At 69.2% G+C, this 54738-nt stretch carries 55 protein-coding genes (2 of these 55 cut by a window edge); 21 read left to right on the top strand and 34 right to left on the bottom strand.

Going from position 1 to position 54738, the window contains the following annotated elements; genetic code table 11:
* Together AC1D2H_RS04220 and AC1D2H_RS04225 are read left to right on the top strand one after the other, a co-directional pair.
* On the top strand, positions 1-277 hold the end of the coding sequence (locus AC1D2H_RS04220) for an ABC transporter ATP-binding protein (RefSeq protein ID WP_478009997.1). It extends 752 nt beyond the left edge of the window; 277 of the gene's 1029 nt are visible here — the last part of the coding sequence; its start codon lies off the left edge, out of view; the stop codon is at positions 275-277.
* Positions 274-1452, top strand: coding sequence for an alginate lyase family protein (locus AC1D2H_RS04225; protein ID WP_478009998.1), 1179 nt, complete (start codon positions 274-276; stop codon positions 1450-1452). The genes AC1D2H_RS04220 and AC1D2H_RS04225 overlap by 4 nt, the downstream gene beginning before the upstream one ends.
* A 4-nt stretch (positions 1453-1456) precedes the next feature.
* Here AC1D2H_RS04225 and AC1D2H_RS04230 read toward each other — a convergent pair whose 3' ends face one another.
* The 3 genes from AC1D2H_RS04230 to AC1D2H_RS04240 all read right to left on the bottom strand — a co-directional run bounded on the left by AC1D2H_RS04230 (position 1457) and on the right by AC1D2H_RS04240 (position 3384).
* Positions 1457-1657, bottom strand: a complete 201-nt coding sequence (locus AC1D2H_RS04230; protein WP_477931389.1) for a hypothetical protein — start codon at positions 1655-1657, stop codon at positions 1457-1459.
* A gap of 223 nt (positions 1658-1880) precedes the next feature.
* Complete coding sequence (locus tag AC1D2H_RS04235) at positions 1881-2087, bottom strand: hypothetical protein (RefSeq protein ID WP_477931388.1); 207 nt, start codon at positions 2085-2087, stop codon at positions 1881-1883.
* Between the two features lie 109 nt (positions 2088-2196).
* Positions 2197-3384 carry a serine hydrolase domain-containing protein gene (locus AC1D2H_RS04240; protein ID WP_478009999.1) on the bottom strand — a complete coding sequence of 396 codons (1188 nt, stop codon included), beginning with the start codon at positions 3382-3384 and terminating at the stop codon, positions 2197-2199.
* Between the two features lie 136 nt (positions 3385-3520).
* On the opposite strand from AC1D2H_RS04240, the gene AC1D2H_RS04245 reads away from it, so the two are divergent.
* The 3 genes from AC1D2H_RS04245 to AC1D2H_RS04255 all read left to right on the top strand — a co-directional run bounded on the left by AC1D2H_RS04245 (position 3521) and on the right by AC1D2H_RS04255 (position 6975).
* Positions 3521-4177: a response regulator gene (locus tag AC1D2H_RS04245; RefSeq protein ID WP_478010000.1), complete on the top strand. Its 657-nt coding sequence runs from the start codon at positions 3521-3523 to the stop codon at positions 4175-4177.
* Positions 4174-5568: a sensor histidine kinase gene (locus tag AC1D2H_RS04250; protein ID WP_478010001.1), complete on the top strand. Its 1395-nt coding sequence runs from the start codon at positions 4174-4176 to the stop codon at positions 5566-5568. Before AC1D2H_RS04245 ends, AC1D2H_RS04250 begins: the two co-directional genes overlap by 4 nt.
* Before the next feature lie 117 nt (positions 5569-5685).
* Entirely contained in the window at positions 5686-6975 is a 1290-nt protein-coding gene (locus AC1D2H_RS04255) for an MFS transporter (RefSeq protein WP_478010002.1), read from the top strand.
* 82 nt (positions 6976-7057) lie between these two features.
* Here the strand turns inward: AC1D2H_RS04255 and AC1D2H_RS04260 are convergent, their stop codons facing one another.
* Both AC1D2H_RS04260 and AC1D2H_RS04265 read right to left on the bottom strand, forming a co-directional pair.
* Positions 7058-8416, bottom strand: a complete 1359-nt coding sequence (locus AC1D2H_RS04260) for a sensor histidine kinase (protein ID WP_477931383.1) — start codon at positions 8414-8416, stop codon at positions 7058-7060.
* Positions 8417-8896: 480 nt separating this feature from the next.
* Positions 8897-9511, bottom strand: coding sequence for an OmpA family protein (locus tag AC1D2H_RS04265; protein ID WP_477931382.1), 615 nt, complete (start codon positions 9509-9511; stop codon positions 8897-8899).
* Positions 9512-9828: 317 nt separating this feature from the next.
* Here AC1D2H_RS04265 and AC1D2H_RS04270 point away from each other — a divergent pair, with 317 nt between their 5' ends.
* Together AC1D2H_RS04270 and AC1D2H_RS04275 are read left to right on the top strand one after the other, a co-directional pair.
* A complete protein-coding gene (locus AC1D2H_RS04270; RefSeq protein WP_477931381.1) occupies positions 9829-10719 on the top strand; it encodes a hypothetical protein in 891 nt (296 codons plus the stop codon).
* Between the two features lie 371 nt (positions 10720-11090).
* A complete protein-coding gene (locus tag AC1D2H_RS04275; protein WP_478010003.1) occupies positions 11091-11609 on the top strand; it encodes a hypothetical protein in 519 nt (172 codons plus the stop codon).
* Between the two features lie 216 nt (positions 11610-11825).
* Here the strand turns inward: AC1D2H_RS04275 and glmS are convergent, their stop codons facing one another.
* Entirely contained in the window at positions 11826-13685 is a 1860-nt protein-coding gene (gene glmS / locus AC1D2H_RS04280; RefSeq protein WP_477931379.1) for a glutamine--fructose-6-phosphate transaminase (isomerizing), read from the bottom strand.
* A 136-nt stretch (positions 13686-13821) separates the two neighbouring features.
* Between glmS and AC1D2H_RS04285 the strand changes: the two genes are divergently transcribed.
* A complete protein-coding gene (locus AC1D2H_RS04285) occupies positions 13822-14292 on the top strand; it encodes an Lrp/AsnC family transcriptional regulator (RefSeq protein ID WP_478010004.1) in 471 nt (156 codons plus the stop codon).
* An 86-nt stretch (positions 14293-14378) separates the two neighbouring features.
* Positions 14379-15431 (top strand): NF038122 family metalloprotease, encoded by a 1053-nt coding sequence (locus tag AC1D2H_RS04290; RefSeq protein ID WP_478010005.1) that lies wholly within the window; start codon positions 14379-14381, stop codon positions 15429-15431.
* Positions 15432-15487: 56 nt separating this feature from the next.
* Here the strand turns inward: AC1D2H_RS04290 and AC1D2H_RS04295 are convergent, their stop codons facing one another.
* Genes AC1D2H_RS04295 through AC1D2H_RS04320 form a run of 6 tightly spaced genes read right to left on the bottom strand, consistent with a single transcriptional unit; the run spans position 15488 to position 21521 of the window.
* Entirely contained in the window at positions 15488-16669 is a 1182-nt protein-coding gene (locus AC1D2H_RS04295) for a class I SAM-dependent rRNA methyltransferase (protein ID WP_478010006.1), read from the bottom strand.
* A complete protein-coding gene (locus tag AC1D2H_RS04300) occupies positions 16666-18183 on the bottom strand; it encodes a hypothetical protein (RefSeq protein WP_478010007.1) in 1518 nt (505 codons plus the stop codon). Before AC1D2H_RS04300 ends, AC1D2H_RS04295 begins: the two co-directional genes overlap by 4 nt.
* Positions 18180-19103, bottom strand: coding sequence for a tyrosine recombinase XerC (locus AC1D2H_RS04305; protein ID WP_478010008.1), 924 nt, complete (start codon positions 19101-19103; stop codon positions 18180-18182). The genes AC1D2H_RS04300 and AC1D2H_RS04305 overlap by 4 nt, the downstream gene beginning before the upstream one ends.
* A complete protein-coding gene (locus tag AC1D2H_RS04310) occupies positions 19100-19810 on the bottom strand; it encodes a DUF484 family protein (protein WP_477931373.1) in 711 nt (236 codons plus the stop codon). Before AC1D2H_RS04310 ends, AC1D2H_RS04305 begins: the two co-directional genes overlap by 4 nt.
* Positions 19807-20646 (bottom strand): diaminopimelate epimerase, encoded by an 840-nt coding sequence (gene dapF, locus AC1D2H_RS04315; protein WP_478010009.1) that lies wholly within the window; start codon positions 20644-20646, stop codon positions 19807-19809. Before dapF ends, AC1D2H_RS04310 begins: the two co-directional genes overlap by 4 nt.
* Complete coding sequence (locus AC1D2H_RS04320; RefSeq protein ID WP_478010010.1) at positions 20643-21521, bottom strand: lysophospholipid acyltransferase family protein; 879 nt, start codon at positions 21519-21521, stop codon at positions 20643-20645. Before AC1D2H_RS04320 ends, dapF begins: the two co-directional genes overlap by 4 nt.
* Before the next feature lie 130 nt (positions 21522-21651).
* Here AC1D2H_RS04320 and metK point away from each other — a divergent pair, with 130 nt between their 5' ends.
* Both metK and AC1D2H_RS04330 read left to right on the top strand, forming a co-directional pair.
* Complete coding sequence (gene metK / locus AC1D2H_RS04325) at positions 21652-22833, top strand: methionine adenosyltransferase (protein WP_477931370.1); 1182 nt, start codon at positions 21652-21654, stop codon at positions 22831-22833.
* A gap of 155 nt (positions 22834-22988) precedes the next feature.
* Positions 22989-24515: a methyl-accepting chemotaxis protein gene (locus tag AC1D2H_RS04330; protein WP_478010011.1), complete on the top strand. Its 1527-nt coding sequence runs from the start codon at positions 22989-22991 to the stop codon at positions 24513-24515.
* An 88-nt stretch (positions 24516-24603) separates the two neighbouring features.
* Here the strand turns inward: AC1D2H_RS04330 and AC1D2H_RS04335 are convergent, their stop codons facing one another.
* Positions 24604-25269 (bottom strand): response regulator, encoded by a 666-nt coding sequence (locus AC1D2H_RS04335; RefSeq protein ID WP_478010012.1) that lies wholly within the window; start codon positions 25267-25269, stop codon positions 24604-24606.
* Between the two features lie 137 nt (positions 25270-25406).
* Here AC1D2H_RS04335 and AC1D2H_RS04340 point away from each other — a divergent pair, with 137 nt between their 5' ends.
* Positions 25407-25691 (top strand): hypothetical protein, encoded by a 285-nt coding sequence (locus AC1D2H_RS04340; protein ID WP_478010013.1) that lies wholly within the window; start codon positions 25407-25409, stop codon positions 25689-25691.
* 21 nt (positions 25692-25712) lie between these two features.
* Here AC1D2H_RS04340 and glcF read toward each other — a convergent pair whose 3' ends face one another.
* From glcF to AC1D2H_RS04380, 8 genes are read right to left on the bottom strand one after another with little or no spacing between them, the layout of a single operon-like run.
* A complete protein-coding gene (gene glcF / locus AC1D2H_RS04345; RefSeq protein WP_478010014.1) occupies positions 25713-26960 on the bottom strand; it encodes a glycolate oxidase subunit GlcF in 1248 nt (415 codons plus the stop codon).
* Between the two features lie 4 nt (positions 26961-26964).
* Positions 26965-27744, bottom strand: coding sequence for a class I SAM-dependent methyltransferase (locus tag AC1D2H_RS04350; protein WP_478010015.1), 780 nt, complete (start codon positions 27742-27744; stop codon positions 26965-26967).
* Positions 27744-28814 (bottom strand): glycolate oxidase subunit GlcE, encoded by a 1071-nt coding sequence (gene glcE / locus AC1D2H_RS04355; protein WP_478010016.1) that lies wholly within the window; start codon positions 28812-28814, stop codon positions 27744-27746. The genes AC1D2H_RS04350 and glcE overlap by 1 nt, the downstream gene beginning before the upstream one ends.
* Positions 28811-30289 (bottom strand): FAD-linked oxidase C-terminal domain-containing protein, encoded by a 1479-nt coding sequence (locus AC1D2H_RS04360; protein WP_478010017.1) that lies wholly within the window; start codon positions 30287-30289, stop codon positions 28811-28813. The genes glcE and AC1D2H_RS04360 overlap by 4 nt, the downstream gene beginning before the upstream one ends.
* 12 nt (positions 30290-30301) lie before the next feature.
* The gene (locus AC1D2H_RS04365) at positions 30302-31159 is read right to left on the bottom strand and encodes a substrate-binding periplasmic protein (protein WP_478010018.1); all 858 of its coding nucleotides are present in this window, start codon (positions 31157-31159) and stop codon (positions 30302-30304) included.
* A 31-nt stretch (positions 31160-31190) separates the two neighbouring features.
* The gene (locus AC1D2H_RS04370) at positions 31191-31961 is read right to left on the bottom strand and encodes a PhaM family polyhydroxyalkanoate granule multifunctional regulatory protein (protein ID WP_478010019.1); all 771 of its coding nucleotides are present in this window, start codon (positions 31959-31961) and stop codon (positions 31191-31193) included.
* Between the two features lie 32 nt (positions 31962-31993).
* Positions 31994-32917: a TraB/GumN family protein gene (locus AC1D2H_RS04375; RefSeq protein WP_478010020.1), complete on the bottom strand. Its 924-nt coding sequence runs from the start codon at positions 32915-32917 to the stop codon at positions 31994-31996.
* Positions 32914-33399, bottom strand: coding sequence for a retropepsin-like aspartic protease family protein (locus AC1D2H_RS04380; protein WP_478010021.1), 486 nt, complete (start codon positions 33397-33399; stop codon positions 32914-32916). Before AC1D2H_RS04380 ends, AC1D2H_RS04375 begins: the two co-directional genes overlap by 4 nt.
* Before the next feature lie 329 nt (positions 33400-33728).
* On the opposite strand from AC1D2H_RS04380, the gene AC1D2H_RS04385 reads away from it, so the two are divergent.
* From AC1D2H_RS04385 to AC1D2H_RS04395, 3 genes are read left to right on the top strand one after another with little or no spacing between them, the layout of a single operon-like run.
* Positions 33729-34193 (top strand): DUF6265 family protein, encoded by a 465-nt coding sequence (locus AC1D2H_RS04385; protein ID WP_478010022.1) that lies wholly within the window; start codon positions 33729-33731, stop codon positions 34191-34193.
* Positions 34190-34666 (top strand): BON domain-containing protein, encoded by a 477-nt coding sequence (locus AC1D2H_RS04390; protein WP_478010023.1) that lies wholly within the window; start codon positions 34190-34192, stop codon positions 34664-34666. The genes AC1D2H_RS04385 and AC1D2H_RS04390 overlap by 4 nt, the downstream gene beginning before the upstream one ends.
* Positions 34667-34724: 58 nt before the next feature.
* Positions 34725-35552 (top strand): DUF6279 family lipoprotein, encoded by an 828-nt coding sequence (locus tag AC1D2H_RS04395; RefSeq protein ID WP_478010024.1) that lies wholly within the window; start codon positions 34725-34727, stop codon positions 35550-35552.
* 6 nt (positions 35553-35558) lie between these two features.
* Here AC1D2H_RS04395 and AC1D2H_RS04400 read toward each other — a convergent pair whose 3' ends face one another.
* The 6 genes from AC1D2H_RS04400 to AC1D2H_RS04425 all read right to left on the bottom strand — a co-directional run bounded on the left by AC1D2H_RS04400 (position 35559) and on the right by AC1D2H_RS04425 (position 42844).
* Entirely contained in the window at positions 35559-36266 is a 708-nt protein-coding gene (locus tag AC1D2H_RS04400; RefSeq protein ID WP_478010025.1) for an alpha/beta hydrolase, read from the bottom strand.
* Positions 36267-36328: 62 nt separating this feature from the next.
* Complete coding sequence (locus AC1D2H_RS04405; RefSeq protein ID WP_477931354.1) at positions 36329-37555, bottom strand: ABC transporter permease; 1227 nt, start codon at positions 37553-37555, stop codon at positions 36329-36331.
* A gap of 58 nt (positions 37556-37613) precedes the next feature.
* Complete coding sequence (locus AC1D2H_RS04410) at positions 37614-38921, bottom strand: ABC transporter permease (protein WP_478010026.1); 1308 nt, start codon at positions 38919-38921, stop codon at positions 37614-37616.
* On the bottom strand, positions 38921-40195 hold the full coding sequence (locus tag AC1D2H_RS04415; protein ID WP_478010027.1) for a TolC family outer membrane protein: 1275 nt from the start codon (positions 40193-40195) through the stop codon (positions 38921-38923). Before AC1D2H_RS04415 ends, AC1D2H_RS04410 begins: the two co-directional genes overlap by 1 nt.
* Positions 40196-40199: 4 nt before the next feature.
* Positions 40200-40898 (bottom strand): ABC transporter ATP-binding protein, encoded by a 699-nt coding sequence (locus AC1D2H_RS04420; RefSeq protein ID WP_477931349.1) that lies wholly within the window; start codon positions 40896-40898, stop codon positions 40200-40202.
* A 668-nt stretch (positions 40899-41566) separates the two neighbouring features.
* Positions 41567-42844, bottom strand: a complete 1278-nt coding sequence (locus AC1D2H_RS04425; protein WP_477931347.1) for an efflux RND transporter periplasmic adaptor subunit — start codon at positions 42842-42844, stop codon at positions 41567-41569.
* Positions 42845-43048: 204 nt separating this feature from the next.
* Between AC1D2H_RS04425 and AC1D2H_RS04430 the strand changes: the two genes are divergently transcribed.
* From AC1D2H_RS04430 to AC1D2H_RS04440, 3 genes are all read left to right on the top strand, one after another.
* The gene (locus AC1D2H_RS04430; protein ID WP_478010028.1) at positions 43049-44689 is read left to right on the top strand and encodes a DUF1800 domain-containing protein; all 1641 of its coding nucleotides are present in this window, start codon (positions 43049-43051) and stop codon (positions 44687-44689) included.
* 177 nt (positions 44690-44866) lie between these two features.
* Positions 44867-46204 (top strand): DUF1501 domain-containing protein, encoded by a 1338-nt coding sequence (locus tag AC1D2H_RS04435; RefSeq protein ID WP_478010029.1) that lies wholly within the window; start codon positions 44867-44869, stop codon positions 46202-46204.
* Between the two features lie 37 nt (positions 46205-46241).
* Entirely contained in the window at positions 46242-46841 is a 600-nt protein-coding gene (locus tag AC1D2H_RS04440) for a DUF6151 family protein (protein WP_478010030.1), read from the top strand.
* Positions 46842-46847: 6 nt separating this feature from the next.
* Here AC1D2H_RS04440 and AC1D2H_RS04445 read toward each other — a convergent pair whose 3' ends face one another.
* The 7 genes from AC1D2H_RS04445 to AC1D2H_RS04475 form a co-directional block, all read right to left on the bottom strand.
* The gene (locus AC1D2H_RS04445; RefSeq protein ID WP_478010031.1) at positions 46848-47351 is read right to left on the bottom strand and encodes a hypothetical protein; all 504 of its coding nucleotides are present in this window, start codon (positions 47349-47351) and stop codon (positions 46848-46850) included.
* Positions 47352-47434: 83 nt separating this feature from the next.
* Positions 47435-47791: a hypothetical protein gene (locus AC1D2H_RS04450; RefSeq protein ID WP_478010032.1), complete on the bottom strand. Its 357-nt coding sequence runs from the start codon at positions 47789-47791 to the stop codon at positions 47435-47437.
* A gap of 130 nt (positions 47792-47921) precedes the next feature.
* Positions 47922-49166 carry a DUF1501 domain-containing protein gene (locus AC1D2H_RS04455; protein WP_477931336.1) on the bottom strand — a complete coding sequence of 415 codons (1245 nt, stop codon included), beginning with the start codon at positions 49164-49166 and terminating at the stop codon, positions 47922-47924.
* 5 nt (positions 49167-49171) lie between these two features.
* The gene (locus tag AC1D2H_RS04460; protein WP_478010033.1) at positions 49172-50737 is read right to left on the bottom strand and encodes a DUF1800 domain-containing protein; all 1566 of its coding nucleotides are present in this window, start codon (positions 50735-50737) and stop codon (positions 49172-49174) included.
* A gap of 104 nt (positions 50738-50841) precedes the next feature.
* Positions 50842-51303, bottom strand: coding sequence for a response regulator (locus AC1D2H_RS04465; RefSeq protein WP_478010034.1), 462 nt, complete (start codon positions 51301-51303; stop codon positions 50842-50844).
* A gap of 151 nt (positions 51304-51454) precedes the next feature.
* A complete protein-coding gene (locus AC1D2H_RS04470; RefSeq protein WP_478010035.1) occupies positions 51455-52189 on the bottom strand; it encodes a response regulator in 735 nt (244 codons plus the stop codon).
* A 14-nt stretch (positions 52190-52203) separates the two neighbouring features.
* Positions 52204-52752, bottom strand: coding sequence for a response regulator (locus AC1D2H_RS04475; protein WP_478010054.1), 549 nt, complete (start codon positions 52750-52752; stop codon positions 52204-52206).
* A gap of 160 nt (positions 52753-52912) precedes the next feature.
* Here AC1D2H_RS04475 and AC1D2H_RS04480 point away from each other — a divergent pair, with 160 nt between their 5' ends.
* The 3 genes from AC1D2H_RS04480 to AC1D2H_RS04490 all read left to right on the top strand — a co-directional run.
* On the top strand, positions 52913-53539 hold the full coding sequence (locus tag AC1D2H_RS04480; protein WP_478010036.1) for an HD-GYP domain-containing protein: 627 nt from the start codon (positions 52913-52915) through the stop codon (positions 53537-53539).
* Entirely contained in the window at positions 53536-54327 is a 792-nt protein-coding gene (locus tag AC1D2H_RS04485) for an ABC transporter substrate-binding protein (protein WP_478010037.1), read from the top strand. Before AC1D2H_RS04480 ends, AC1D2H_RS04485 begins: the two co-directional genes overlap by 4 nt.
* Before the next feature lie 255 nt (positions 54328-54582).
* Positions 54583-54738, top strand: partial view of an ATP-binding protein gene (locus AC1D2H_RS04490; protein ID WP_478010038.1) — the 5' portion only. The gene runs 2358 nt beyond the window's last position; the window shows 156 of its 2514 coding nt (coding positions 1-156); the start codon lies at positions 54583-54585; the stop codon falls past the right edge of the window.

Raw genomic sequence — 54738 nt, forward strand, 5'->3', positions numbered from 1 at the left:
GCTGGATGCGACGCGGCTGCAGGTCGGCGTTCGCCCCGAGCATCTGCAGCTCGGCCGAGCGCCGGATGCGGCCGCGGTCTTCGATTGCACCGTCGAGTCCGTCGAGTTCATGGGCGCGCAGTCGCAGCTCAACCTGCAAAGCGCGACGGGCCCGCTGGTCATCAACATCGCGGATCGGCCCGGGCTGCATGCCGGCGACCGCATCAGCGTGTCGGCGACGCGCGACCGGCTGCATTTCTTCGATACGCAGAGCGGCTTGCGCCAGGAGGCCGCATGAAGCGAAGAGCCCTGCTGCTCGGCTTGCTGATGAGCCAGGCTCATGCGGCCAGCGAAGCCCCGCTGCTGACGCTGGATCGAAGTGCGCTCGACGAAACGAAGCGTCGCCTTGCCGCAGGCGATCCGCACCTCGCCGCGGCTCACGCGGCCCTGCTCGCCCGTGCCGCCAAGGCCCTGAAGACCCCTTTGCGCAGCGTTGCCGACAAGAAGCTGCTACCGCCCTCGGGTTCGCGCAACGACTACATGAGCATGGGCCCCTACTGGTGGCCCAACCCGGACACGGCCAACGGCCTGCCCTATATCCGCCGCGACGGCCAACGCAACCCGCAGGTGGCCGGTGACGCGCTGGACTCCGACCGCATGCAGGCCTTCTGCCGCGATGTCTTCGAGCTGGCGCTGGCCCATCGCTTCGGCGCGCCGGACAGCCATGCCGACAAGGCCGCCGCCGCGATCCACCACTGGTTCCTCGCGCCCGGGACGCGCATGACCCCGCATCTGCGCTACGGCCAGGGCATCCCCGGCATCGTCGAGGGCCGCGCCGAGGGGCTGATCGACACGCGCAACCTGTGGATGGTCATCGACGCGGCCCTGCTGCTGAACGCGCGCGGTGCCCTGCCCGATGCCGACCTTGCCGCACTGCGCCAGTGGTTCGGCGAGTTCACGCAATGGATGCAGACCAGCCCCATCGCCCGCGACGAAGACAACGCCGACAACAACCACGGCATGTTCTTCGACGCGCAACTGGTGAACTACCTGCTCTTCACCGGTCAGGCCGACAAGGCGCGGGCCAGGCTGGCGACCGTCGTGGCGCGCCGCATCACGCCACAGATCGAGGCCGACGGCCGCATGCCTCGCGAGCTGTCGCGCACGCGGCCCTTCCACTATTGCGCCTTCAATCTGGAGGCGGCGACGCACCTGGCGCAATACGACCGCGCGCTGTGGCGCGAGCCACGCCTGCTGCAGGCCATCGCCTATCTGCAGGCGGCGGCGCTGGCGCCCGCCAGCTGGAAGCACGCCACGCCCACCGAGCCCGCGCTGGAGCCCGACAAGCTGCTGTCTGTGTTGTTGATGGTGCGCCGCGCCACGGGTGCCGAGCAAGCCTTGCTGGAGCCCCTTGCGGCGGCGCGCGCCTCGGACCTCGACTGGCTGCTCTGGCCTGCGCCCGCCAAGGCCTAGCGAGTCACGCCTGCGAAAGCCAGGTGCAGGCGCCGTTGGAGGCCTGCTTGTTGCTTTGCACGCCGACCGGCTTGGTCTTGCGCAGCTCGGCCGCAACCTGCTCGATATAGGCCTTGCTCGGATGCCACGGGCCCGAGCAGAAACTGTCGCTCTGCAGCGTGACCCGCCGGGTATAGATGACCCGCCACAAAACTACGTTTTCCACTTGGGCGACTTTGCTAACGTTCTGTCGAAATGGTACGAAACACCCCTGCAGGCATCACCACCATCGCTCGACAAACACGCCCCGGTCGCCGCTTAGTTCACGAACTTGCGCTGCACTCGCGCAGCCACCCTCTTGACATTTCCGGTGACGTAAAGAATCACCTACACGCCCTGTCAAGAACTCCCGGCTTGCGTCTTCAGCGGCTCATCCGCCAGCTGCATGCTCAACGCTGCGAAGCCGCCTGCGTCACGCGGATCGACCACAGCGGTTGCCTCGCGAGCTCCGCCGCGGTGAGGTCGTCGGCCGTCACCGCATATTCATTGCTGCTGCGCTCCACGAAATAGGCCGTGCGGTAGCGCTGCAGGAGTCCTCCGAGTGCTTTGCGGGCCTGGCTCGAAGGGCCGTTGAAGGTGAGGGTCAGCATGGTCATGGTCGGTGCTTCCGTCAAAGTGCCGAGGGGTCATGGCCATCGGCCTCCTTTGAACGCCGGCACACCGACACGGTTGACGGGCAAGGTTGATACAGGATGTCAGCGGCTGCTACAGCCCGGGCTGAAAGATGGGCGACACCGCGCGGGTGATCAGGCGCACGTTGGCGTGGTTCTCATCGAGGTTGCTCAGCGCGATGACCGTCAGCTGGTCATCGGGGTAGCGCATGATTTCGGTCACATAGCCGGGCATGCCGCCAGAGTGGTAGACCCAGCGGTGGCCCTGCTGGGTGCGCAGCTGCCAGCCCAGGCCGTAGTAGATGTCCGGCGTCGTCGCAGTCGCCGCCTGCACCAGGGAGTTGGGGGTCCACATCAGGTCCAGCGTGGCCTTCTTCAGGATCTTCTCGGTGTAGAGGGCAGCATCCCATTTCGCCAGGTCCAGGGCATTGACCTGGATGCCGCTGGCCGCGAGGCCCAGATAGCTGCGATTGGCCGCGTTGTAGAGATAAGGCTTGGGCGCTGTGCCCACCTGCCCGCGCTCGTAGCCGACCGCGTTGCCGGCTTCCGACTCGCCCGGCGCCATCACGCGCGCGCTGTCCATGCCCAGCGGCAGGAAGACGCGCCGGCGCAGGAACTCGCCATAGGACTGCCCGCTGACCTGCTGGATGAGGAGGCCCAGCAGGTCATAACCAACGTTGCTGTACAGATAGGCCGAGCCGGGCACGAACTTCAGCGCATAGGTCTGAAAACGCGCCAGCAGCTCCGCCTCGGAAAAGCCCTGGTTTCGATCGAGGGCGCCGTAGAAGGCATCGTCCGGGTACTCCGGCAGGCCCGAGCTGTGATTGAGCACATGGCGGATCGTGATGCCGCTCCAGGCGGCAGGCATAGGACCGAGGTGGGGCGCCAGCTTGTCGTCAAGCGAGAGGCGGCCTTCTTCGACCAGCAGCATCACGGCGGTGGCGGCAAATGACTTGGTGATCGAGCCGATCTCGAAGCGGTCTTCAACCTGCACCGGCGTGGCAGTCTCAAGATTGGCGTAGCCGTAGCCCTTGGCGTAGATGATCTTGCCGGCACGGGCGACCACCAGGCTCAGGCCCGGGATGCCTTGCGCAACGAGCTGCTGCTGGATGACGTCGTCCACTGCGGTGTTGGCGGTCTGCGCCATGCCGGCGGGCTGGGTGCTGACAACCGGCAGTGCTCGGTCCGCCGGCGCGGGCGAATCTGCGCCCCCGCCCCCGCATCCCACCAGTGGCAGGGCCCACAGCGATTGCAGGACGAGGCGGCGTTGGAGCATGGTCATGACAGCGACTGAAGCGTGTTCGAGGCGGCGCAGTGTGCCCTGGCAGGAGGGTGCCGTGCCGCGGCGGCGGTGGCGCTCTTTGGCCGGCCTTTGGCTGCCGGCAGATCTCGGCCCAACCCGCCTCGATACTGAGGCCATGCACATCCTCCTGATCGAAGACGACCTCGATCTCGGCAACGCCTTGCAGGCCGCGTTGCGGGTCGAGGGCTTCAGCAGCCAATGGCTGCGCCGGGTCGTGGATGCTCCCCCGCAGCTCGATCCCACCCAGCAGGACGCGGTACTGCTGGACCTCGGCCTGCCCGATGGCTGCGGCCTGCAGCTGCTCAAACGCTGGCGCGAGCAGGGTGCCAACACGCCGCTGCTGGTGATGACGGCCCGCATCAGCCTGGCCGAGCGCCTGGAAGGCCTGGACGGGGGCGCCGACGACTACCTGGGCAAGCCCTTCGAGATGCCCGAGCTGATGGCGCGACTGCGCGCACTGCTGCGCCGCAGTGCACGCCAGGCCAGCGAGGACTGGCGCTTCGGTGACCTGCGCATCCGACCACGGGCGCGCGAAGTCTGCATCGATGAGCGCTGGATTGAACTGAGCCCGCGCGAGTTCGACCTGCTCAATCTGCTGGCCGCCGAAGCAGGCCAGGTTGTTCCCAAGGGCAGGCTGGCGCAGAAGCTCGCCCCGCTGGGCGAGGCCCTGGACTTCGCCAACCTGGAGATGCACCTGTCCAATCTGCGCCGCAAGATCGGGCCCGAGCGCATCGGCACGGTGCGCGGCATTGGCTACCGGCTGCTCGCATGAAGTGGCGCAGCCTCTGGCGCGCGCTGCGCCAGCCGTCTCTCAGCCGGCGCATCGCCTTCGTGCTGCTCGCGGCGCTGCCGCTGGTCGGGCTGGAGATCCTGGCCTGGGAGTACTACCGCTTCCGCGCCGGCTCGGACAACCACGTCGGTCTGCAGAGGACCACCGACGACTACGCCGCCTATCTGCTCGACAAACCCGAGGCGGATCGCGTGGTTGCCCTGCGGACCCTGATCGACGACATCAACTACTGGCGCAGCTTCGACCCCGAGCACCGGCCCGGACAGGTGGCCGTGCTCTGGCTGGCTGCTGGTGGAGGCATCCTGTACGAGTCCCACCCGCCGCTGCGCGAGGCCTTGCGCGCCCTGCCCTCTGGCCGCGCCGACGGCGAGCTGGCAGCGCAGGCGTACTGGACCTATCGCCTTGACGGCCCGCTGGGCTCACTGCGATTGGCCGAACCCAGGCGCACCGCGGCACCGGCGCTATGGCACGTTGCGCGCCAGTTGCGCTTCTACCTGCTGATCGCCCTCCCGGTCCTGCTGTTGCCGCTTTGGCTGGCCTTGTACCGGGGCCTGCATCCGCTGCGTGATCTCGTGCAGCGCCTGGCCCAGCGCGATGCCCAGGACCTGCGCCCGCTCGGCGTGAACCTGCCGCAGGCCGAGCTGCAACCGCTGGGCCAGGCGTTTGACGCGATGCTGGGCCGGCTGCGCCTGCAGCGCGAGCGTGAGCAGCAATTCATTCAGGAGGCCGCGCACGAGCTGCGCACGCCGCTGGCCGTCATCGGCGCCCAGGCCCATGTGCTGCGACGCGCCAGCGACGCAGGCGCACGCGAGCAGGCCTCCCAGGCGCTGGATGCCGCCGTCGCGCGCGCCGCTCATTTGAGCCGCCAGCTGCTCACGCTGGCAGGCATCGAATCCATCGGTGCGGTCACGCCCGAGCGCGCCACCGACCTGGCCGAGCAGACCCGCGCCCAACTGGTCGAGTTGTTGCCGCTCGCCGAGGCGCGCGGCATCGAGCTGGCGCTGGACGCACCCGACCGACTGTCCAGCCGCATCCCGCCGCCGCTGTGGCGTTCGCTGCTCGGCAACCTGGTGGACAACGCGCTGCGCTATTGCCCGCGCGGCAGCCGCATCGGGGTCCGTTTGGCCGAGGATGCCGACGGTGTGCAGCTGCAGGTGGCCGACGACGGGCCCGGCATTGCCGAGGCCGACCGCCCCCGCGTGTTCGAACGCTTCTGGCGCGCCGATCAGACCGGGGCCAGCGGCAGCGGCCTGGGACTGGCCATCGTGCGTCAGGTGGTGCACAGCCTCGACGGCACCATCACCGTCGGCCCGGGCCTGGAGGGCCGGGGCGTCGCGTTCAGCGCCAGGGGCTTGGCGCCAGGGGAGGCCTGACGCAGATCACCCGCAGCTCGGGAAGGTCGACGGTGACCGACTTCGCCTCGTGCGAGCCCAGGCAATTGCTACGCTGCGCGCCCACGAAACCCCACCGGGCGCGCCAGCGTCCGCCGCATGCGCTTCTTCATTCCTGCTGAAACCCGCGCCGTCCTCGCCGCGAATCGCGCCTTGCGCGTGCTGCTGCTGACCGACTTCCTCACCCTGCTGTGCGGATTGAGCATGGCGGTCGTCCTGCCATGGTGGATCACCAGCAGCGGCGGTGCCCCGGCGATGGCCACCTTCAGCGTGACGCTGGCCCTCGCGGCCTTCATCGTCGCGCCGGCCCTGTCCCCCTTTGGCGACCGCATCTGCAAGGGCCGCCAGATCAGCTGGGGGCTTGCGGCCCTGTGCCTGGTTGCCACCGCCTTCGCGGCGCTTTCCTGTGCCGGCGTTTTCAGCGTCGCGGCCCTCGCCGCGCTGTCCATCCTGCAGATCGTCGCCACCTCCTTCGTGGACCCCGCACGTGACGCCGTGCTGGCGGAACTCATCGCATCGGCGCAACTCGCCACGGCGATCCGCCTGCGCAAGGCCACGCATGCGCTGGGCGGCATCCTCGGGCCGGTGCTGGCCGGCGCCTTGCTCGGGTCGGTGGGCGTCACGGCGGCCTTGTGCTGCTGTTGCATCCTGCTGGCCGCCGCGACGCTTGTCGCTTCGCGCATCCCGCGCAGCACCGGTTCGCGGCCAGCGAGCCGGGGGTTTGCCGCGTGGTGGAGCGATCTGCGCGCCGGGCTCGCCGCCAGATGGCGGGTGCCCATGGAGCGCGGCTGGACCCTGGTGAACTTCGCCGTGTGGATCTTCCAGGGGCCTGCCGTGGGCCTGCTGGTGCCGATCAAGGTGCATGCCCTCGGCCTGCAGGGCAGCTGGCTCGGCCTCGGCCTGGGCGCACTCTCGCTCGGTGCCCTGGTCGGCAGCCTCTTCGGCTCACGGCTGCTGGTGGAGCGTTTCGGCCGCTATCGCGTGCGGGTCGGCCTGGGCGTTCTCGAGGGCATCGCGCTGGCCATGGTCGGCCTTTGCGCCTCGCCGCTGCCGATGCTGGCCGGGCTCATGGCGGCGGGCTTCTGCAACGCCTCGATGAGCCTGGTGGGCGCCACGCATCGTGCGCTGGCGATTCCCCGCGAATACCGCGTCCGCATGCTCGCCGCCGGCTCCATGAGCACCCAGATCGCCGGCGCCATCGGCCCCGCCCTGGTCGGCATGGCGCTGGCGAGCTACAGCGTGACGCTGGTGTACGCGGCCTGGGGCCTGCTGATGGCCATCTGCGTGCTGGGTTTCCTCGCTGTGCCGCGGCTCAAGGAATTCCTGACGCTGGAACACGAGGAGATCGTGGATTGGTATCGGCGGCAGTACCCGGGGGTGTTCAGGTGACGAAGAGGCACCGCAGTGGGCCGCGGCAGTCGCAGTTCGACGAACGCATACGCAGGAGACCGCGCTCAAGCCGCTGTTGAATTCAATCGTGACGATCCGGGACCGAAGCCTCCACGGACTGCGGGCCGTCCCGTGCCGGCTGCGGCTGCTCCCGCAGTTTGGCCGAGATCAAGGTGCCCAAGCCGGGTGCCGCCACGATGGTCATCGTGCCGCCTTCAGCTTCGACGCGAAAGCGCATGCCCACGAGACCATGGGCCGACCGGAGCGGCTGCCGCGTGTCGAAACCCACGCCGTCGTCGCGAATCGACACTTCCACCCGCCCGTCGTGGCCGCTCAGCGCAAGCCACACCTGGCTGGCTTGCGCGTACTTGCCGATGTTCGTGAATGCCTCCTGCACCAGCCGGTAGATCATCAGATTGGCGCGGGCGCTCAACTGCACCGGTTCCAGCTGGCACTGCACATGCAGACCCGAACTGGCGCCGAACTCGCGGGCCATGATGTCCAGCGTCGGCACGAGGCCGAGCAGGGTCAGTGAGGACGGTTGCAAGTCCTCCACGATGCGACGTTTCAGCGCGATACCCTGGTTCAGGGTTGAGATGAGGTGGGTCAGCCTCTCGAGGGCTTCGGGCGCCGGAGTGGGCAGCGCGCCCAGCCGCGCGCGGATGCGCGCCGCATCCAGCTTCGCGGAAGTCATCAGAGCGCCCATCTCGTCGTGCAGGTCACGCGCCAGGCGTGCACGCTCGTCCTCACGGGCGGTCTGCAGGTGGTAGGTCAGCTCGGTCAGCTCGGTGGTTCGCTCCAGCACCTCCAGTTCCAGCAAATCGTGCGCGGCCTGGATGAGGCGCTGCTGTTCGCTGCGCTGAAACTCCAGTGCCGTACGGTGCCGCAAGGCGATGAAAAGGGTGAGCAGTCCGATCATGCTGAGTGAGGCCACGCCGACGCGCCCCATCAGCAAGGTGTCGTAGAGGCTGCCCCGGCCGGCGACCACATGACGGGCCTCGTACTGCAGCAGCTGGGCACTGAGCGCGCGAATCGCTTCCATCTGCTCCGCATCGGAACCTCCCCCTGCGAGCTTGGCTGCCGTCGTCTGATGCAAGCCGGTCAGCAGGGCCTTCGGCTGAGCCTGGTCCGCGTAGTAGGCGTCCAGCGCGGTGAAGGCGCCGGCAATCGTCTGCAACGCCTGGCCATAGGCCGCCCATTGCGCCTGGCGCGACTCGGCCGTGATGGCAGGGGCATCGGTCTTCCGGGCCGCCTCGGCATCCAGCACGCCCCATTGCAGTTCCTGCAGGCTCGTGGGCACGATGGCCATGGCACCCAGCCGATCCAGCGTCCGGGTGGACTGCCAGTACGCGCCTTCGCTGATGGAGATCAGCGCGAACACCCCCACACAGGCCATCGGAAAGATCAGCGGGTTGCGCTTGATGACTTTCAGGACGTCCATGGCCCCTCCAGCATTGCTTCATCTGCTGACACGGCGGCGCAGAGGATCGCCGTCGGGCGCCTGTGAACCGTAGAGGCGGCGGCAGGCTTGACCTTGGGCGGCGCGGCAAGCAGCCTTTTGGCACGAGGGTCTGAACCAGCTGCCAAGGGCCGCTCCGGTGATCCGGGCAGATTGCCGCGGTTGCATGCGCAATGTAGCGAACCACGGCATCCCTGCGGTGCGCGCTGGTGAACAGCACGGCCGCGCGATGGCTTGGCCATCCTCAACCGCCGTGACTTGCTCCAGGCCTTGCGACCGAAGGCGTGCTGCGCTACATGTGGAGCAGTGCGTGGGGTGGCGTGCTCACGGAGGCGAGACCAACCCCACGGCAGCGTCGGCATGCAACGGCAGTCGCGGCCGGCCGGCGTATCCGAGCGCGGTGTTCGCGTCGCGCAGGCAGGGGGGTGATGCCGGGCAAGAGCTGAGCGGCTCCCCGCCCGCTCAGCGCATCACGATCAGCTGAACACGCCGGTTCGTGCTGCGGCCTTCGCGGGTGTTGTTGTCGGCCAGGGGCGCAGATTCGCCATAGCTGATCGTTGCCATGCGCGCCAGCGGCAGGCCGGCGCGGGACAGGTGCAGGCGCACGGCTTCGGCCCGCTTGAGGCCCAGTTGCTGGTTGATCGTGTCGCTGCCGGTGGCGTCGGTGTGGCCCTGGATTTCGATGAACACCGGCTGGTTGTCGGCCTTGAGCTTGGCGACGAGTTGATCGAGTTCCTGGCCGGCCTGCTCGGTGAGCTGGGCGCGGCCCGAGCTGAACTTGATCTTGTCATCGGTCAGCACGGTACTCATCAGCAGGCTGGGCGGCTTGGGCAGGTTGTTGAAGGCCTGGGTTCGCGCTGCTGCCTCCTGCTGCAGAAGGGCCAGCATGCGTGCCTCGCTGCCCTGCAGCCGGCCATCCAGGGCCTTGAGGCCGTCGTCGTGCGCCTGCACGCGGGTGCCGAGGCCGTCCACGCTGGTCTGCACCGGAGCGACGGTCTCCTTGACGAATTCCTTGGTGGCGCAAGCGCTCAGCAGCAGGACGCTGCTGGCGATGATCAGGGGAGAAAGTCTCGACATCGGTGGTCTCGTGGAGGAAGAAAGAGCGCGACTCTAGGCAGTCCTCCACGGAAAAACGTACCGAGCTGTGAGCAATCCTTGCGCCGTTAACCAGGCCGAACAAAGCCTTACCGTTCTGCGCTCCGGCGCGGCGGGCACAGATCGGCTGATGCCCGTCCAGGCTTTCGGCTGTCCTGGTCGGTGAAAGTCTTGATTTGTCCTTCGCTGAACATGCCGCCCCCGACCTGCGTCGGCCCCTCGCCGAAGCTGCGCCATGGGCGGGTGCCGTGGATGGCTGCGCATTCATCTCTGGACGGCTTGCGAGCAGAATCCCCTCCATGGGCCCGAAACGTCGAAGCGCTTTTGACCAGTTGCTGCTGCGTCGCGGTCTTGTGTTCGGCGCCGCCGCGGCCCTGTCCGGCATCTCGGCGGCCGAGCAGGTGCTTGAGTTTGTGTACCCGCGTACGCATGAACGGCCCACGGACAGCTATGCGTTCAAGATGCTGAACGCTGCGTTGGCGGCGTCGGGGCGGCAGTACACGCTGCGGCTGAGTGCAATGCAGCTGTCATCCATGCGTGCCCTCTTGGCGCTCGAGACCGGTGGCGTCAATGTCATGGACACCGGAGCCTCGCCCAAGGTGGCTGAGCGCGGACTGATCCTGCCCTTTCCGTTGGATCTCGGTCTCAGTGGCTACCGTGTGATGCTGGTGCATCGCGACCGACTTGATCGCCTGCGGAGCCTGCACAGTTATGAAGACCTGCGCAAGTTGAGCTTCGGCCAAGGCCCTGATTGGGTGGATACCAGCATCCTTCGCGCTGCGGGACTCAAGGTACAGGAGGCAGAGTTTCTGTCGCTGTTTCGGATGCTGGAAGCAGGGCGATTCGACGCGTTCCCATTGGGAGTCGATGAGGCCAGCCATTTGCTGAAACTGTTTGGACATCTGGCGCCGTCGGCCGTGCTGCTTGAGGACTGGTGCATCCATTACCAATTCGCTCGGGTCTTCGCGGTCCAGTTGCGCCAGCCTGCCCTGGCCGAGGCATTGACTGCTGGTCTGTCTGCGATTTTCTCCGATGGAAGTGCGCGATCGATCCTTTCGCGGGATGCTCACATCGGCCCATTGATCGATGGACAACGACGGCTGCCCCCGAAGATCTTCGAACTCGACAATCGTCTCTGGATCGCGCCGTTTCAGGCGATTCCCGACAAGCTGTTCTTCACACCTCGCTGAAGAACGCGACGCGAGGGAGCAGTGACGGGCTCGGCGGATAGGCGCTGTCGCCACTCACTGGCGCTCTGCGGCGCCAATCGGTATGCGTGCGCCGAACTCCTCTTGACCAACCAGCAGGCAGTCGTCATGGCCATCTGGCGATGCTACGGACCCGTCGGGCCTGTGGGAGGTCAATGCCACGGTGACCGACTTCAATCGGTCAACCCAACTAATTCTGCGGACTCAGTTCCAGCTTGACTGAGCGGATCGCTGGTCACCAACAGCGTGACGCCGCCCGGCCATCGCCGTCACTTCGCCTCAGGGATTGAAGGGATGCCGGGCCGGGATGGCCTGCGACAACATGGCGTCCAACGCCACGACCGCGTCAGGCCATGTTCGTCAATCCCGGCTTCGACATCCTTGCCTCGCTGCTGAGCGGGGTCGGGACCTGCTTGTGCCTGGTCTGCCTGGACGGCCGGCCATGGCTGTCGCAAGCGGAGCTGACGGCGCTACAGGAGCAGCAGGCGAGGATGTGGCAGGCCGAGGCGCAAGGAGCGGTGCTCGGCATCGTCCCCGACGGGTTGCGCGCCTGCGGCTTCGTTGCTCTGGGCGCCGCTCGCGTCGCGGCGCTCAAATGCGTCGAACACGCCGAACGGCATCAACTGCCCTACTGGGTGGCGTCGGAGGCGCAGGGCATCGACTCCCACGTGTGGGTCGTCGTGCTGAAGGCCACCGACGGCGCCTCGCAGTTGCTTCTAGATTCGTACGGCTGGGAGACCGGCACCCCCCGCCGGCCACGCTTCGGTGTGATGGAGTTACCTTGCGAGGCGATTGAGGTCCATGCGGCGGTACAGGTCAAGGACTCGGACGGCTTTGCCATGTACCACCCGGCTTTCGACTGCCACCGGTAGCTGCGGCCGGCCGCCTCAACGCCGTTAGGGCAGCGTCTCGCTCACATTCGAGTCGCTTCCGTCCACGAAGTTGTTGTCCCACATGAAGCTTGGAAGCCATGCGTCCTGCGGCCAAGGTAGGCGCCAATTGCGCCTTCATTGATGAGTCCGACGGACTTTATTAATGCCCGACGGACTCTATTTGTTGGCGTCAGGGAGTCAGCCATGCGGCCCCGGTCACTCCACAGTGACCGACTTCGCCAGATTGCGCGGCTTGTCCACATCCGTCCCGCGCGCACAAGCCGTGTGATACGCCAGCATCTGCAGCGGCACGACGTGCAGGATGGGGCTCAGTTGGCCGTAGTGCTCGGGCATGCGGATGACGTGCAGGCCGGCTTCGCTCTCGATGGCGGTGTCGCCGTCGGCGAAGACATAGAGCTGGCCGCCGCGGGCGCGGACTTCCTGCATGTTGCTCTTCAGCTTTTCCAGCAGCGCGTCGTTCGGTGCCACCGTCACCACGGGCATCTCGGCGGTGACGAGGGCCAGAGGGCCGTGCTTCAACTCGCCCGCGGCGTAGGCCTCGGCGTGGATGTAGGTGATCTCCTTGAGCTTGAGCGCGCCTTCCATGGCGATGGGGTAGTGCAGGCCGCGCGCCAGGAACAGCGCGTTTTCCTTGCGGGCGAATTCCTCGCTCCAGGCAATGACCTGCGGCTCCAGCGCCAGCACGGCCTGCACGGCCACGGGGAGGTGGCGCAAGTCCTTCAGGTGCTCGGCCTCATCGGCCTCGCTGAGGTGACCACGCGTCTGGGCCAGCGCCAGCGTCAGCAGGAAGAGACCGACCAGCTGGGTCGTGAAGGCCTTGGTGGAGGCCACACCGATCTCGACGCCGGCGCGGGTGATGTAGGCCAGCTCGCACTCGCGCACCATGGCGCTGGTGGCCACATTGCAGATGGTCAGCGTGTGCTTCATGCCCAGGCTGCGGGCATGCTTGAGCGCGGCGATGGTGTCGGCCGTCTCGCCGCTCTGGCTGATGGTGACGACCAGCGTGCGCGGGTTGGGCACGCTGTCGCGGTAGCGGTACTCGCTGGCGATCTCGACGCTGGTCGGGATCTTGGCGATGCTCTCCAGCCAGTACTTGGCGGTCGAGCCCGAGTAGTAGCTGGTGCCGCAGGCCAGGATGAGGACGTTGTCCACTTCCTTGAAGATGCGGAAGGCGCCGTCGCCGAACAGTTCGGGGCTGATGCTGGTCACCGCGTCCAGCGTGTTGGCGATGGCCACCGGCTGCTCGAAGATCTCCTTCTGCATGTAGTGGCGGTAGGGGCCGAGTTCGGCGGCGCCGCTGTGGGCATGCACCGTCCTCACTTCGCGCTGCACGGCCTGGTAGCGGCCGGTCGTCGTGTCCAGGCGGCTCAGCCAGTAGCGGCCGAGCTGCAGGTCGACGACATCGCCCTCTTCCAGGTAGACGATCTGGTCGGTCACGCCGGCCAGTGCCATGGCGTCGGAGGCGACGAAGTTCTCCTGCTCACCCACGCCCAGGATCAGCGGCGAACCCTCGCGGGCGGCAACGACGCGGTGCGGCTCGTCGCGGCAGAACACCGCCACGGCATAGGCGCCCTTGAGGCGCGGCAGGGCCTGCTGCACGGCGTCGAGCAGGTCGCCGCTGTAGAGGTGGTCGATGAGGTGGGCGATGACCTCGGTGTCGGTCTGGCTCGAGAACTGATAGCCGCGCGCCTTCAGCTCGGCGCGCAGTTCGTCGTGGTTCTCGATGATGCCGTTGTGCACCAGGGCGATGCGGCCGACGGCGTCGGCCGTCGCGTTGGCGCCGGGCGAGAAGTGCGGGTGGGCGTTGTGCACGGCCGGCGCGCCGTGGGTGGCCCAGCGGGTGTGGGCGATGCCGGTGCCGGCGGAGATGCCGTCCTGGTCGGCCTGGGCCTGCAGTTCGGCGACGCGGGAGGTGCTGCGGGCGCGCTTGAGGCCACCGTCCTGATGCACGGCCACGCCGCAGGAGTCATAGCCGCGGTATTCGAGGCGCTTCAGGCCTTCGACAAGGATGGGAACGATGTTGCGCTGACTGACCGCGCCGACGATGCCGCACATAGAGAAGTCTCCGTTCGAGGAATGGTGAGCATCCTAGGCAGGGTGTCGCGGCGAATGGATGCAATATTTCTCGTTTCATGAAGGAAAATTTCTCGATACTTGTCGCAAGAAATATTCAATCACTAGATAGCGAAAAATGATCGATTTGGACAGCATCGACCTTCGCCTGCTGGGCGCCCTGCAGGACGACGCCTCCCTGAGCAACCAGGACTTGGCCGCCCGCGTCGCCGTCTCGCCCGCCACCTGCCTGCGGCGCGTCAAGCGCCTCGTCGAGACCGGCATCGTGGAACGCCGCGTGGCCCTGCTGTCGCCCGACAAGCTGGGCGCCGGCCTGTCCGCCATCCTCGAGATCACACTGGACCGCCAGGGTGCCGAGCACCTGGATGCCTTCGAGGCGCGCGCGCTGCAGGAGGCGGTCGTGCAGCAGTGCTGGCGGGTGTCCCCGGGGCCGGACTTCGTGCTCATCGTGCAACTGGCCGACATGCCGGCCTACCAGGCCTTCACGCAGCGCCTGCTGACCCAGGACGCCAATGTGCGCAATATCAAGGCCTTCTTCAGCGTGAAGCGGGCCAAGTTCGACACGCGCATCGCGCTGCCACCCCCCTAACTTCACATGGTCCCCCGCGAGCCCGGGGGGCAAAAGCCGTTCCCGCAGCCGACAGAATCTTGCTCCCCCCGATCGGAGCTCTTCCCATGCTGTTCCGCAAGTCCTTGCGCCCCGCCGCCTTCGCGCTGGCCGTCGGCTTCGCCGGCCTGGCCCCCACCGCCCAGGCCCTGAACATCGTGCTGAACGATGTGGGGGCCACACCCATGACCGCCCAGCAACTGGGCGCCTTCCAGACCGCGGCCAATTACTGGTCGGGCAGGCTCACGGACAACGTCACCGTCTACGTCAGCATCGCCTTCGCCGACCTGGACGCCGGCGTGCTGGGCTCCACCCGATCGGCGCTGACAACCCTCAACTATGGCTCGCTGCGCAGCAGCCTGCTGACCGACCAGAAGTCGGTGACGGACGCTGCCGCCGTCGCCACGCTGCCGAACACCAGCAGCCTGAGCTTCTGGGCCACCCAGGGCGACCTGACCACCCGCTTCGACAACGACGGCTCGGCCAACAACCGGCTCTTCAGCCTCACCACGGCCAATGCCAAGGCCCTCGGTGGCAGCACGCCCACCGATGCGACCTCCCCGGATGCCCGCATCACCTTCGGCAATGCCTTCGCCAACAGCTTCGCCTACGCCCGCATCAATGGCCAGGTGCCGGCCAACAAGGTGGACTTCATCACGGTGGCCGAGCACGAGATCGGCCACGCCCTGGGCTTCGTCTCGGGCGTGGACAGCATCGACTTCTGCGTGGACCACGCCGCCCAATGCGGCCCGCTGGAAACCCAGGCCTGGTACTCGTCGCTGGACCTGTACCGCTACTCGGCCGCCGGCAAGCGCGACCTGACACTCGGCGGTTCGCCCTATTTCTCCCTGGACGGCGGCGCGACTTCCATCCAGCCGTTCTCGACCGGCGTCGCGCATGGCAACGGCCAGCAGGCCAGCCACTTCGGCACCAGCGTCATCACGCTGATGCGCCCCTTCGTCGTCAACGGCCAGTCCTACGACGCCAGTGCCAGCGACCTGATGGCCTTCGACGCCATCGGCTGGGACCTGGCCGCCGCCGTGCCGGAGCCGAGCCAGTACGCCCTGCTGCTCGGCGGCCTGGCCGCCATCGGCCTGGCACGCCGCCGCCAGCGCGATTGAAGCCTGAGCCTGCAATGCAAAGCGGCCCCGCGGGGCCGCTTTTTCTTTGCCGGGCCTCAGCGCTTCAGCAGGCCCAGGCCCTTCAGGTAGTCGCCTTCCGGGAAGCAGACCGTCTGCGGATGGTCGGCCGCGGCCGACAGGCGCTCGACGATATAGCCGTCCACGCCCGCGTCCAGGCCGGCGCCGGCGACGATCTTGTGGAAGAGGTCGGGCGAGATGCCACCCGAGCAGGAGAAGGTGTAGAGCAGGCCGCCATCATTGAGCAGCATGAAGGCCAGGCGGTTGATGTCCTTGTAGGCCCGCGCGGCGCGCTCGGCGTGGGCGACCGTGGGCGCGAACTTGGGCGGGTCGAGCACGATGGCATCGAAGCGCCGGCCCTCCTGCAAGCAGCGTCGCAAGGTCGCATTCACGTCGGCATCCCAGGCCTGGTGGCGGCTCGCGTCGAAGCCGTTCAGCTCGACGTGGGCCTGGGCACGCGCCAGCGCCGGGCCGGAGGAGTCGACGCTGATGACCTCGCTCGCGCCGCCCGCCAGCGCCGCCACCGAGAAGCCGCCGGTGTAGCTGAAGCAGTTCAGCACGCTCTTGCAGCCGTACTGCTTCACCGCGTCGGCAAAGCGGCGGCGGCTGTCGCGCTGGTCGAGGTAGTAACCGGTCTTGTGGCCTTCCGCCACATCCAGCGTCAGCCGCCAGTCGTGCTCGCGGATGGTCAGCGCCGTCTCGCCCTCACCACGCAGCCAGCCCGTCTGCACGGGCAGGCCTTCCCATTCGCGGGCCTGGGCGTCGGAGCGCTCGTAGAGGCGCGCGAGGCCGGTCACGGCCAGCAGCGCATCGACGATGGCGCCCTTCCAGCGCTCGGCACCGGCGCTGCCAAACTGCGCGACCAGCGTGTCGCCATAGCGGTCGACGACGAGGCCGGGCAGGCCGTCGGCCTCGCCGTGCACCAGGCGCCAGGCGTCCGACGCGATGGCCAGCCGGCTGCGCATCGCCACCGCCTGCTCGATGCGTCGCTTGAAGAAGGCCGCGTCGATGCGCTCGGCCTCGTCGAAGCTCCAGGCCCGCAGGCGGATCTGCGACTGAGGGCTGAAGGCAGCCCAGCACAGGAAGGCGCCGTCGGCCGACTCGACGCGCACCGTCTCGCCCGAGTCGCCACCGCCGCGCGCGACGGAGCTCTCGAACACCCAGGGGTGGCGCTTGAGCAGGGAGCGCTCCTTGCCGGGCCGAATGACAACTTTCTTCATCGCTGCAGCGTCCCGAAGGCGTAGTTGAGCCCGAGGTGGAGCACGGGCGTGGACTGGTTGCTGCCGCGCATGGTGCGGAACTCACCGAGGCCGGTGCGCAGGCGCAGCCGCTCGCCGACCCGCCATTGCGCCCACAGCTCGGCCTGCGTCACGGCACCGCCGCCCACCTGCACGCCGCCGCCGCCGGCCGCGCCGACCAGCCATTCCGCGCCCACGCGCATGCCGCTCCACAGCGGCGCGCTCTGCACGCCCAGGCCCAGCAGGCCGAAGGAATAGGCACCCGCATGACCAGCCGCCGCGCTGCCGGCCTGCGCCGTGCCGTAGAGGCTGGAGGTGAACTCGCGCGACATGGTCACGGCCAGGCTGCTGACCGCTTCGCGGCGCCCATCCTTGAAGCGCACTCGCGGCAGGTGCATGACGCTGGCGCCGAGCTGCTGCCCGCGCACCGTGCCGCCGCTGTCATCGGCGAGCGCCACGGGCGCACGGTCCAGCGGCATCGAGATCACGGCGCGCACGAAGCGCGCGCTGTAGTTGCCGCGCGGGGCATGGGTCAGCCCCGCGTCGAAGCGCAGGCTGGGCCCCCAGGGCGTGATCCAGCGCAGCGTCGGGCCGGCGCGCAGCAGCAGGCCGCTGCCGGTATCCAGGTTGCCACCACCGGCCAGGCCCGCCCCGAGCTGGCCACCGATGCGCAGTTGCGGCGATCCCAGCGCCCAGTCCTGGCCGATCTGGCCCAGCACTTCCATATAGCCGTCGGCACCGCCCTGGGCCGCACCCGCGGCCTCGATGCCCCACCAGCTGCCGTCGACGATGTACTGGCGCAGTTCCGCGCCGGCCTTGCCCACGCGGCGCGTGCGCCGCTCGCCGTTGCGGTCGACGCTGACGGAGCGCGGCGACTCATAGCCGCCGATCAGCGAGATCTCATCGAACTGCAGGCCGGTGCGCTGGCTGGCGCGGCCCGGGCGGCCGGCATCGTCGGGCGAGAAGCTCGCGAAGCCCATCGAACGGCCGATCGAGAAGCTCAGGCCGACGCCGCTCTTCACATTGCCACTGGGGAAACGGATCTGCGAGATGCCGATGCCGGTGTACCAGGCGCCGGCCTCGGTGCGCAGCGACAGTTCGGGCCTGAGCATCAGGCCGCCGCCGAAACGCAGCTGCTGGCTCGACAGCCCGCCGCCCGCGCCGACATACAGGCTGGCCGCCAGATGGGTGTTGCTGCTCAGCCGCCAGCGCCGCTGGCCGGTGAAGCCGACGGTGAAGATGCCGCCGTAGTTGCCCTTGGCCGCGCCGTAGACGCCGGGGCCGAAACCCCAGTCATCGTCCAGGGCCATCATGTAGCTGAGCGATGCGAAGGCGGTGCGGCCGCCGTCGGGCATCTTCATGCGGGTCCAGTTGCCTTCGACCGCCGCGGGGCGCAGCGTGTCGACGCGGGCAAACGGGGCGTCGTCGGGAATAGCCCAGGTCGTCGTCGGCAGCATGGCAGCCAGCGCGGCCAAAGCCGTGATTTGGAATCTCATTTCTTGGCTCGGGGGTGCGCGGCGTCGTAGATACGCGCCAGGTGCTGGTGGTCCAGCTGCGTGTACACCTGGGTCGTCGTGATGTGGGCGTGGCCGAGCAGCTCCTGCACGGCGCGCAGGTCGCCGCTGGACTGCAGCAGGTGGGAGGCGAAGCTGTGGCGCAGCATGTGCGGGTGGACATGGGCCGGGCTGCCGGCCGCGACGGCGCGCGCGCTGAGCATGGCGCGCAGCGTCGAGCCGGCAATGCGATGCCCGCGCGAACCGACGAAGAGCGCCGCCTCGCCGGCCGCCGCCACTTGCGGCCGCACGGCCAGCCAGGCCCGCAGCGCCTCGGCCGCGGCCTTGCCCAGCGGCGTGCTGCGGCGCTTGCCGCCCTTGCCCAGCACATGCACCTCGCCAGCTTGCAGGTCGACCCAGCCGTCGGCCTGGCGACTGGCCTGGGCGTCCAGGCCCGTCAGCTCGGAAGCACGCAGGCCGGCACCGTAGAGCAGCTCGACCATGGCGCGGTCGCGCGCCTCCAGCACCGGGTCGGCCGCGGCCTCGGGCGTGTAGGCGGCGAGTTGCACCGCATCGTCCACGCCCAGGGCCTTGGGCAAGGGCTTGGGCGCCTTGGGCGCGCGCAGGCCATCGAAGGGATTCAGCGCGACGCGACCCTGCAGGCCCAGCCAGCGGTAGGCGCTGCGCCAGACCGACAGCAGCAGCGCAATCGACTTGGGCGCCAGGCCTTCGCGATGCAGCAGCGCGGCGAGGCGGCGCGCCTGGGCGATGCTGAGGGCGCGCGCATCGATGGCGCTTGAGGCCAGCATGGCCTGCAGGCGCTCCAGGCCATCGGTGTAGATGCGCAGCGTGCGCGGACTCAGGCGCTGCTGCACGCGGGCGTGCTGCAAGAACTCCGTGAAGTCCTGCGCCAGCTCCATCATGCAGCGAGCAACCCCGCCAGCCCGGCACTGGCAATCTCGCCGACGCGGGTCAGGAAGTCGGTGCCCATCTCGGCCGTGTAGCGCGTCGGGTCGGGCGAGCCCAGCACCAGCAGGCCGAAGGGCTTGTCCTCGTTGGCGCTGGGCTGGTGCAGCGGGATCAGCGCCAGCGAGGTCGCCGTGCCGCCGCTCTCGGACAGGCCCAGCCAGCGCGCCGCCTCGAAGCCCGAGTTCACGCCGCAATAGGGCTGGCTCAGGCTGGAGGCGAAGCTGCGCACGTCGGTGCTGACCGAGGCCGCGAACTCCAACGCCTCGTGCTCGGGCGCCACACCCCACAGGCGCAGGCCGGCTTGCGGGATCATGAACTGGTGGCGCAGCTCGGCCAGCAGCACGTTGGGCAGCTCGGGCGTGCCGACGGCGCGCATGACGGCCAGCGTCCAGCGGTGCAGGCGGTCGGCGATGGCGACGTTGTCCTGGCCGTTGCGGATCATGTCGATGACCCGCATCTCCAGGCCCTTGATCTTGTCGCGCAGCATCTCGGCCTGGCGCTCCTGCAGCGACACGGCGCGCGCGCCATGCGGGTGCTGCAGTTGCACGCTGGCCAGCAGCGCCGCGTGGCGCTCGAAGAAACCGGGTGTGGCCGCCAGGTAGTTGGCGATGTCGGTTTCGGTGATGCCTTGCACCGCGTCAGCGGCCGGGTTGGAACTCACAGCGTGATCTCTCCGTCAAAAACTTTCACTGCGGGGCCGGTCATCAGCACCGGGTTCTCGCCACCCGCCCATTCGATGCGCAGCAGGCCGCCGCGCGTCTGCACTTCCACCGCTTCGTCCAGCCAGCCAGCGCGGATGCCCGCAACGACGGCCGCGCAGGCGCCCGTACCGCAGGCCAGGGTCTCGCCGGCGTCGCGCTCGAAAACGCGCAGCGCGATGCCGTCGCGGGCCAGCACCTGCATGAAGCCGGCGTTGACGCGCCGGGGGAAATGCGAGTCCTGCTCGATCAGCGGGCCCTGGGTCAGCACCGGCGCCGTCTCGACGTCGTCGACGCGCTGCACCGCATGCGGGTTGCCCATGGAGACGACGCCCAGCTCCGCACCCTCGATGGGCCAGAGCTCGAAGCCGTTCACCAGACGCGGCGTCAGGCCCCGGGCGTCGAAAGGCAGGGCCGCATGCTCGAAGGCTGGCGCACCCATGTTGACCGTCACGCGGCCGTCGTCCTGCAGCTTCAGCAGCAGGCGGCGATTCATCGTGTCGACCTGGATCTCGCGCTTGGTCGTAAGCCCGGCGTCGACGACGAAGCGCACGAAGCAGCGCGAGCCGTTKCCGCAATGCTCCACCTCGTCGCCGGTGTTGTTGAAGATGCGGTAGCGGAAGTCCGCGCCGGCGTCCTGGCTGGGCTCGATGACGAGGATCTGGTCGCAGCCGACACCGAAGCGGCGGTCGCCGAGCAGGCGCATCTGCTCCTTGGTCAGCGCGAAGGGCTGCTTCGTCGCGTCGATGACGACGAAGTCATTGCCGGCGCCGTGCATCTTGGTGAAGCGCAATCTCATGGAGCCGGATTATCGGGGGCGGCCCCGATATCCAGGCCACGCGGCTGCTTATAGCGGTGGTAGCCCCACATGTACTGCCCCGGTGCGCGCCGGATCACACTCTCCATGGCGGCATTGATGGTCGCGGCGGCCGCCTCGGCCGGCGCGTCCTTGGCGATGTCGGGCGCCGGCAGCACATGCACGACGAAGCCCTGCCCGCCGGGCAGACGCTCGCCCCAGATCAACAGCACCGCCGCTCCCGTCTGCTGCACGAGGCGGGCGGCCAGCGTCATCGTGTAGGCGGGTTGGCCGAAGAAGGGCGCCCACACGCCGAGGCCGTCCGGCGGCACCTGGTCGGGCAGCAGGCCGATGACCTCCCCCTTGCGCAGCGCACGGATCATCTGGCGCACACCGGCCAGAGACGCCGGTGCGGTGGCCAGGCCAGCGCGCTCGCGCGATCCGGCCATCACCTCGCGCAGCGAGGCCTGGCGCGCCGGGCGGTAGAGCACCGTGATGGGGGCCTCGGCCGTCGTGAAACGCTCGGCAATGGCCTGGGCGCAGATCTCGAAGCAACCCATATGCGGCGTCAGCATGACAAGGCCGCGCTTTTGTTCAAGGGCCGCGGCAATCAGCTCGCCGCCCTCCCAGCGCAGCCTGTCGCCCAGCGGCTGGCGCTTGGTGGCTATCCACAGCCAAGGCAGCTCCGCCGCCATGCGGCCGGCGGCCGCAATCGCCGGCCGCGCGTCACCCCAGGCCACCCCCGCCTGGGCCACATTGGCCTGGAAGCGCCGCCGGTAGACCCCCGAGGCGAAATAGACGGCCCAGCCCAGCAGCCCGCCCAAAGCGTGCAAAAGCGCCAAGGGCAGCCGGGACAACAAACGAAAGACCAAGCCCATGTTTCTTATAATCGCCGGATCGCCGAGTTACTGAACTACTTGCGGGGCGATCCATAAATCCCGCTAAAGCGTTCGCCGCATCCTCCTGGAGCAACGGCGACGCCGTCAACTAAGCAACCGGAGTTTAAAAGTGGCGAACGATTTCCTCTTCACGTCTGAATCTGTTTCTGAAGGACACCCCGACAAGGTGGCCGACCAGATTTCGGACGCCATCCTGGACGCGATCTTCGAGCAGGACCCGCGCAGCCGCGTGGCCGCCGAGACGCTGTGCAATACCGGCCTGGTCGTGCTGGCCGGCGAGATCACGACGAACGCCCACGTCGACTACATCCAGGTCGCGCGCGACACCATCAAGCGCATCGGCTACGACAACACCGAGTACGGCATCGACTACAAGGGTTGCGCCGTCCTCGTCGCCTACGACAAGCAGAGCAACGACATCGCCCAGGGCGTGGACCACGCCTCCGACGACCACCTCAACATCGGCGCCGGCGACCAGGGCCTGATGTTCGGCTATGCCTGCGACGAGACGCCCGAGCTGATGCCGGCGCCGATCTACTACGCCCACCGCCTCGTCGAGCGCCAGGCCCAGCTGCGCAAGGACGGCCGCCTGCCCTTCCTGCGCCCGGACGCCAAGAGCCAGGTCACGATGCGCTATGTGGACGGCAAGCCCCACAGCATCGACACCGTCGTGCTCTCCACCCAGCATGCGCCCGAGTACTCGCTCGGTGACCGCATGACGGACGAGTTCTACGAAGCCATCCGTGAAGAGCTGATCAAGCCGGTGCTGCCCAAGGAGTGGATCAACGCCGACACCAAGTACCTGATCAACCCGACCGGCCGCTTCGTCGTCGGCGGCCCGCAGGGCGACTGCGGCCTGACCGGCCGCAAGATCATCGTCGACACCTATGGCGGCGCCTGCCCCCACGGCGGTGGCGCCTTCTCCGGCAAGGACCCGTCCAAGGTCGACCGCAGCGCCGCCTATGCCGCGCGCTACGTCGCCAAGAACATCGTCGCCGCCGGCCTGGCCCGCCAGTGCCAGATCCAGGTCGCCTACGCCATCGGCGTGGCCCGCCCGATGAACGTGACGGTCTACACCGAAGGCACGGGCGTCATCCCCGACGACCAGATCGCCAAGCTCGTCAACGAGCACTTCGACCTGCGTCCCAAGGGCATCATCCAGATGCTGGACCTGCTGCGCCCGATCTATTCGAAGACGGCGGCTTATGGCCACTTCGGGCGTGAGGAGCCTGAGTTCACCTGGGAACGTACGGACAAGGCTCAGGCGCTGCGCAAGGCGGCCGGCCTGTAAAACCTCGTCTCTCGGAGCAAACACCGCCTCTTCAGGCGGTGTTTTTCCTTGCACCAACCGCCACGCACGGACGTAGAGTCAACGCACCGGCAGGGTGCGCGATCACAGCCGCCCGCCGCGCCATCAACCTGGAGGCGGTGATGAACATGCAATCCATGCGAATCGGGACCCGGCTGGGCCTGGGCTTCGGCCTGGTGCTGCTGCTGCTGGCGGTGGCCCTGGGTGTGAGCTACCGGCAGATCGGCGCCGTCGGCCCCCACATCGACCTGCTGGTGGAGCTCCAGCGCCGCCAGGACATGGCCCAGGACTGGCGCACCGCCACCCAGCTCAACGTCACCCGCACCGATGCGGTCGCGCGCGCCGGCGGCGCGGGCCCGGTGGCCGAGTTCTTCTCGCCCGCCATCAAGACGACCAGCGCCAAGATTACCGAGCTGCAGGAGGGCCTGACCAAGGTCGTCGACACCGAGCGCGGCAAGGCCCTGCTCACCGAGATCGCCGACGCGCGCAAGGCCTATGTCGACATCCGCAACCAGGTCTTCGCCCAGCTCAAGGCCGGCGAGGCCGACGCCGCCCTGCAGACGCTCGAGGGCAAGATGCGCCCGGCCTCTGAAGCCTATGTTGCGGCCATCAGCCGCATGGCCGACTTCCAGGGCGAGCGCGTGCGCGTCGAGACCCAACAGGTCATGGAAGAAGCGCGCCGCACGCAGATGATCATGCTGGTCATCGCCATCGCCTGCCTGAGCGTGGGCGTCGCGGCCGCCTGGCTGATCACGCGCTCCGTCGTCGGCCCGCTGCGCGAGGCCATCCAGGAGGCCGAGGAGGTCGGCCGCGGCGACCTGTCGCGCGACATCCGCAGTGTCGGCAGCGACGAGACCGCCCAGCTGACGCAGGCCCTGGGGCAGATGCAGCAGGCGCTGCGCCATCTCGTCGGCTCGGTGCGCGAAAACGCCAACGGCGTGGCGACGGCCAGCACCGAGATCTCGCACGGCAGCAACGATCTGTCGGCCCGCACCGAGCAGCAGGCCAGCGCCATCCAGCAGACGGCGGCATCGATGGAGGAGCTGTCGGCCACGGTCAGGCTCAATGCCGACAACGCCGGCGAGGCCGACCAGCTCGCGCATGACGCCAGCCAGGTGGCGCGCCAGGGCGGCGAGGTCGTCGGTGAGGCGGTGCAGCGCATGAAGGGCATCGAAGAGAGCTCGCGCAAGATCGGCGACATCATCGGCACCATCGACGCCATCGCCTTCCAGACCAATATCCTGGCGCTGAATGCCGCCGTCGAGGCCGCCCGCGCCGGCGAGCAGGGCCGCGGCTTTGCCGTCGTCGCCAGCGAGGTGCGCATGCTGGCCCAGCGCAGCGCCGACGCGGCCAAGGAGATCAAGGGCCTGATCGGCGACAGCGTCGAGCGCGTCGAACAGGGCGCCGTGCTGGTGAACAAGGCCGGCCAGACCATGGAGCAGGTCGTCACGGCGATCGGTCGCGTCGCGCAGATCGTGCGCGAGATCAGCTCGGCCAGCCGCGAGCAGAGCACCGGCGTCAGCCAGGTCGGCCAGGCCATCACGCAGATGGACCAGGCCACGCAGCAGAACGCCGCCCTGGTGGAAGAAAGCGCCGCGGCGGCGGAGAGCCTCAAGCACCAGGCCGATGAGCTGGTGAAGCTCGTTTCAACCTTCCGCGTCTAGAACGAAGCCGACACATCGGCTCGGCGCGCCTGGCAGCTTGTTGGCGCGACGGCGCCGCTTCGCGGCTGCGCGTCATCCATTTCTCACGTCATTCGCCGTTGGGCAAGTCCTTTGGCGTCGAGCCCCTCGTGCCATTCTCCTGATCAGATTTTGGCTCGTCGACCGCGGGCATATTCGAGGCCACACCCTGCCGCTCGAGATGATCACGAACGGCCGCTGCGTTCCTTTCCACAACTTCGCTCACGGCCTCGGTCAGGACCCGGTCAATCTCGACACGCTCCATCAGCTCTTCGACACCGATCACCGTTTCGCGGGCCGGATCTCCCTCGGCGCTTTCGCCGGGCGACGGGGCGCCTGGGGCATTGGCAGTTTGAGGGGTCTGGTTGGTCGAGTATTGCTTGCACAGTTCGAGGAACTGGTCGATCTCGGTCGACTTGTCGAACACTGCGTCGGCGCCGCACTCGCTCGACTTTCGGCGAATGTCCGGCGTGGCGTAGTTGCTCAACACGATCATGTACTGATCGCTGCGGCGCGCTCTTCCGGCGCGCAGAACCTGGAGTCCGTTGCCCGCTTTCAGCAACATGTCCACGATCGCAATTCGCCACTGGTCCGCATGCGCCTTCAGCGCCGCAATGCCTTGATCTGCCGTCTCGGCGGTGGCGATGACTTCGACGTCCGCAAACTCCTCCAAGGCCGGAATCAGGCTTGACCGGATAGCAGCACTATCTTCGATCAAAATGGTCGCGATAGGCATCGTTCGTCCAGCCGGCGCCAGTGGGCAAGGACGTTTATACAGGGCGTGCTCTGCCCATAATGTAGGACGACGCGCCGCCCCTGCACCAAGCGGGCGGACGCACCACGCCAAGCGGGAAAGCCGCACCAGGAGAGGCCATGTCTAACGAGTTGTCTGATTCGCAGGGAAAGCGGGATGCGTCGCCGCTCGACGACGCACTGACCAAGAACAAGGAAGCGACCGAGGAAGTGGCGCGCGCCGCTGACGATCTGGCTGTCGTGCATGCGGTCCTTGACACCAAGCTCGCCAAAGGTTCGAGTGACGGCGACGTCAAGCGGGCGGTCGCCGAGACGAAGAAGGTCGAGGAACGCCTCAGCGAGTCCGCCGAAAAGCTGGAGCAGGTCAACGAGACCTTGGAGCGCGAAGTGCGTAGAGGTGCTTGAGCCGCTCAGAGGCCGCCCCCGCTACCCGCTCACCCCTCTCAACGCGTCGTCCAGCACCTCCACCCAGTGCCGCACCGGATGGGTCGTGCCGCTTTGCAGATGCTGGATGCAGCCGATGTTGGCTGAGACGATCTGTTCGGCCTGCAGCGGCGCCAGCGCCGCCAGCTTGCGGTCGCGCAGCTGCCTGGACAGCTCGGGCTGCAGCACCGAATAGGTGCCGGCCGAGCCGCAGCAGAGGTGGCTGTCGCTCGGCGCGCAGGCGATGCGAAAACCCAGCTCGCCGAGCGAAGCTTCCACGCCACCCTTGAGCTTTTGCCCGTGCTGCAGCGTGCACGGCGAGTGATAGGCCAGCGAGCCCGGCTTGGCCTTGAGCCGCGCCTTCAGCGTGGGCACCAGCTCGGGCAGCAATTCGCTGAGGTCCTTGGTCATCTCGCTGACGCGCCTGGCCTTGTCGGCATAGGCCGGGTCGTGGGCCAGCAGATGGGCGTAGTCCTTGACCATGACGCCGCAGCCCGAGGCATTTATGACCAAGGCCTCGACACGCTCGCCCAGGCCCGAGACCAGCGGCCACCAGGCGTCGATGTTGCGGCGCATGTCGTTCAGCGCAGCCTCGTGGTCGCCCAGGTGCTCGCGGATGGCGCCACAGCAACCCGCGCCATCGGCCACCACGGTCTGGATGCCCGCTGCGTCCAGCACGCGGGCCGTGGCGCTGTTGATATTGGGCGCCATGGCCGGCTGCACGCAGCCCAGCAGCAGCGCGACCTTGCGATTGAGCTGGCGCGTCGGCCAGTCGTGGGCCGTGGCTGGTGGCCTGGCCGGTACCTTGTCCTTCAGCGACGCCGGCACCAGGGGCCGGAACATCTGGCCCAGCTTCATCGCCGGCTTGAACAGCGGCGAGGTCAGCCCCTCCTTCAGCAGCCAGCGCACGCGCTTCTCGGCATTGGGACGTTCGACCTTGGCGTCGACGACGCGGCGGCCGATGTCCACTAGGCGGCCGTACTCGACGCCCGACGGACAAGTCGTCTCGCAGTTGCGGCAGGTCATGCAGCGGTCCAGATGCAGCTGGGTTTCGCGCGTCGGCTCCACGCCCTCCATGACCTGCTTGATCAGGTAGATGCGGCCGCGCGGGCCGTCCAGCTCGTCGCCGAGCAGCTGATAGGTCGGGCAGGTCGCCGTGCAGAAGCCGCAGTGCACGCAGCGCCGCAGGATGGCCTCGGCCTCGGTGCCCTCGGGGGTACCGGCGAATTCGGGGGCGAGGGTGGTTTGCATGCCGTCAGTTGCTGGCAAGACGCTCGGCGCACCAGGCCTGCGTCACATAGGGGAAGGCGATCACGGGTTCGCGCAACGCGGCGAAGCGCAGCGGGAGTGCCCGCAACTTCGCTTCCACGATCTCGCGCTCGGTCTGGGGCAGTGCCGCGATGAAGCTCACCGAGGCGATGCGGTCGATGACGACCTGCTCGAACGAGCCCTCATGGCGGTGGGGCAACTCCGTCAGCTGCAGCGGCGCGAACAGCGTCTGCCCCTCGAAAGGGCGCCTCCACTGGCCGGTGTAGTAGCGCGGCACATCGCCCTCGTAGGGCGTGATGATCTCGGTGATCGCCGCGACCCAGTCGCAGGATTCGTCCCGCACATTCCAGACCAGGCCGAGCCGGCCGGCGGGCTTCAGCACGCGGTGCATCTCGCCCAGGGCCTGGCCATTGGCGAACCAGTGAAAGGCCTGGGCGCAGACCAGCACGTCGGCCTCGGCATCAGCCAATGGCAGGGCCTCCGCCGTACCCGCAAGCGCCCGCACGCCGGGCAGGCTCTGCGACAGCTTCTCGCGCATCGCGTCGACCGGCTCCACCGCCGTCACCGCAGCGTCGGTGCGGGCCAGCAGCCGGGTGAACTTGCCGGTGCCCGCGCCGAGGTCGACCACCCGCGCACCTGCACGCACGCCGAGCGCTGTCTCCAACCAGGCCGCCAGCGCCTGCGGGTACTCTGGCCGGCCGCGCTGGTAGCTGTCGGGGGCCTGGGTATAGCCGCGCTGGGCGGCGTCGTGGATGGGCAGGTTCATCACAGTGCGGCGTAGAGCCGGCCCGGATTGAACACGCCATGCGGGTCGAAGCTGGCCTTGAGCCGCTTGTGGATGGCCGCCAGCGGTGTGCTCAGCGGCGCGAACACACCGCCGCTCTTGTCCAGCGAACGGAACAGCGTCGCATGCCCGCCCACCGCAGCAGACGCCTCGCGCACGCCGGCCGGCGGCAGCGGCGTGACGACCCAGCGCTGGGCGCCGCCCCATTCGATGAGCTGTTCGCCATGCAGCTTCAGCTCGGGCGTCGTGCTCGGCAGCGACAGCCGCCACAGTCGCGCGCCACCGGCCACGGCACGCTCGGCGCCGATGAAGAACTCGTCGCTGTGGTCGCGCAGGCCGGTCCAGAAAGGCTCGGCCATGTCTTGCGGAATGACATCGCCCCCCAGCTTGCGGCAGGCCGCCTCGACGGCTGCTTCGGCACCCGCCATGCGCAGCAGCAAGGCACCGTCCCACCAGGCACTGGCCTCGATGGGCAGGGGCTCGCCGCCCCAGCGGTTGACCGCCATCAGCGCGGCGGCCTGGTCGAAATCGAAGCGCAGCGTCGCGATGGCGGCCGGCAGCGGCAGCACCTTCAGCGTGACTTCGGTGATGAGGCCGAGCTGCCCCAGCGAGCCCGCCAGCGCGCGGCTGACGTCGAAGCCGGCGACGTTCTTCATGACCGTGCCGCCGAAGCTCAGCAGCTCGCCCTTGCCGTTGATCATCACGGCGCCCAGCAGGTGGTCGCGCACCGACCCCAACGCCGCCCGCGTCGGCCCCGACAGGCCGGCGGCCACCATGCCACCCACCGTGCCGCGGCCCCCGAAGCGCGGTGGCTCGAAGGCCAGGCGCTGGTGGCGCTTGGCCAGCAGCGCTTCGACATCGGCGATCGGCGTGCCCGCCAGCGCGCTGACGAACAGCTCGCTGGGCTCGTAGGCCGTCACGCCCTTCATCTCCAGCGTGGACAGCAGCTCGCCCTGCGGCGCCTCGCCATAGAAGTCCTTGCTGCCATGGCCCTGGATGCGCAGCGGCTCGCGCGCATCGCGCAATCGGGTCTGCAGGTCGGCAAAGCTCAAAACCGCTCCAGTTCCGGAAAGGCCAGCAGGCCGCGCTTCACATGCATGCGGCCGTACTCGGCGCAGCGGGAGAGGGACGGGATCTGCTTGCCCGGGTTCAGCGTGCCCGCCGGGTCGAAGGCGCGTTTGAGCGCCAGCATCTGCTCGCGCTCCTCGGCGCTGAACTGCACGCACATCGAGTTGAGCTTCTCCACGCCCACGCCATGCTCGCCCGTCACCGTGCCGCCCAGCGCCACGCTGCGCTCCAGGATCTCGGCGCCAAACTGCTCGCAGCGGTGCAGCTGGTCGGGGTCGTTGGCATCGAACAGGATCAGCGGATGCAGATTGCCGTCGCCGGCATGGAAGACGTTGGCGCAGCGCAGGCCGTACTTTTTCTCCATCTGCTGGATGTCGAGCAGGATGGTGGCGAGGTGCTTGCGCGGGATGGTGGAGTCCATGCACATGTAGTCGGGGCTGATGCGGCCCGACGCCGGAAAGGCGTTCTTGCGGCCGCTCCAGAACTTCAGCCGCTGGGCCTCGTCGGCGCTGACCTGGCAGCGCGTCGCGCCGCTGGCCTGCAGCACGGCCTCCATGCGCGCCACCTCCTCGGCCACCTCCTCGGGCGTGCCATCGCTCTCGCACAGCAGGATGGCCTCGGCCTCGAGGTCGTAGCCGGCATGCACGAAGTCCTCGACGGCGGCCGTCATCGGCTTGTCCATCATCTCCAGGCCCGCCGGGATGATGCCGGCCGCGATGATGGCCGCGACGGCGTCGCCGGCCTTTCGCACATCGTCGAAGCTGGCCATGATGCAGCGCGCCAGCTGCGGCTTGGGCACCAGCTTGACGGTGACCTCGGTGACGACGGCCAGCATGCCCTCGCTGCCAATGACGAGGGCCAGCAGGTCCAGGCCCGGGGCGTCGAGCGCCTCGCTGCCGAACTCGATGGGCTCGCCCTCGGCCGTGAAGCCGCGCACACGCAGCACGTTGTGCAGCGTCAGGCCGTATTTCAGGCAGTGCACGCCGCCGCTGTTCTCGGCGACGTTGCCGCCGATGCTGCAGGCGATCTGGCTGCTGGGGTCGGGCGCGTAGTAGAGGCCGTGAGTCGCGGCAGCTTCGGAAATCGCCAGGTTGCGCACGCCGCATTGCACGCGGGCCGTGCGCGACAGCGGGTCCAGCGACACGATCCTGTTGAACTTGGCCAGGGCCAGCGTGACGCCCAGCTCATGCGGCATCGCGCCACCCGACAGACCCGTGCCCGCGCCGCGCGCGACGACGGGCACCCCGAGGCGATGGCAGGCCTTGAGCACAGCCGCCACCTGGGCCTCGGTCTCGGGCAGGGCCACGGCCAGCGGGCGCTGGCGGTAGGCGGTCAGACCGTCGCATTCATAGGGCGTGGTCTGCTCGGCCTGGTGCAGCAGGGCGTGGGCGGGCAGCAGCGGCGCGAGGGCTGCAATGAGGGCGGCGCGGCGGGCGGCGAGGTCCAGCGGGGCATTCATGGCGGGCCCACTTTAGCCTTCGAGGGAGAGCCAGTAGGCCGGCTTGTGCAGCGGCGTCTCGGGCGGCAGCAGCGGGTTCTTCAGCAGCAGCTGGCGGCGCCGGGCCAGGTGGTGGCGGCGCATCAGGTCGCCGAAATACTGCTGGAAGAGGCGGGCCAGGCTGCCGTCGCTGGCCGCCGAATCCATGCCGCGCTGCAGCTCGGCCGCCAGCTGCGGCCGATCCGGGCGCACGAAAAGATAGGAGGCCGCCGGGTAGCGCAGCAGCACATGGGGTTCGATGACGAGGTCGTGGGCCTGCGGCGTGGCCGCCTCGTCGTCGATCTCGAAGACGGCGCGCGGGAAGTAGTCGATGCGGCGCAGCCTCAGCATGTCGAACAGCGCCTCGTAGCGGCTGATGCCCTGCACCGGCAGGCCATTGGCGCGCAGGATGCCGGTGTCCGGCCAATCCTGGCCCTGGCCGGCAACGTAGCGCGAGAGCTCGCTGAGGTCGCGCAGCTCGCGCCAGCGATCCACGTCCTCGGGGCGGACGAAGGCGATGCGGCAACCGATGAGGCCACGATCCATCGGCACGCGCACCGGCAGCATCTGGCCCTCGCGCTCGATGCTGGTCATGGTCCAGCACAGGTCGATGCGTCCGCTGCGGTCCGCCAGCTCGCGCACGACGCGCGCCTGCGTCATCGGCACGGGTGACTCCAGCAGCTCGTAGTCGGTGCCGCTGCGCGTGATGGCGAGCTTGATGACCTCCTGCATGTAGTGCCATTGCGGCACACGGCCGGGGTCGTGCTGGGGGTAGACCAGCGGCTTGGCGCGCGCGGGCGCCTCGGCGGCGGCGCCCGCCGCGAGCATGAACAGCAGCGGCCGGCGCCTCATCGCCCGCTCGCGGCCTGGGCGCGCCCCGGCCTCAAGCCTTGCGCCGCGCGGTCTTGGCCGCCGTTTTCGTGGTGGTGGTCTTGGCAGCGGTCCGGGCCGCCGGCTTGGGCGCGGCGCCCGACGCAAAGCCCTTGGCGACGCTGCCGACCACCGTGGCCGGCACGCTGGCGGCGCGCTTGAGCGTGTCGCTGGCGGCGTCGAAGCTCTGCTTGACGAGGGTGCCGGCCAGGTTCTTGGCCGCATCGGTGGCGGTGTCCTTCATGGCCGAGGTGGCCAGCTGCGTGAACTGCTGGCTCAGCGCCGTCCACCATTGCGTCGGGTCGACGACGCCGGCGGGGTTGTCCGCCACGGCCTTGGCCGCGTCGCCGGCAGTCTTCACGGTCTTGGCCGCCACCTTGGCCGCGGTCTTGGCCGAGGTGGCAGCCGTGCTGGCGGCGGCCTGGGCTACGGGCGCCGCGGCAGCCAGGATCTCGGGCGGGATGCCGGGCCAGGAGGTGCCGTCGCCGCTGGGCAGCTTGAGGCTGTCGCGCAGGTCGGCCAGCGGCACGTTCATGGACTTGAGCGTGGACAGGGTCATGCGCTGCACCTCCAGCGCCTGGATGGTGGCGGCCAGCATGCGCGCGTTCTGCTCCAGCCAGAACTGCACGGTGCGCAGCTCCTCGATGCGCTTGGAGAGCTCCTCCGGGTTGAGCGTCGGCGCGACCCACTGGCCGATGCCGGGCAGGGCCGAGCCGGCGTTCTTGACGAGGCCCTGCAGGAACTCGAAGCCGGGCACGAACTTGGTGAAGCTGTTGTCGCTCATGGTGTCTCCTGGGTCGTCCAACGCTGTGGATGCTACTTCGCGGGCAGCAGGGCTTCGACGGTAAAACCCTGCTCGGCCAGCAACCTGGGCAGGGCCTGGGGCCCGCTCATGTGCAAGGCGCCCACGGCCACCAGCAGGCGCTGGCCGGCGGCGTGCAGGGCGGTGATGCGCGCGGCCAGCGGGCCGTTGCGGTCGTCGTTGACGCGCTTGAGCCAGGCGCGCTCGGCCGGCGTGTCGGCGCAGGCGCACCAGCGCGGGTAGTCGGCCAAGGTGCCGAGGTCGCCGCGCGACCAGGCCTCGGCCAGCTTGCGCAGCGGCGCCCGCACCTGGCCGCGCTGCATCTGCTTGAGCGCGGCGTCGACGATGACCGGCAATTCCGCGGCCGCCGGTTCCAGCGCCGCCAGTTGCTCCTGCACGCTCTCCAGCGACTGCACCGGCCGGCCTTCGACATTGGCGCGCGCCATCAGGGACAGGTCCTGGCCGAAGCCGGCGTCGAAGCCGTCACGCCGCACCTCCAACAGCGTCAGCGTGCTGAGCTGCAGCATGGCCGGCAGCGCGCTGAGGGCGTTGGGGGGCAGGCAGGCCGCACGGGCCTGCGCATCCATGCGCCGGGCCAGCGCGGGCGACAGCGGCAGCTTCTGCACGGTTTCCAGCGCCGCGGGCACGTCCGCCGGGTCCAGCTCCACGGCCAGCACCTCGGTGGCGTCCCAGGCGGCACGCAGGGCCGGACCGGGAATGATCCACTCCGGCTTGCCGATATGCAGGGTGCCGTACAGATAGCTGCTGTGACCATCGCGGCTGATGCGCCACAGCAGGCCGCGGTCGGGCGCACGGGCCAGCCACGACTTGATCTGCTCCGGCGTCGGAACCCTGGGTTCCGGTGGGCAGGCCGCCTGCGCCACGCCCACGAGCAGCGTGAAGGCGATGGCGAGGGAAAGCGAAAGGGCTCGAATCATGGCTTGGGCTCGATGCGGAGTTCACCGGGCTTCTGGCTGAAATGCAGGCGCCCCAGCACGTCCATGCCGAGCAGCGGCGCGCCCAGGTCGGGCAGCACGGTCACCGCCAGCTTGTCGGCGCGCACGCCGCCTTCCAGCACGATGTCGGCCCGCGCCAGGAAGCCGCGCACGGCGCCGCCGGCGGTATGGGTCCGCACGGCGCCCAGGGGCTTGAGCCCGGCGCGCTCGGCCAGGGCCTGGGGCAGGGCCGTCGTCGTGGCGCCGGTGTCGACCAGGAAGTCGACCTCGATGCCGGCAACCCGCCCCGGCCAGTGGAAATGCCCGTCGTCGCCGCGCGTCAGCACGATGGCCTCGCCCGCCAGCTGGAAGCGGCTGGACTGGCGTTCATGCTCCCAGAACTGGAAGCCCAGGAAGATGACCAGGCCGACCAGCAGCCAGATCGTCAACAGCTTGAAGGTGTGCGGCAGATCCGGATGGGACACGGTGGGGGGGCTGTTTACGCTACGGGAATCGGTGCGAGAGTGCCTGCGCGGGCGCAGGGCAAGGCGTGCGACGCCGCCTGGGCTCATGCCCAAGCAAAGCGCGCAACGATGCCATGCGCCTGCGCAGACACTCTCCCAACGGGTTGTCACTCGAAAGCCCGCGCGCGGCGCTGCGAAGCCTCGCTGGGGATGACCCCAGCTTCGACTTCGCGCCTTGCTCGCGGGCTTTTGAGTGGCAACGCACCCGATTCCCGTAGCGTAAACAGCCCCCTGGGTTTGTGAGGGCGCCAACGATAACCGCGCGGCTCAAAATCCATGACATGAAGCGCATGAAGCTCTTGAAGCTGTTCCCCGCCCTCCTGCTGGCCGCCTGCGCCTCGGCCCAGGCCAACCCCTTCGCGCCCGTCGAGTGGCTGGCCGGCTGCTGGGTGCAGCAGGGGCGCGAGGCCGGCTCGGTCGAGCAGTGGATGGCGCCGGCCGGCGGCCTGATGCTGGGCATGGCGCGCACCCTGAAGAACGGCCGCGTCGTCGAGTTCGAGTTCATGCAGATCCGCGCCGATGCCGACGGCAAGCTGAGCTATGTCGCCCAACCCCAGGGCCGGCCGCCGACGGAGTTCGGCTTGCTGCGCCAAGGAGAAGCCGAAGCGGTGTTCGAGAACCCGACTCACGATTTCCCGCAACGCGTCATCTACCGGCGCGAGGCCGCCGACCGGCTGGTGGCGCGCATCGAAGGCAGCATGAAGGGCAAGGAGCGCGGCATCGACTTCCCCATGCAACGCACGGCCTGCCCTTGAAAGCCCTGTCGCTGCTGGCACTGCTGCTGGCGGGGAGCGCCGACGAGACCGCGCTGAACCGCTTCAACGATCCCTTCGAGGCCGTGTCCAGCGACATCGCCGGCTGCCCCGAGCCGCTCGGCCCGCGCGTCACCGCGGCCGAGGCCCGCGTGCAGGCCCACCACCGCGCCGAGCGCGGCACGACCTGCTGGCTCCAAGGTGAATGCCGCGAACCCAATGCCTTCCACTACGACGCCGCCATCGCCCAGGCCCTGCGCCCGCGGCTGGCCGGCGCAGCGGCCCTGCATCCCAGCAGCCTGTGGTTCACCGTGCAGGGGCGCGTCGTCTATCTGGAAGGCTGCGTCGAGCGCGCCGAACAGGCGGCCGAGCTGGAGGCGCAGGCACGCGGATTGCCTGACGTGCAGCAAGCCCTGGCCCTGGTGCGGGTCGGCCGGGGTGGCGCTGTCCCTTATCGACGCCTGGGCGGCCCATGAATCGACCCGCAAGACCCCAGGCCCGACAACGCCGCCCGGCCTTGTCACGATGCTGCCCATGCGACTGCTGAAGCGACTTGCAACCCTGCTCACCTTGACGGCCCTGCTGGGCCTGATCGGCTGCTCCAGCCTGACGCTGGCCTACAACCAGCTGCCGCTGCTGGTCGGCCTGTGGGCCGACCACTATCTGGACCTGGACAGCAGCCAGGAGAGTCGGCTGAAGGAAAAGCTGCAGGCCTGGCAGGCCTGGCACCGCCGCGAAGAGCTGCCGCATTGGCTGGCGCTGCTGCGCCAGGCCAACACGGCGCTGGACAACGGCGTGACGCCGGACGAGCTGCTGGCGCTGGAGCGCGGTGCGCGCGCCAGCCTGGAGCGCTGCCTGCAGCAGGCCGCGCCGCTGGCCGCGCCCATCCTGGCCGACCTGCGACCCGATCAGTGGCAGCACCTGCAAAAGGAAATGGACGAGAAGACGGCCGAATGGCGCGACAAGCACGCCGGCAGTGGCGGCCCGGGCGAGCGCGCCAAGCGCTACACGACCAATCTGGAACGCTGGCTGGGCGACCTGGACCGGTCCACACGCAAGCAGGCCCGCGCCGACGCGCAGGGCTGGCACTTCGACTTGGCGGCCATGGCCCAGGGCCGCGCCACGCGGCAGGCACGCACGGTGGAGGCGCTGAAGGCCTGGTCGCGCCACGACCTGGCCGGCGGCAACGCGCTGTTCATGAGCAATGCGCTGACGCTGCCGTCCGAGCAGCCCTACCGTGATGAGGTCACCGCCAGCCTGCTGAAGCTGCTGAACGGCCTGAACGGCGAACAGCGCGCCCAGGTGCGCAAGCACTGGGCCGACTGGGCCAACGAGTTGCGCAGCCTGCAGACGGCGAGCTGAGTCTGTTCAGCGCAGCGCGAACAGCTCGGCCAGCGCCTCGCGGTACTGCGCCTGGCCGACGGCATTGGTGTTGTGGTGGGAGCCGCCCTCGACGAGCAGGAAACGCTTGGGCGCCTGGGCACGCTCGTACAGCGCCTGGCCGAGGCGGTGGGGAATGAGGCTGTCCTGGCTGCCATGCACCACCAGCAGCGGCGAGCCGACGTCGGCAACGCGCGAGGCCGCATCGAAACGCTGCGTGATCAGCGGTGAGACCGGCAGCCACCCCCAGCGGAAGGTGCTGACGACGTCGGGGATGGACGTGAAGCTGCCCTCGACGATGAGCCCATCCTCGTCGCCGACCTCGCTGGCCAGCTGCACGGCGATGGCGCCACCCAGTGAATGGCCGAAGATGAAGCGGCGCTGCGCCGGATGCTGGCGCGCCAGCCAGTCCCAGGCCGCGCGGGCATCCTCGGCGGCCATGGCCTCCGACGGCAGGCCCGCCGAACTGCGGCCGAAGCCGCGGTAGTCGACGCGGCTGTCGAAGGCGATCCAGACGTCTTCCATGCCCTGCGCCGCGGCGAGGCCGCCGGCCCAGGTGCGGTCGCCGGGCTGGAAGATCCAGTCACGCTGGCGCTCGTCCAGCGTGGCGCAGCCGACCTGCAGGCCCAGCACCGCGAGCAGCCCCAGGGCGGCAAGGCGCCGCCACGAGCGGCGGGATGTGACGGCACGGCTCATGCCCTCATCCTGCCAGAGCGCGCCCGACCGGTGGCGAGACGGGCCTTGGCCCGCTCCAGACCTTAGGAGCGCAGCGCCGCCACGGCGGACAGGCGCGCGGCCCGGCGTGCCGGCACCCAGACGGCCAGTTGGCCCAGCAGCCACAGCACCAGCGCGCCGGCGATCAGGTAGGCGCCGGGCAGGCGTGGCAGCTCATAGCTCTGCATCAGCAGCTGGCTCAGGCCCCAGGCGCCGCCCAGGCCGATGAGGATGCCGGTCGTCGTCAGCAGCAGGTTCTCGAGCTGGAAGTAGCGCAGGATCTGGGTCTCGGTGGCGCCCAATGCGCGCCGCGTGCCGATCATGCGGGTGCGCTGTTGCACCCAGAAGCTGGCCAGACCGACGATGCCCATGGCGGTGACGAGCAGCAGCGCCACGCAGACGCCGCCCATCAGCCAGGCCATCGCGCGGTCCTGGGCATAGAAATCGGCGCGCATCTCGGTCAGCGGCTTGGCCTGGGTGACGACACGCCCCTTGTTGCCGGCTTCGAGCACGGCTGTTGCGGCCTTGATCTTGGCGTCCAGCTGGCCCGGCTCTGCACGGATGATGTAGGAGCCGCCGCCGCGCAGCGGCAGGATCATCGCGTTGCCGCCGTCGTTGCCGCCGCGGGCGCGGTGCAGCTGGGTGTGCGTCAGCGTGTCGACGACGCCGATGACGGTCGACGGCGAGTTGCCGAAGATGTAGACCGTCTTGCCCACCGCCGAGACGCCGGGGAAGAGCTTGTCGGCCATCAACTTGTTGATGATGAGCTGGCCGATCTTGGGATCGGAGACGCTGAAGACCTGGAAGCCGTCCAGGATCTCGTCGGCCGTGAAGTTGCGGCCCTCGAGCAGCTTGAGCCCGAAGGTCGGCAGCATCTGGTCGTCGGCCGCGTACTGCGCCGCGCTGATGCGCACGCCCTTGTTGTCGGGCTCCATCGACACGCCGCTGTTGTTGCTGTTGTTGCCGTAGACGATCTGGTTGGCCACCGTGGCGGCCTTGATGCCCGGGATGGCGCGCACCTGCGCGATGTCCTCGGCCACGATGCTCGCGGTGCGCTCGGGCGGCTGCGGCTTGCTGCCGCGCAGCGTCAGCACGGCCATCTCGGACTCGGCCAGGCCGCTGTCGGTGTTCAGCGCCTGGACGCGGGTCTGGATGAGGTGCAGCGCGTTGGTGACGATGCCGCAGGACAGCGCCACCTCCAGCACGATGAGGCCGGCTGCGATGCGGTGGCGGCGCAGCGTGGACAGGATGGGCATGAGGTCTGTGAACATGTTTTCAGTCAGTTGATGCCCGAGCTACTCGCTTCGCTCGGGCGGTCTGGCACACAAGTCAAGAGACTTTCAGTTGGACGGCGGGGGTGACGAGGGCGGCACGCCAGGCGGGCAGCAGGCCGGCGAGCAGGCTGGCCAGCAAGGCCAGGCCCAGCGTCAGGGCCAGCATGCTGGCGTCGAGCTCGGCCAGGCGGGCATATTCGTTCGGGCTCTGACGCACCAGCCACAGCCCGCCCTGGGCGAACAGCAGGCCCAGCAGCGCACCGGCCAGGCCGAGCAGGCCGGCCTCGACGACGAACTGCTTGAAGATGTCGCCGCGCGTGGCGCCCAGGGCCCGGCGCACGCCGATCTCGCCGCTGCGGCGCAGCGTCTTGGCCAGCAGCAGGCCCACCATGTTGACGACGCAGACGGCCAGGAAGCCGAAGGCCAGCCAGGTCTGCAGGCGCACGTCGGCGGGCAGCACCTTCTGCGAGCCCAACCAGTCCATCACATCGCGCAGGCGCACATTCGTCGGGCGCTCGTAGCGGCCGGCCTTGCGCTGGGCTTCGGAGAAGGCGACGAGGTAGTCGCGGTAGGCGCTAGCGTCCTCGGGCTTGGCGAACTCGACCCAGTACTGGATCCAGGAGCAGCTGGCGTTCAAGTCCAGCGAGCTGCCGCCGTTGGCGCCACGGGCCCAGCAATTCATATTGCCCCAATGGCCCATCTTGAGCGCCATCGCCGTCGAGAACGGCAGGTAGAAGTCCTCGGTCTCGGTGTAGCTGCCCAGCGTCAGGTCCCAGAAGTGCGGCTGCACCTTCCAGGGCTTGAGCACGCCGACGATGCGCAGCGGCTGGCCGCGCACGATGACTTCCTTGCCGATGCTGTTGGCGCCGCCGAAGAGCTTCTCGTTCAGCGACGCCGAGATGACGGCGACGCGCGCCTCGGCTTCGTCGTCGGTCGCGTTCCAGCCGCCGCCGTATTGCCAGGGCGCATCGAACATCGCGAAGAAGTCGGCCGACGTCATGCGCACGCCCGAGAAGATCGGCTTGACCTGGGCATCCGACAGGCCCACGGCGGTGTTGAAGCCGCTGGACATGGTCTGGCGCATCGCTTTCTTGTCGCGCAGCAGCGCCGTCGCGTCGAAGCGGGTCAGGTCGAAGTTGGGCTCTTCGCCGGCTTTCCAGCCGACCATGTCCGAGGCGTCGAGCTGCACATTGAACAGACGCGCACTCTTGTGCGGGATCGGATCGCCCGACAGCACGTGGTAGACGGTCAGCGTCGTCATGCAGGCGCCGATGCCCAGGGCCAGGGCCAAGACCATCAACGCGGAGAGGCCCTTGGCGGCAAGGGTGTTGCGCCAGGCGAGTTCGAGGTAGTGGAGGAACATCAGTTTTTCTCCAGGAGGGCGTTGACGGTGGTGAGCTCGGCGTCACCGAGCGAACCGGCCGCCTGGTGCAGGGCCAGCAGGGCCAGCACATGGCGGTGGCGGGCCTGGGTCTGCGCGTTCTGCGCGCCGGCCAGGGTCTGGATGGCGAGGAGCAGGTCGGTGGTGCTGCGCGTGCCGAGCGTGAGGCCGGTGCGGGTGGCTTCGAGCGCGCGCTCGGCGGCCTCGACGGCGACCTGCGTGGAGCGCAGCTGCACCTCGCCCTGGCCGACGGCCAGATGCTGGGCGCGAACCTCGCGCAGCACGGCGCGGCGGCCGGCTTCGAGCTGCTCGCGCGCGGCGTCGCGCTGGAAGCCGGCGCGGTCGGCCGCGGCGGCTACTGAGCCACCGGCGAACAGCGGCACGGTCAGGCGCAGCCCGATCAGCGTCGGCGTGCGGCTGGCGTCCAGCGCCGAGACGCCATCGCCGCGGCGCTGCGTCGTGTCCACACCCACGCTCAGCGTTGGCAGATGGCCGGCGCGTGCGGCGGAGATGCGTTGCTCGCTGGCCTGCACGTCCAGCTGCAGCGCGCGCAGWTCGGGGTTGGCCTGCAGCGCGCGCTGGACCCAGGCCTCGGCGTCGTCCGGCAATGGCTGGGCGGTCAGCGCACGGCGCAGCGGCTGCAGTGCGGCGACGGGAGTGCCCGTCAGCTGGGCCAGCGCCTCGCGCGCATCGGCCACATTGAGTTCGGCGGCCAGCGTATTGCCACGCGCCAGCTCGCGGTAGGCGCGCGACTGGTCGGCCTCGACCTGGGCCGACAGACCGGCCTTGAAGCGGGTGTCAGCCTCGCTGACCTGGCGGGCGAAGGCCTCTTCATTGGCGCGGGCCGTGGCCAGCTGGGCCTGGGCCGACAGCAGGCCGAAATAGGCATCGGCCACCCGCGCCCGCGCGGCCTGCTCGGCGGCGGCCAAGCGGGCGACCTGGGCGGAGGCCTGGCTGCGGCTGGCATCCCATTCGCGCAGCGCGGCCAGGTCGACCAGGGGCTGGCTGAGGCTGCTCGTCGTCGTGCGCACGCGGGCACCGCTGCCGTTCTCGCGCTGCTCGCTGCTCTGCAGGCTCCACTGCGGCAGCAGGGCGGCGCGGGCTTCGCGCGAGGCGGCTTCCTGCGCGCCGTTGTAGGCCGCGGCCTGGCGCAGCAGCGGATCGGCCGCACGCGCCTGGGCCCAGACCTGCAGCAGGTCGTCGGCGCGGGCCGCGGTGGCGGTCAGCAGCGCGAGGACGAGGATCAAAGGACGCATGGGCTTAGGCGACGGCCAGGGTCGTCTTCAATTCGGCGGTCAGGTCGACGACCTGGCCGTCGATGACGTGCACATTGCGCTGGGCGCGGGCGGCCAGCTGGGGGTCGTGGGTGACCATGACGATGGTGGCGCCGTCGCGGTGCAGCTCTTCCAGCAGCTCCATGACGCTGCGCGCCATCGCGCTGTCGAGATTGCCGGTGGGTTCGTCGGCCAGCAGCAGGCGCGGCTCGCCGGCGAGGGCGCGGGCGATGGCGACACGCTGCTGCTGACCGCCGGACAGCTCGGCCGGGTAGTGGCGGCCGCGGGCCGACAGGCCGACACGGGCCAGCGCATCGGCGGCGCGCTTCTTGCGCTCGGCACTGCCGTAGCCCCGGTAGCGCAGCGGCACCTCGATGTTGTCGAGCACGCTCAGGTCGGGGATCAGGTTGAAGGCCTGGAAGATGAAGCCGATCTTCTGGTTGCGGATGCGCGAGCGCTCGGCGTCGCCCATACGGCTGACGTCGATGCCGTCGAGCTTGTAGCGGCCGGCGCTGAAGGCCTCCAGCAGGCCGGCAATGGTCAGGAAGGTCGTCTTGCCGGAGCCCGAGGGCCCGGTCACTGCGACGAACTCACCCTCGTTGACGGTCAGGTTGAAGTCGCGCAGCGCATAGGTCTCGACCATCTCGGTGCGGTAGACCTTCTGCAGTTTTTCCATCTGGAGCATGGGAGGTGTCCTGTTCGTTTGGATTGAGTTGGTCGCGATCAGCTTTGCCGAGGGCTTGGTTTGTCTAACTGGCACTTGCTCTCTGGCAAGGTGCCGGGAGTCCGTCCCGGCGGCCGGGTAACTTTCTTCTGCGGGGCCAGAAGAAAGTCACCAAAGAAGAGGCCCTGAACCGCACACGATCGCGACGCCGCGATGAGCGGCGCGCGAAAACGGCCAGCGGCATTGCGACAAGAAGCGAACCGCTGCGCTCTCGCACACGACTTGTCACCTGCGCAGCTCATCGCACCATCACCCCGTTCGACGCGCGGCTGCACGCCGGGCTCACCAAAACAGCCCAATGCAGCGTCGCTCGGGCGACGCGGCTGCTCGGTATTTCCTGATGAGCCCGGCGTGCAGCCGGCGTTAACTGGCTTGAAGGCCCGATCGCTGGTGCTCGCCACAAGTCGTGTGCGAGAGCGCAGCGGTTCGCTTCGGGGCGCCGTCCATTTCGAGCTTGCGAGCGCCTCATCCCGCTCGAGTGCGGATTGCATCAGCGCTCCTCTTTTGGTGACTTTTCTCTGGCGCGTCAGAGAAAAGTTACCCGCCCTCGCGGGGCGGACTCCCGCGGCACTGCAGGGAGTCTTAAGGACAGCCGTCAAAGCAACCTGACTCAGCATCACGCCCAACCCTCAATCCGCAATCAGGACGCGCTCCGCGCCCTTGAAGTTGTCCGACCCGGAGATGACGACGCGGTCCCCGGCCGACAGGCCCGAGATCACCTCGACCCGCTCCAGCGAGCGCGCACCCAGCTTGATGGCGACCTTCTCCGCCACGCCGCCGCGCACCACATAGGCATAGCTGCCGCCGCCGTCGTCGACGAAGCTGCCGCGCGTCACGCCCAGCACCTTGTCGCGCTTGTCCAGCAGCACGCGCACCGACAGGCGCTGGTTCTGGCGCAGCTGCTCGGGCTGCTGGCCGGCAAAGCGCAACCGTGCCGAGACCTCGCCGCCCACGACCTCGGGCGACACCGAGCTGACCTGGCCGGCCCAGCGCTGGCCGTTGCCGTTGATCTCGCCGGGCATGCCGGGCTGCAGCTCGCGGGCGAAGCTCTCGGCCACCTGCATCTGCACTTCCAGCGCCGACAGGTCGATGACGGACAGCAGCTTGGCGTCGCGGGCGACGTTGGTGCGGTCGGGGATGAAGAGCTGGCCGACCTGGCCGTCCACCGGCGAGCGCACCGACAGCTCGCCCACCTGGCGCTCCAGGTCGGCCACCAGCAGCTGCTGGCGGGCCAGCGCGCTCTTCTTGGCCTGCACGTCCAGGGCCAGGCTGTCGGTCTTGAGGCCGCGCAGGTCGCGGGCCTGATCGTGCGCAAGCTTGGCCTTGGCCAGTGCGTCCTGGGCGCGCTCGACCTGCATGCGTGCCGTGGCGCCGGCCTCGAAGGCCTGGGTCTGGCGGGCCAGGTCGTTGGCGGCGGTCTGCTGGTCGATGCGGGCGTTCTCGAACGCGCTCTGCAGCGCGGCGGTCTGCTGGCGGGCCTCGACCTCTGCGCGGGCGAGGTCGGCCTTCACGGCGTCGACATTGCTGCGTTCCTGGGCCAGGCGGTTGGTCAGCTCGGGCGAGTCGACGCGGGCCAGCACCTGGTTGCGCTTGACGGGGTCGCCGGCCTGCACGGCCAGCGTGACGGTGCCGGCGCCGGGCGCGAACAGCGTCGGGCTCTGGGCGGCGACGACGCGGCCCTCGCCGGCGACATCGCGCGTCAGCGGCCCGACGTCGACGGTGGCCAGGGACAGGCGGGCCACGCTGACCGCCTGGTCGGCGGACAGCATCTGCTTGATACGGCCGCCGCTGGTCAGGGCCAGCACGGCCACGACGGCAGCGCCGCCGCCGACCAGCCAGGGCCAGCGCCGGGACTGGGGCGCCACGGGGCGGTCCTGCTCGGTGGTGTCGCGAAAGCGGGTGTTCATGGCCGGTATTTCGCAAGCCACGTGCCAGGCCGCCGCGCGTGACAAATCAACGGCTTGGCGGCGCCGGGACTGTCCGCGGACAGCTTGCGGACAGTCCGAACAATGTCCGCAACCCACCGCATCGTTTGCTTACCAAACTGAACAAATGGTGGCGAGACGACACGAGCGGCGCCAACAAAGATGGCGCCGCTTCGAAAGACCACCATGCCCTTCGCCCGACTTTGCCTGTGGGCCGCGCTGGCCGCCCTGAGCTGGCCCGCCCTGGCTGCCGACACGCCGCCGACCACCACCACGATGACCGAGTCCGAAGCCCGGCGCTTTCTGGCCCTGGCCAGCTTCGGCCCGACGGACGCCGCGGTCAGCGACCTGATCGCGCGCGGCCGCACGGCCTGGATCACGGGTCAATTCAATCTGGCCTCGTCCGATTTCAGCGGCGTGCCCTATGTCGACCCGGACTCCAGCAAGGGCTGCCCCGCCGGTTCGCCGGCCACCTGCAAGCGCGACAACTACAGCCTGTTCCCGGTGCAGGTGCAGTTCTTCGCGAACGCGGTGAACCAGCCCGACCAGCTGCGCCAGCGCACGGCGCTGGCCCTGTCGGAGATCCTGGTCGTGTCGGGCAATGTCATCAAGCTGCCCAATGCGATGGCCAACTACCAGCGCATCTTCCTGCGCAACGCCTTCGGCAACTTCCGCGACGTGCTGAAGGAAGTGACGCTGTCCCCGGCCATGGGGCGCTTCCTGAACATGGCCAACAACGACAAGGCCAACCCGACCAAGGGCATAGAGCCCAACGAGAACTACGCCCGCGAGGTGCTGCAGCTCTTCTCCATCGGCCTGTGGCAGCTCAACCTCGACGGCAGCCTGAAGCTCGACAGCAGCGGCCAGCCGCTGCCGAGCTATGACCAGGACACCGTCGAAGGCTTCGCCCATGCCTTCACCGGCTGGACCTATGCGCCGCGGCCGGGTGCCACGAAGAACAAGTTCGGCAACCCGAGCTACTACGACGCGCCCATGGTCGCCTTCGACGACCACCATGACAAAGGCAGCAAGAAGCTGCTCAACGGCACCGTGCTGCCCGGCGGCCAGACGGCCCAGGCCGACCTCGACGCGGCCATCGACAACATCTTCAACCACCCCAATGTCGGCGTCTTCATCGGCCGCCAGCTGATCCAGCAGCTCGTCACGGCCAACCCCAGCCCGGCCTATGTGCAGCGCGTGGCCACGACCTTCAATGGTGGCCAGCGCAACAAGCGCGGCGACATGAAGGCCGTGCTGCAGGCCATCCTGACCGATCCCGAGACGTTCACGCCGCAGGCACCCGCCAACTTCGGCAAGCTGCGCGAACCCATCCTGCAACTGACCCATCTGCTGCGTGCGCTGGGTGGCACGAGCGACGGCGTCTGGCTGCGCAGCCAGGCCGCCGGCCTGGGCCAGACGGTCTACAGCCCGGCCAGCGTCTTCAACTTCTTCCCGCCCGACTACGACCTGCCCGACAACCCGGCCCTGGACGGCCCGGCCTTCGGCGTCTTCAACGCCAGCGCCGCCTTCAAGCTGAGCGGCGTGCTGCAGACGGCGCTGAACGGCAAGGGCGTGGCGGCCGATCCGACGGTGGCCGGCTCGGTAGGCACCAAGATCGACCTGGCCCGCTGGCAGGCCCTGGCGGCAACGCCGGCCAGCCTCGTCGCCGAGATCAACCGCGTGCTCTTCGCCGGCCGCGCCAGCAGCAGCTTGCAGACAGCCCTGCTGAAAGCAGCGCAGATCGCACCGGCCACCAAGCCCCTGGATCGCGCCAAGGCCGCGCTCTTCCTCGCCGCGATGTCACCCGAGTATTTGGTGGAGAACTGAAGTGAAAAGGCCCCTCGCCCACTCTCGCCCCGCTGAACGCGGGCAAGCCTGGTCGGTCCCCCGCGGGGACGGCGATGCTTGCCGGTTCGACCGGCAAGCACATCGCCAGACGGGCCGGCTCGGGAGCGGCCCAGCGCTCGGCCCGCAAGTTCAAGCGTTCCGAATCGGAGAACTGACATGCTGAATCGTCGCCATCTGCTCTCCCACGCCGCGGCCTTCGCCGGCGCCTCCGCCCTGCCCTCGCTGGCCGCGCCGCTGCTGGGCAGCGACTACCGCGCCCTCGTCTGCGTCTTCCTCTATGGCGGCAACGACGGCAACAACATGGTCATTCCGACCGACGCCGCCAGCTACGCTGCCTATGCCAGGGCGCGCGGCACCGCCGGTGCCGGCGGGCTGACGCTGCCGCAATCGGCCCTCGCGCCACTGAACGGCGGCGGCGTCGGCCTGCACCCGGCCCTGACGCCGCTGGCCGACATCTGGAACCAGGGCCACCTGGCCGTGCAGGCCAATGTCGGCCCGCTCGTGAGGCCCATGACCAAGGCCGAGTTCAACGGTTCAGGAGCGCAGCGTCCGAGCAATCTGTTCTCCCACGACGACCAGCAGGACCAATGGCAGCGTGGCCAATCCTTCAGCGGCAACCAGGCCACCTCGGCGACGGGCTGGGGCGGCCGCATCGCCGACCTGCAGGCCAGCAACGGCGTGGTGCCCATGGCGCTGTCGGTCAGCGGCAACAACGTCTTCATGAACGGCGCCAGCAACGCCGGCCTGACCGTCGGCTCCGGCACCAGCTTCGCGATCAAGGGCTTCGGCAACAACCCGAGCGCCAGCCCCCTCTACCAGCTCTACCAGAGCCTGCTGCAGCAGCCCTATGCCAACGCCGAGGAACGCGCCGCGGCCAGCGTGCTCAACCAGGCCGTCAAGGCCAGCAATGTGCTGAACACGGCGCTGTCCGGCACCGGCAGCGTCGCCGGCCTCTTCAATGGCCTGAACAGCGGCGTGGCCCAGCAGCTGCTGACGGTGGCCAAGATGATCGAGGGCCGTTCGGGCCTGGGCGTCACGCGCCAGCTCTTCTTCGTCAGCATGGGCGGTTTCGACACCCACAACGACCAGCTCAACCAGCAGAACCAGCTCTTCGCCGACCTCGGCCCGGCGTTGAAGGCCTTCTACGACGCGATGCAGCAACTCGGCGTCGCCAATGGGGTGACCACCTTCACCGCCAGCGACTTCGCCCGCACCCTGCAGCCCGCCTCGGGCGGCGGTACCGACCACGCCTGGGGCAACCACCAGTTCGTGCTCGGCGGCGCCGTCAAGGGCGGCCTCTATGGCCGCATGCCCCAGCTCGTGCTCGGCGGGCCGGACGACTCCGGCGACGAAGGCCGCTGGCTGCCGACGACGTCGGTGGACCAGATGAGCGCGACGCTGGCCAGCTGGTTCGGCGTCGGCGCAGCCGACCTCGGCGGCGTCTTCCCCCACCTGGCCAACTTCAGCGTCAAGAACCTCGGTTACTTCGGCTGATGACAAAACTGGAAGGATCGACTGGTACAACCGCCCGATGCCCGACAACCACACGATCCAGTGCCGCTGCGGCCAGCTCCGCGGCCAGCTCCAGCCCACGCGCCCGTCCAATCGCTGCGTCTGCCATTGCACCGACTGCCAGGCCTTTGCCCGGCATCTGGGCGCGCAGGACGCGCTGGACCGCCAGGGCGGCACCGACATCGTCCAGGTCCCGGCCTCCCACGTCGTATTCACGCAGGGCCAGCAACGGCTGGCCTGCATCCGACTGACCGACAAGGGCATGCTGCGCTGGTATGCGAGCTGCTGCCGCACGCCGATAGGCAACACGCTCGCGGACCGGAAGGCCGATTTCGTCGGCCTCATCCACACGGGCCTCGGCCCTGGCAGGCCCTCCGTGGACGAATCATTCGGACCGGTCACGATGCGCGTCGGCGTCGACGGCGCCCTGGGCGACAGCAAGCCGAAGGCGGCCGGCATGTTCAGCGGCATCGCCAAGACCCTTGCCATGATCATCAAGGGGCGTCTGCGTGGGACCTACCGGGCCAGTCCGTTCTTCAATCCGCAGACCGGTCTTCCGATCGCGAAGCCCCAGGTGCTCTCGACCGCCGAACTGGCGGCGGCCAAGCGGGTGGGCTGAGGGCGGCTATTTCGGCTGAGGCTTGGCGCAGGGCTGGGTCAGCAGCCCGTAGTTCGCTTCCTTCGCGTACAGGAAGCGGCCGCTGCCGACGTCGAAGATCAGGTCGGTGGACACGATGCGTCCCCACCAGGCGCGCACGAATAGCAGCTCTTCGTTGAGCCACTGGGCCTCGACGCTGTCGAGTTCGCGGTCGAAGTCCATGCGCCAGCGCGCGCGGGTCTTGGTCGAGAAGATCTGCAGGGCCACCGTGTCCGGTCCGTTGAGCCCCGGCTGGGTCACCCGCGTGAAGGCGGCGGTGCGCTGCGGTGCCCAGCGCTTGTCTTCGGCCTCATCGCTTGCCGGCGGCGCCGCCGGCCGCGCGGCCAGGCGCTTGACGGTGACATGGTCCTTCAGCGGGATGAGCTGAGGCGCCGAGTAGAGGACGACGGCCTCGTCGCAGCTCTGCATGGATTCGGCCTGCGCCGTGCAGGCAAAAGCCACGAGAACAAGACCGGGAAGGAGTGGGTGCATGGCGACGGTGTTGGGAGGTTGGCGAATGCTGCCAGCCTCAACGCAGACGTCATGCGCCGCGACGACTTCGTTCGTGGGGTGCCCTATTCGACGAGGCGGCCGCCAAAGGCGACACGCCCCGCCCCAGCCGGCGCGTACTCGAGATGCACGAGATGGGTCGGCCGGCCGGCCGCCGCCGCAATGGCCGCCGTCAGCGCGGTGATCTCGGCCTTCAGCGCCTCGCCCGTCGGCGGGCGCGCATGCAGCATGCGCACGAAGACCGGTGCCTCGCCTTCCAGCGGACCGCCGTTCTCGGCGTAGTGGCCGATGCCGTCCAGCCTGACCCAGACCCGCCCGGGATCCAGGCCGAGGATGTCGCCGATCACGTCGGCCAGATGAGCGGCGAGCGCCTCGGCAGCCGGCGGCAGGGCGCCGGCCCAGAGGACGTCGACGACGGGCACGCCCTCAGGCCCCGACCGCGACGAGGAAGCAGTAGGCCAGCACGGCGCCCCACAGGCACAGCCCGAACAAGGAGGAAGCGCTTCGCATCATGTCGTTCTCCCATCTGATTGAACGCTGCTGCTGCATGCCTCAGGCACGCAGCAGCTTGTCTGCATAACGCCAAGTTTGCGGGGCTTGGGGAAACACTGTTGCCAGTGCGGTTTCCGACAGGCCCAGATGGCGCTGCAGCAGCGGCGCCAGCACCTGGCGGAAGTCGGTGCGCACGGCCAGGTCGCGGCCGTCGGCCAGGGCGCTGGCGTCCAGGCCCGGCCATTCGCCCAGCATCTGGCCACCGGCCACCGGGCCGCCCAGCAGCCAGATGACATTGCCGCGGCCATGGTCGGTGCCGCCGTTGCCGTTCTGGCGCAGCGTGCGGCCGAACTCGCTGACGACGACGATGACGGTGTCCTTGTAGGTGTCGCCCAGGCCGGCGGTCAAAGCGTCCAGGCCCTCGCCCAGGCTGGCCAGGCGGTTGGCGAGCTGGCCGCGGGCGGCGCCCTGGTTGACGTGGGTGTCCCAGCCGCCCACGGCCGTGAAGGCGAGCTGGGTGTGGGCGTCCTTGCGGATCAGCTGCCCCAGGCGGCGCGCATCGGCGGCAAAGCTGCGTGCGGACGGCGCGCCGGCGTCGGCGCTCGGGTCCATCGACTTGGGCTCGGCGGCGGCCATGCTGCGGCTCATTTCCTCACGGGCTCGCGAGGTGTCGCGCAGCGTACCGCTGAGCTGGGCGTCGTTGGCGTAGAGCTTGGCCAGGCCGGCCTGCATCTGCGGGTCGTCGATGGCGCGGCGCTGCATCGCGTTGGGGCCCAGGCCGAGGCTGGCGACGCTGGCCGTGCCGGCAAAGATGCGCGGCGGCGTGCTGCCCTGGCTGATGGCGCGCGTCGGCGCCGGCTCACCCGGCAGGGCCGTCAGCAGCCGGTTCATCCAGCCATCCGGCGTGGACTTGCGGCCCGGCGTGCCGGATTCGAAATAGTCCTGGGCGTCGAAGTGGGAGCGTGTCGTGTCGGGCGAGCCACTGGCATGCACGAAGGCGAGCTGGCCGCCGTCCCAGTGGCGCTTCAGCGGTGCCAGGGAGGGGTGCAGGCCGAACAGCGAGTCCAGCTTGATGAGGCCGTCCTCGGCGCCCGGTGCCGCGAGTGCGATCTGCGGACGGCTGGCGGCGTATTCGCGCTCGCCATAGGGCGCGACGACCGAGAGGCCATCCACCGCGCCACGCAGCATGACGACGACGAGCTTTTTCTGCCTGAACTCGCCGTTTTGGCCCTGGGCCTGCACGAGAGACACCGGCAGGCCGCCAAGGGTGAAGGCGCCAAAGTGCAGCAGTTGACGACGCAGCATGGCGGTCACCTCTTCATGAAATCGGGGCTGGCGAGAAGGAGAGCCACTTGCTGTCCGGCGGGCTCACTGGCCAGCGTGCGACGTGTCGGCTCGCTGACCGATGCGCCGAGGGTGCTGGTCAGCTTCTCGGCACTGATGCCACTGCGCTGCCCCAGAGTCGTCGCCAGTTGCACGCGCTGCGTCAACGCCTCGGGGTTGCGCCAAGCGGCGGCCGTGTTCTTGTAGCCATCCGGCGTGGCCGCGCCGTACAGCGGCTGGCCGGCCTGGGCCAGGGCGCCCAGCAGGTTCTGCTGGTTGGCCGGCTGCAGGTCCAGAGCGCGCAGGCTGGACAGCAGGTATTGATAGGGCGTCTTGAACTTGGCCTGGTAGGCCTCGCGGCTCCAGAACTCGTCGGCGCGGATCAGCGTGCGCGTGAACTCGCGCAGGTCGCCGCCGCTGGCCTTGAAGTTGTCGGCCAGCTTCTGCACCAAGCTGGGCGGCGGGTCGTCGGCCACGAAGGCCTGGGCGAACTTGGCGGCTAGGTGGCGAGCCGTGGCCGGGTGCGCGGCCAGCGTGTCCAGCGCGTGTTCTCCCTCGGCCTGGCCGGCGCCCTTCACGGTCTGGCCCAGCCAGGTCTTGCTGCCGTGGTCGTGCTTGCGCGCATCGAACACGAACAAATCGCCCGTGCCGCCCACCAGGGCCTTGCGCGAGTCCAGGCCCCAGCCGGTCAGCATGCGCGCGAGCTCAGTCACGTCATGCTGGCTGTAGCCGCCGTCCACGCCCAGCGTGTGCAGCTCCATCAGCTCGCGGGCGTAGTTCTCGTTGAGGCCGCTGGGCACGCGTGCCTTCAGCTCCGGCCGCTCGGCCAGGAAGCGGCGGGCGCGCTGCGGCGGTTCATAGCCGGCGACGACGCTCTGGGCGTTGTCGAGATAGATCAGCATGGCCGGGTGCCTGGCGGTGGCGCCCAGCATGTCGCGGAAGCGCCCCAGCACATGCGGCCGGATGGCGCGCTGTTCGTAGTCAGCCACGAGGACGCCGACCGCGTTCTTGCCGGCGAAGACGTTGAAGTGGTTGAACCAGAACTCGGTCATCACCTCCTCGAGCTGGGCCGGGCTCTGCAGCGCCCGCGACAGCCGGGCCGTCGCGGCCTGGGCGACGAGGGGGCGGATCTTCTCGCGCACCGCGTTCAGCGCATCGGCATCGGCCTTCATGCCCTGGGCCTGTTCACGGCGGGCCTCGCGGGCCGCCTTGACCGCCTCGCGGTAACGGCCCAGCAACTCGGCCTGGCCGAGCTTGAGGACGTCCAGACCCGCCAGCCGGGTGCTCAGGCTTTCCGGCTGCGGCAGGCGGCGCGGCTCCAGCTGCTCGGTGAGAAAGCGCTCCAGCCATTTGTCGGCACCCTGGGCGGCCATCGCGGCGGCGTCGGCCGGGCGCGGGCCGTAGCCGAGGCGGTTGAGCGCATGCAGGGCGCGCTCATCGGCGCTCAGGGCCGGAGCAGCCACCGCGACCGCCGCCTGGCTGCGGCGCGCCGCCAGCATGACGCCGCTCGCCAGGGCGGCGGCACTGCTCAGCACAAAGCGGCGGTTTTTCATGGGCGGTCTCCGGTGTCCGTCTTTCACCGAAGCATCCTGCCGAGGGCGCAAGGCCTTGTGGCCAATGCGCAAAGATTTGTGTCAGGGCGAGGCTGTTTCCAGCTTCAGCGCTTCCCTAGCCAGTGCTCAAGGCTGCGCAGCGTGGCTGCCACGTCCAGCGGCTTGCTCCAGTAGCCGTCGAAACCATGGCGGCGCGCCAGCTGCGAGGCGACGAATTCGGATTCGGCCGTCACCAGCAAAGCCGGCACGTCTTCGGGCAGGCCGGCTTCGCGCAACTGGGCCAGCAACTCGTCGCCACCGATGTCGGGCAGGCGCAGGTCGCACAGCAGCAGGTCGACACGGCCCTGCGTCACGAGGCGCCGGGCTTCGGCGCCGCTGCGGGCCACCAGCAGGCTGCAGCCCGGGCGCAGCTCCAGGATGCCCTGCATCAGCATCGCGTTGACCGGATCGTCTTCGACGTAGAGAACCTGGCTGGTCGTCATGCCCGCCCCTTCAGCAGCAGCCGGCAGGCGGCCGAAGTTCGGGTCGGTCGGGGTGTTGTCGGCAGGCGAGGCGCATAGCAGCATGGCGTTGGATTTTGCTGCAATTATCAAATCTATTAATACAGACGATCAATGCTCTGCCCCTGAACGGGTGGGGTCGCAGAGGATTTGCCAAATATTGCGCGACGCTTGCCGCGCGCTTGGTCTAGGGCCAGCCGGCGCGGCGTCGCGGGCCCTAAGTGCGCCGGCGCAGTTCCGCCACGGCCCGGGACAGCGGCAACCAGCCTTCCGGCAGGGGGCGACCCGGCGCCCAGTCCGCGGCGGCCGTTTCCAGCACGAGGGCCTGGGCGGCCAGGCTGGGGTGGCCCAGCAACTCGAGCACGGCTTTCAGGCCATGGGCGACGCGGCGCAGCGCCGGCGCGTCGCCACTGGCGACGGCCGCATTGCCTTGCGCGAGATCGTCGGCGAAACGTTCGAGGCAGCCGGCACGAAAGCTCTCGTACAGGCCACGGTCGCCGCCGAAATGCTGCTGCACCGGGTCGACACCGATGACGGCCACGGCGGGCGCTGCGCTGGCGCCGCGGCCACCCAGCAACTCGCCGATGGTGTCCAGCAGCTCGGCCAGCGGCACGGGCTTGCGCAGCGTGCGCACCACGCCGAGCGCCGCCAGGGCGGCATGGCGTTCGGGGTGCACGCCGGCACTGAAGACCACCCAGGGCGGTGCGCCGGCCGACTGCGCCAGGCCCTCGGCCAGCAGGGTTTCGGCCGAGCCGTCGGGCAGCATCAGGTCGCTGATGACGAGCTGCCAGCCGCCTGCCGCCAACGCCGTGCGCGCATCGGCCAGGCGGCGCACGACCGTCAGTTCGACCGCGGGCGCGGCGGCGTCATGGCCGGGCAATTCCTCGAGCGCCAATTCAACGAAACGGGCGATCGACGCATCGTCCTCGATCAGCAGCAGGCGCGCGGCCATTGCTGGGTGCGCACTCAGGCCGGCTGGGCCTGGGCGGCCTCGACCAACAGCCGTGGCAACTCGGTGACAAGGGCCGTCTTGTGCACCAGCGGCACACCGTCCAGCGCAAAGGCATAGGGCGCGCGCTGGGCTTCGTCCAGTGCGGTGACGACGATGAGACGGCTGCGCGCGAACTGCGGGTGCGAGCGCAGGCTGGTGATCAGCGCCGCGCCGTCGATGCCGGGCAGCAGGATGTCGATGAGCAGCACGTCTGGTTCCAGGCGGCCGGCCATGGCCAGGCCGGCGATGCCGTCGGAAGCGACATGCAGTTCGGCCTCTGGCAACTCGCGCTTGACGACCAGGCTGATGAGGTTCTGGAAGTGCACGGAGTCTTCGATGAGCAGCAGCGTCACGGGCCGCGCGCCAGCCCGTGCGTCGGCTGGCAGCGCTGTCGACGCGGCACCCGCGCGGGCGGCGAGCCAGGCCTCCAATGAGCTGCGCAGGATGCGGCGATGGCCACCGGGGGTCTTCCAGGCCTGCAACTCGCCGCGATCCACCATCAGTTGCACGGAACGCACCGCCATGCCCAGCTGTTGGGCGGCTTCGGTGGTCGAACAGGTATCGGGCACGGTCGGGGCGCGGTTCACCCGCCATATTTTGCCGAATTTGCCAGCAATGGCCGAGTCGGCATATTTGATAAAACTGATTGCGCTCGGAGAATGCGAGATCTGCCAGGAGCTCGCCATGCTGCCCACCGCCATCCTCGACCTGCCCACGCCACCGCTGACGCTGCCGCCGCCCGAACCCGCCGCGGACCGCAGCGCCCATCGCGTGCGCCTCGGGCATCTGGCCGAAGCCCTGGCCCTGCGCCTGGGGCTGGACGCCGACAGCGCCCGCCAGCTGCGCCTGGCCGCCCCGCTGCACGACGTCGGCGAGCTCGACGCCGCCGACAGCTGCACCGAACCGCCCTGGCCGCTGACGCGGGACCAGGAGCGCCACCGCCGGCAGGCCCAACCGCGCCGCGGCGCGGCCCTGCTCGCGGGTTCCAGCCTGCCGCTGTTCGCGCTCGCGGCCGAGATCGCGCTGCACCACCGCGAGCGCTGGGACGGCAGCGGCTATCCCGAGGGGCTGCAGGGCGAGACCATCCGGCTGTCTGGGCGTATCGTTGCCGTCGTGGACTATTTCGACGCGCTGACCATGCCCCGCAGCTACCGCCCGGCCCGCGCCGACGACCGCGCGCTGGCGATGCTGGCGGAGCAGGCCGGCAGCGCCTTCGACCCCGCCATCGTCGCCGCCTTCCTGAGCCACGCGACCGAGCTGATTGCCCTGCGCGACCACGTCAACGCGATGCGCCCGGGAGCCCAGGCATGAGCCGGCTGGCCGCCGCGCTGCTCGGCCTGCTGGCCGCCACCACCGCCTGCGCGGCACCCGCCGCCACCGCCTCGCAGCGCGTGCAGGAAAGCGGCGAGCTGCGCGTGTGCATCTGGCCCGACTACTACGGCGTCTCGCTGCGCAACCCGCGCACCGGCCAGCTCGCCGGCATCGACATCGACCTGTCGGCCGCCTTCGCCGCCGACCTCAAGGTCAAGCCGGTCTATGTCGACTCGTCCTTCGCGACCCTCGTCGACGACCTGCAGCGCGACCGCTGCGACATCGCCATGTTCGCCGTCGGCATGACGCCCCAGCGCGCCCAGGTGCTGCGCTTCAGCCGGCCCTACCTGGAAAGCGACATCTATGCGGTGACCACGCGCAGCAGCCGGGTCGTGAAGCAATGGCAAGACCTGGACCGCCCGGGCGTGCGCATCGCCGTGCAGGCCGGCACCTTCATGGAACCCGTCATGGCGGCGGCCCTCAAACAGGCTAACCTCGTCGTCGTGCGGCCGCCGGACACGCGCGAGCGCGAGCTCGAGGCCGGCCGCGTGGATGCCTTCATGACCGACTACCCCTACAGCCGCCGACTGCTGGACAACGCCGACTGGGCCCGCCTCGTCGCGCCGCCCACGCCCTTCTTCGTGCTGCCCTATGCCTATGCCGTCAAGCCTGGCGACGCCGCCTGGCTGGCCACGGTGGACGAATTCGTCAGCCGCATGCAGCGCGACGGCCGGCTGCAGGCCGCCGCCAAACGCCACGGCCTCAGCGCCATCGTGCGCAGTAACTGATGCCCCCCGTCCAAGGCGTACCTTGGCCGGTCTTGCAGACCGCGCCGCAGCTTGCGCCGCAGCCCTTCGGCAGGCACACCGCGCCCACTGGGCGCGCCGTGTCCGGCCTCAGCCCCCGAGGGGGCGGCGATGCTCGCGGCGTCGAACCGCGAGCACATCGCCGGTGGGGCCGGCTCGGGAGCGGCCCAGCGCTCGGCCCGCAATACCCGGCTTCGTGCGTCCTGGGCTGGCGCGAATGTGCAATGGGCAGCTGAGATGCCACACCGCAGCCGCTGGCGCCCAAGCATCATCATCGCCAGCGCCGGCGTCCTGCTCGCGGCCACGCTGCTCGCCGGCGCGGGCTACAGCATCTGGCGCGAGAAGCGCGAACTGACGACCGAGACCGCCGCCCGCCAGGCCCTGCTCGCCCGT

It is taken from the genome of Roseateles sp. P1_C1_2 (assembly GCF_056406535.1).

Excerpts from the sequence above, each read along its gene's own strand:
- AC1D2H_RS04285 (WP_478010004.1), top strand. The coding sequence starts at position 13,822 with ATGATCGATTTGGACAGCATCGACCTTCGCCTGCTGGGCGCCCTGCAG.
- AC1D2H_RS04480 (WP_478010036.1), top strand. The coding sequence starts at position 52,913 with ATGCTGCCCACCGCCATCCTCGACCTGCCCACGCCACCGCTGACGCTG.
- AC1D2H_RS04410 (WP_478010026.1), bottom strand. The coding sequence starts at position 38,921 with ATGTTCCTCCACTACCTCGAACTCGCCTGGCGCAACACCCTTGCCGCC.
- AC1D2H_RS04370 (WP_478010019.1), bottom strand. The coding sequence starts at position 31,961 with ATGAGCGACAACAGCTTCACCAAGTTCGTGCCCGGCTTCGAGTTCCTG.
- AC1D2H_RS04400 (WP_478010025.1), bottom strand. The coding sequence starts at position 36,266 with ATGAGCCGTGCCGTCACATCCCGCCGCTCGTGGCGGCGCCTTGCCGCC.
- AC1D2H_RS04340 (WP_478010013.1), top strand. The coding sequence starts at position 25,407 with ATGTCTAACGAGTTGTCTGATTCGCAGGGAAAGCGGGATGCGTCGCCG.
- AC1D2H_RS04440 (WP_478010030.1), top strand. The coding sequence starts at position 46,242 with ATGCCCGACAACCACACGATCCAGTGCCGCTGCGGCCAGCTCCGCGGC.
- AC1D2H_RS04290 (WP_478010005.1), top strand. The coding sequence starts at position 14,379 with ATGCTGTTCCGCAAGTCCTTGCGCCCCGCCGCCTTCGCGCTGGCCGTC.
- AC1D2H_RS04475 (WP_478010054.1), bottom strand. The coding sequence starts at position 52,752 with ATGGCGGTGCGTTCCGTGCAACTGATGGTGGATCGCGGCGAGTTGCAG.
- AC1D2H_RS04250 (WP_478010001.1), top strand. The coding sequence starts at position 4,174 with ATGAAGTGGCGCAGCCTCTGGCGCGCGCTGCGCCAGCCGTCTCTCAGC.
- AC1D2H_RS04455 (WP_477931336.1), bottom strand. The coding sequence starts at position 49,166 with ATGCTGCGTCGTCAACTGCTGCACTTTGGCGCCTTCACCCTTGGCGGC.
- AC1D2H_RS04485 (WP_478010037.1), top strand. The coding sequence starts at position 53,536 with ATGAGCCGGCTGGCCGCCGCGCTGCTCGGCCTGCTGGCCGCCACCACC.
- AC1D2H_RS04465 (WP_478010034.1), bottom strand. The coding sequence starts at position 51,303 with ATGCTGCTATGCGCCTCGCCTGCCGACAACACCCCGACCGACCCGAAC.
- AC1D2H_RS04275 (WP_478010003.1), top strand. The coding sequence starts at position 11,091 with ATGTTCGTCAATCCCGGCTTCGACATCCTTGCCTCGCTGCTGAGCGGG.
- AC1D2H_RS04445 (WP_478010031.1), bottom strand. The coding sequence starts at position 47,351 with ATGCACCCACTCCTTCCCGGTCTTGTTCTCGTGGCTTTTGCCTGCACG.
- AC1D2H_RS04335 (WP_478010012.1), bottom strand. The coding sequence starts at position 25,269 with ATGCCTATCGCGACCATTTTGATCGAAGATAGTGCTGCTATCCGGTCA.
- AC1D2H_RS04425 (WP_477931347.1), bottom strand. The coding sequence starts at position 42,844 with ATGAACACCCGCTTTCGCGACACCACCGAGCAGGACCGCCCCGTGGCG.
- AC1D2H_RS04260 (WP_477931383.1), bottom strand. The coding sequence starts at position 8,416 with ATGGACGTCCTGAAAGTCATCAAGCGCAACCCGCTGATCTTTCCGATG.
- AC1D2H_RS04360 (WP_478010017.1), bottom strand. The coding sequence starts at position 30,289 with ATGAATGCCCCGCTGGACCTCGCCGCCCGCCGCGCCGCCCTCATTGCA.
- AC1D2H_RS04225 (WP_478009998.1), top strand. The coding sequence starts at position 274 with ATGAAGCGAAGAGCCCTGCTGCTCGGCTTGCTGATGAGCCAGGCTCAT.
- AC1D2H_RS04365 (WP_478010018.1), bottom strand. The coding sequence starts at position 31,159 with ATGAGGCGCCGGCCGCTGCTGTTCATGCTCGCGGCGGGCGCCGCCGCC.
- AC1D2H_RS04240 (WP_478009999.1), bottom strand. The coding sequence starts at position 3,384 with ATGACCATGCTCCAACGCCGCCTCGTCCTGCAATCGCTGTGGGCCCTG.
- AC1D2H_RS04405 (WP_477931354.1), bottom strand. The coding sequence starts at position 37,555 with ATGTTCACAGACCTCATGCCCATCCTGTCCACGCTGCGCCGCCACCGC.
- AC1D2H_RS04430 (WP_478010028.1), top strand. The coding sequence starts at position 43,049 with ATGCCCTTCGCCCGACTTTGCCTGTGGGCCGCGCTGGCCGCCCTGAGC.
- AC1D2H_RS04460 (WP_478010033.1), bottom strand. The coding sequence starts at position 50,737 with ATGAAAAACCGCCGCTTTGTGCTGAGCAGTGCCGCCGCCCTGGCGAGC.
- AC1D2H_RS04300 (WP_478010007.1), bottom strand. The coding sequence starts at position 18,183 with ATGAGATTCCAAATCACGGCTTTGGCCGCGCTGGCTGCCATGCTGCCG.
- AC1D2H_RS04350 (WP_478010015.1), bottom strand. The coding sequence starts at position 27,744 with ATGAACCTGCCCATCCACGACGCCGCCCAGCGCGGCTATACCCAGGCC.
- AC1D2H_RS04270 (WP_477931381.1), top strand. The coding sequence starts at position 9,829 with ATGGGCCCGAAACGTCGAAGCGCTTTTGACCAGTTGCTGCTGCGTCGC.
- AC1D2H_RS04385 (WP_478010022.1), top strand. The coding sequence starts at position 33,729 with ATGAAGCTCTTGAAGCTGTTCCCCGCCCTCCTGCTGGCCGCCTGCGCC.
- AC1D2H_RS04470 (WP_478010035.1), bottom strand. The coding sequence starts at position 52,189 with ATGGCCGCGCGCCTGCTGCTGATCGAGGACGATGCGTCGATCGCCCGT.
- AC1D2H_RS04330 (WP_478010011.1), top strand. The coding sequence starts at position 22,989 with ATGCGAATCGGGACCCGGCTGGGCCTGGGCTTCGGCCTGGTGCTGCTG.
- AC1D2H_RS04305 (WP_478010008.1), bottom strand. The coding sequence starts at position 19,103 with ATGATGGAGCTGGCGCAGGACTTCACGGAGTTCTTGCAGCACGCCCGC.
- AC1D2H_RS04320 (WP_478010010.1), bottom strand. The coding sequence starts at position 21,521 with ATGGGCTTGGTCTTTCGTTTGTTGTCCCGGCTGCCCTTGGCGCTTTTG.
- AC1D2H_RS04255 (WP_478010002.1), top strand. The coding sequence starts at position 5,686 with ATGCGCTTCTTCATTCCTGCTGAAACCCGCGCCGTCCTCGCCGCGAAT.
- AC1D2H_RS04265 (WP_477931382.1), bottom strand. The coding sequence starts at position 9,511 with ATGTCGAGACTTTCTCCCCTGATCATCGCCAGCAGCGTCCTGCTGCTG.
- AC1D2H_RS04420 (WP_477931349.1), bottom strand. The coding sequence starts at position 40,898 with ATGCTCCAGATGGAAAAACTGCAGAAGGTCTACCGCACCGAGATGGTC.
- glcF (WP_478010014.1), bottom strand. The coding sequence starts at position 26,960 with ATGCAAACCACCCTCGCCCCCGAATTCGCCGGTACCCCCGAGGGCACC.
- AC1D2H_RS04375 (WP_478010020.1), bottom strand. The coding sequence starts at position 32,917 with ATGATTCGAGCCCTTTCGCTTTCCCTCGCCATCGCCTTCACGCTGCTC.
- AC1D2H_RS04245 (WP_478010000.1), top strand. The coding sequence starts at position 3,521 with ATGCACATCCTCCTGATCGAAGACGACCTCGATCTCGGCAACGCCTTG.
- AC1D2H_RS04235 (WP_477931388.1), bottom strand. The coding sequence starts at position 2,087 with ATGACCATGCTGACCCTCACCTTCAACGGCCCTTCGAGCCAGGCCCGC.
- AC1D2H_RS04435 (WP_478010029.1), top strand. The coding sequence starts at position 44,867 with ATGCTGAATCGTCGCCATCTGCTCTCCCACGCCGCGGCCTTCGCCGGC.
- glmS (WP_477931379.1), bottom strand. The coding sequence starts at position 13,685 with ATGTGCGGCATCGTCGGCGCGGTCAGTCAGCGCAACATCGTTCCCATC.
- AC1D2H_RS04395 (WP_478010024.1), top strand. The coding sequence starts at position 34,725 with ATGCGACTGCTGAAGCGACTTGCAACCCTGCTCACCTTGACGGCCCTG.
- AC1D2H_RS04295 (WP_478010006.1), bottom strand. The coding sequence starts at position 16,669 with ATGAAGAAAGTTGTCATTCGGCCCGGCAAGGAGCGCTCCCTGCTCAAG.